Annotated in this window: 47 protein-coding genes (1 of these 47 only partly in view); 24 read left to right on the forward strand and 23 right to left on the reverse strand. The window is 38.7% G+C overall.

Annotation, left to right across the window (positions count from 1 at the left end):
* The 4 genes from minC to HUV91_RS09605 all read left to right on the forward strand — a co-directional run.
* On the forward strand, positions 1 to 373 hold the 3' portion of the coding sequence (gene minC / locus HUV91_RS09590) for a septum site-determining protein MinC (RefSeq protein WP_130074037.1). It extends 359 nt beyond the left edge of the window; the window shows 373 of its 732 coding nt (coding positions 360-732); the start codon falls outside the window, past its left edge; the stop codon is at positions 371 to 373.
* A 69-nt stretch (positions 374 to 442) separates the two neighbouring features.
* Positions 443 to 1,255 carry a septum site-determining protein MinD gene (minD, locus tag HUV91_RS09595; RefSeq protein ID WP_130074058.1) on the forward strand — a complete coding sequence of 271 codons (813 nt, stop codon included), beginning with the start codon at positions 443 to 445 and terminating at the stop codon, positions 1,253 to 1,255.
* Between the two features lie 2 nt (positions 1,256 to 1,257).
* Positions 1,258 to 1,530: a cell division topological specificity factor MinE gene (minE, locus tag HUV91_RS09600; protein WP_004648029.1), complete on the forward strand. Its 273-nt coding sequence runs from the start codon at positions 1,258 to 1,260 to the stop codon at positions 1,528 to 1,530.
* 266 nt (positions 1,531 to 1,796) lie between these two features.
* Complete coding sequence (locus HUV91_RS09605) at positions 1,797 to 2,084, forward strand: PA4642 family protein (protein ID WP_174493247.1); 288 nt, start codon at positions 1,797 to 1,799, stop codon at positions 2,082 to 2,084.
* A 103-nt stretch (positions 2,085 to 2,187) separates the two neighbouring features.
* Here the strand turns inward: HUV91_RS09605 and rhtC are convergent, their stop codons facing one another.
* Together rhtC and HUV91_RS09615 are read right to left on the reverse strand one after the other, a co-directional pair.
* Positions 2,188 to 2,811 carry a threonine export protein RhtC gene (gene rhtC, locus HUV91_RS09610; RefSeq protein ID WP_174493248.1) on the reverse strand — a complete coding sequence of 208 codons (624 nt, stop codon included), beginning with the start codon at positions 2,809 to 2,811 and terminating at the stop codon, positions 2,188 to 2,190.
* Positions 2,812 to 2,952: 141 nt separating this feature from the next.
* Complete coding sequence (locus tag HUV91_RS09615) at positions 2,953 to 6,027, reverse strand: DNA translocase FtsK (RefSeq protein ID WP_174493249.1); 3,075 nt, start codon at positions 6,025 to 6,027, stop codon at positions 2,953 to 2,955.
* A 272-nt stretch (positions 6,028 to 6,299) separates the two neighbouring features.
* Here HUV91_RS09615 and trxB point away from each other — a divergent pair, with 272 nt between their 5' ends.
* The 4 genes from trxB (at position 6,300) to HUV91_RS09635 (ending at position 11,023) form a co-directional block, all read left to right on the forward strand.
* A complete protein-coding gene (gene trxB / locus HUV91_RS09620; RefSeq protein ID WP_130074041.1) occupies positions 6,300 to 7,256 on the forward strand; it encodes a thioredoxin-disulfide reductase in 957 nt (318 codons plus the stop codon).
* A gap of 574 nt (positions 7,257 to 7,830) precedes the next feature.
* Positions 7,831 to 9,378: a class I SAM-dependent methyltransferase gene (locus HUV91_RS09625; protein ID WP_130074042.1), complete on the forward strand. Its 1,548-nt coding sequence runs from the start codon at positions 7,831 to 7,833 to the stop codon at positions 9,376 to 9,378.
* A gap of 65 nt (positions 9,379 to 9,443) precedes the next feature.
* Positions 9,444 to 10,169, forward strand: coding sequence for a leucyl/phenylalanyl-tRNA--protein transferase (gene aat / locus HUV91_RS09630; protein WP_218946383.1), 726 nt, complete (start codon positions 9,444 to 9,446; stop codon positions 10,167 to 10,169).
* Between the two features lie 38 nt (positions 10,170 to 10,207).
* Positions 10,208 to 11,023: an arginyltransferase gene (locus HUV91_RS09635; protein WP_174493250.1), complete on the forward strand. Its 816-nt coding sequence runs from the start codon at positions 10,208 to 10,210 to the stop codon at positions 11,021 to 11,023.
* Positions 11,024 to 11,035: 12 nt separating this feature from the next.
* On the opposite strand, the gene rimI is transcribed toward HUV91_RS09635, so the two are convergent.
* From rimI to HUV91_RS09670, 7 genes are all read right to left on the reverse strand, one after another.
* Positions 11,036 to 11,497, reverse strand: coding sequence for a ribosomal protein S18-alanine N-acetyltransferase (gene rimI / locus HUV91_RS09640; protein WP_130074044.1), 462 nt, complete (start codon positions 11,495 to 11,497; stop codon positions 11,036 to 11,038).
* Between the two features lie 116 nt (positions 11,498 to 11,613).
* Positions 11,614 to 12,495 carry a metal-dependent hydrolase gene (locus tag HUV91_RS09645; protein WP_174493251.1) on the reverse strand — a complete coding sequence of 294 codons (882 nt, stop codon included), beginning with the start codon at positions 12,493 to 12,495 and terminating at the stop codon, positions 11,614 to 11,616.
* Positions 12,496 to 12,815: 320 nt separating this feature from the next.
* Complete coding sequence (tuf, locus tag HUV91_RS09650; RefSeq protein WP_174493252.1) at positions 12,816 to 14,006, reverse strand: elongation factor Tu; 1,191 nt, start codon at positions 14,004 to 14,006, stop codon at positions 12,816 to 12,818.
* Between the two features lie 92 nt (positions 14,007 to 14,098).
* Positions 14,099 to 16,234: an elongation factor G gene (gene fusA, locus HUV91_RS09655; protein WP_130074244.1), complete on the reverse strand. Its 2,136-nt coding sequence runs from the start codon at positions 16,232 to 16,234 to the stop codon at positions 14,099 to 14,101.
* Positions 16,235 to 16,423: 189 nt separating this feature from the next.
* Complete coding sequence (rpsG, locus tag HUV91_RS09660; RefSeq protein WP_004901967.1) at positions 16,424 to 16,894, reverse strand: 30S ribosomal protein S7; 471 nt, start codon at positions 16,892 to 16,894, stop codon at positions 16,424 to 16,426.
* A gap of 178 nt (positions 16,895 to 17,072) precedes the next feature.
* Positions 17,073 to 17,447, reverse strand: a complete 375-nt coding sequence (gene rpsL / locus HUV91_RS09665; protein WP_000246374.1) for a 30S ribosomal protein S12 — start codon at positions 17,445 to 17,447, stop codon at positions 17,073 to 17,075.
* A gap of 186 nt (positions 17,448 to 17,633) precedes the next feature.
* The gene (locus tag HUV91_RS09670; RefSeq protein WP_174493253.1) at positions 17,634 to 19,079 is read right to left on the reverse strand and encodes an EcsC family protein; all 1,446 of its coding nucleotides are present in this window, start codon (positions 19,077 to 19,079) and stop codon (positions 17,634 to 17,636) included.
* Positions 19,080 to 19,311: 232 nt separating this feature from the next.
* Between HUV91_RS09670 and HUV91_RS09675 the strand changes: the two genes are divergently transcribed.
* From HUV91_RS09675 to hemJ, 7 genes are all read left to right on the forward strand, one after another.
* The gene (locus HUV91_RS09675) at positions 19,312 to 20,403 is read left to right on the forward strand and encodes an ATP-binding protein (protein ID WP_130074242.1); all 1,092 of its coding nucleotides are present in this window, start codon (positions 19,312 to 19,314) and stop codon (positions 20,401 to 20,403) included.
* A 2-nt stretch (positions 20,404 to 20,405) separates the two neighbouring features.
* Positions 20,406 to 22,970 carry a DUF5682 family protein gene (locus tag HUV91_RS09680; RefSeq protein ID WP_174493254.1) on the forward strand — a complete coding sequence of 855 codons (2,565 nt, stop codon included), beginning with the start codon at positions 20,406 to 20,408 and terminating at the stop codon, positions 22,968 to 22,970.
* Positions 22,967 to 24,145: a VWA domain-containing protein gene (locus HUV91_RS09685; RefSeq protein ID WP_174493255.1), complete on the forward strand. Its 1,179-nt coding sequence runs from the start codon at positions 22,967 to 22,969 to the stop codon at positions 24,143 to 24,145. The genes HUV91_RS09680 and HUV91_RS09685 overlap by 4 nt, the downstream gene beginning before the upstream one ends.
* Complete coding sequence (locus HUV91_RS09690) at positions 24,142 to 26,286, forward strand: hypothetical protein (RefSeq protein ID WP_174493256.1); 2,145 nt, start codon at positions 24,142 to 24,144, stop codon at positions 26,284 to 26,286. The genes HUV91_RS09685 and HUV91_RS09690 overlap by 4 nt, the downstream gene beginning before the upstream one ends.
* Before the next feature lie 155 nt (positions 26,287 to 26,441).
* On the forward strand, positions 26,442 to 30,251 hold the full coding sequence (locus tag HUV91_RS09695) for a DUF4132 domain-containing protein (protein ID WP_174493257.1): 3,810 nt from the start codon (positions 26,442 to 26,444) through the stop codon (positions 30,249 to 30,251).
* A 260-nt stretch (positions 30,252 to 30,511) separates the two neighbouring features.
* On the forward strand, positions 30,512 to 31,744 hold the full coding sequence (locus HUV91_RS09700) for a beta-ketoacyl synthase N-terminal-like domain-containing protein (protein WP_130074237.1): 1,233 nt from the start codon (positions 30,512 to 30,514) through the stop codon (positions 31,742 to 31,744).
* 72 nt (positions 31,745 to 31,816) lie between these two features.
* Entirely contained in the window at positions 31,817 to 32,269 is a 453-nt protein-coding gene (gene hemJ / locus HUV91_RS09705) for a protoporphyrinogen oxidase HemJ (protein ID WP_130074236.1), read from the forward strand.
* A 122-nt stretch (positions 32,270 to 32,391) separates the two neighbouring features.
* On the opposite strand, the gene HUV91_RS09710 is transcribed toward hemJ, so the two are convergent.
* The 4 genes from HUV91_RS09710 to HUV91_RS09725 form a co-directional block, all read right to left on the reverse strand.
* Positions 32,392 to 33,318, reverse strand: coding sequence for an AEC family transporter (locus HUV91_RS09710; RefSeq protein WP_174493258.1), 927 nt, complete (start codon positions 33,316 to 33,318; stop codon positions 32,392 to 32,394).
* Between the two features lie 95 nt (positions 33,319 to 33,413).
* Positions 33,414 to 34,526, reverse strand: coding sequence for an NADH:flavin oxidoreductase/NADH oxidase (locus tag HUV91_RS09715; RefSeq protein ID WP_174493259.1), 1,113 nt, complete (start codon positions 34,524 to 34,526; stop codon positions 33,414 to 33,416).
* Between the two features lie 11 nt (positions 34,527 to 34,537).
* Positions 34,538 to 36,694, reverse strand: coding sequence for a TonB-dependent receptor (locus HUV91_RS09720; RefSeq protein WP_174493260.1), 2,157 nt, complete (start codon positions 36,692 to 36,694; stop codon positions 34,538 to 34,540).
* 41 nt (positions 36,695 to 36,735) lie between these two features.
* Positions 36,736 to 38,010, reverse strand: a complete 1,275-nt coding sequence (locus HUV91_RS09725) for a carbohydrate porin (RefSeq protein WP_174493261.1) — start codon at positions 38,008 to 38,010, stop codon at positions 36,736 to 36,738.
* Between the two features lie 400 nt (positions 38,011 to 38,410).
* Between HUV91_RS09725 and mutM the strand changes: the two genes are divergently transcribed.
* Both mutM and HUV91_RS09735 read left to right on the forward strand, forming a co-directional pair.
* Positions 38,411 to 39,262, forward strand: a complete 852-nt coding sequence (gene mutM, locus HUV91_RS09730) for a bifunctional DNA-formamidopyrimidine glycosylase/DNA-(apurinic or apyrimidinic site) lyase (protein ID WP_174493262.1) — start codon at positions 38,411 to 38,413, stop codon at positions 39,260 to 39,262.
* Complete coding sequence (locus tag HUV91_RS09735) at positions 39,259 to 39,543, forward strand: peptidylprolyl isomerase (RefSeq protein WP_130074230.1); 285 nt, start codon at positions 39,259 to 39,261, stop codon at positions 39,541 to 39,543. Before mutM ends, HUV91_RS09735 begins: the two co-directional genes overlap by 4 nt.
* 18 nt (positions 39,544 to 39,561) lie before the next feature.
* On the opposite strand, the gene HUV91_RS09740 is transcribed toward HUV91_RS09735, so the two are convergent.
* The 3 genes from HUV91_RS09740 to typA form a co-directional block, all read right to left on the reverse strand.
* On the reverse strand, positions 39,562 to 40,209 hold the full coding sequence (locus HUV91_RS09740) for a hypothetical protein (RefSeq protein ID WP_130074229.1): 648 nt from the start codon (positions 40,207 to 40,209) through the stop codon (positions 39,562 to 39,564).
* Between the two features lie 102 nt (positions 40,210 to 40,311).
* Positions 40,312 to 40,737 (reverse strand): large conductance mechanosensitive channel protein MscL, encoded by a 426-nt coding sequence (gene mscL, locus HUV91_RS09745; RefSeq protein ID WP_130074228.1) that lies wholly within the window; start codon positions 40,735 to 40,737, stop codon positions 40,312 to 40,314.
* A gap of 319 nt (positions 40,738 to 41,056) precedes the next feature.
* Positions 41,057 to 42,892, reverse strand: coding sequence for a translational GTPase TypA (gene typA, locus HUV91_RS09750; protein WP_174493263.1), 1,836 nt, complete (start codon positions 42,890 to 42,892; stop codon positions 41,057 to 41,059).
* 174 nt (positions 42,893 to 43,066) lie between these two features.
* Here typA and HUV91_RS09755 point away from each other — a divergent pair, with 174 nt between their 5' ends.
* The 5 genes from HUV91_RS09755 to HUV91_RS09775 all read left to right on the forward strand — a co-directional run bounded on the left by HUV91_RS09755 (position 43,067) and on the right by HUV91_RS09775 (position 48,837).
* Positions 43,067 to 44,440, forward strand: a complete 1,374-nt coding sequence (locus HUV91_RS09755) for a uracil-xanthine permease family protein (RefSeq protein WP_174493264.1) — start codon at positions 43,067 to 43,069, stop codon at positions 44,438 to 44,440.
* 71 nt (positions 44,441 to 44,511) lie between these two features.
* A complete protein-coding gene (locus HUV91_RS09760; protein ID WP_174493265.1) occupies positions 44,512 to 45,546 on the forward strand; it encodes a class I SAM-dependent methyltransferase in 1,035 nt (344 codons plus the stop codon).
* Positions 45,546 to 47,009, forward strand: coding sequence for an amino acid permease (locus HUV91_RS09765; RefSeq protein ID WP_174493266.1), 1,464 nt, complete (start codon positions 45,546 to 45,548; stop codon positions 47,007 to 47,009). Before HUV91_RS09760 ends, HUV91_RS09765 begins: the two co-directional genes overlap by 1 nt.
* A 436-nt stretch (positions 47,010 to 47,445) precedes the next feature.
* Positions 47,446 to 48,651 carry an RtcB family protein gene (locus HUV91_RS09770; protein WP_174493267.1) on the forward strand — a complete coding sequence of 402 codons (1,206 nt, stop codon included), beginning with the start codon at positions 47,446 to 47,448 and terminating at the stop codon, positions 48,649 to 48,651.
* A gap of 18 nt (positions 48,652 to 48,669) precedes the next feature.
* On the forward strand, positions 48,670 to 48,837 hold the full coding sequence (locus HUV91_RS09775; protein ID WP_174493268.1) for a hypothetical protein: 168 nt from the start codon (positions 48,670 to 48,672) through the stop codon (positions 48,835 to 48,837).
* Positions 48,838 to 48,927: 90 nt separating this feature from the next.
* Here HUV91_RS09775 and HUV91_RS09780 read toward each other — a convergent pair whose 3' ends face one another.
* Together HUV91_RS09780 and omp38 are read right to left on the reverse strand one after the other, a co-directional pair.
* On the reverse strand, positions 48,928 to 49,449 hold the full coding sequence (locus HUV91_RS09780) for a peptidase C39 (RefSeq protein WP_174493625.1): 522 nt from the start codon (positions 49,447 to 49,449) through the stop codon (positions 48,928 to 48,930).
* Between the two features lie 123 nt (positions 49,450 to 49,572).
* Positions 49,573 to 50,601, reverse strand: coding sequence for an outer membrane protein Omp38 (omp38, locus tag HUV91_RS09785; RefSeq protein ID WP_130074222.1), 1,029 nt, complete (start codon positions 50,599 to 50,601; stop codon positions 49,573 to 49,575).
* A gap of 377 nt (positions 50,602 to 50,978) precedes the next feature.
* Between omp38 and HUV91_RS09790 the strand changes: the two genes are divergently transcribed.
* Positions 50,979 to 51,509 (forward strand): GspH/FimT family protein, encoded by a 531-nt coding sequence (locus HUV91_RS09790; protein WP_174493269.1) that lies wholly within the window; start codon positions 50,979 to 50,981, stop codon positions 51,507 to 51,509.
* Positions 51,510 to 51,626: 117 nt separating this feature from the next.
* The gene (locus HUV91_RS09795) at positions 51,627 to 52,802 is read left to right on the forward strand and encodes a thiolase family protein (protein ID WP_130074220.1); all 1,176 of its coding nucleotides are present in this window, start codon (positions 51,627 to 51,629) and stop codon (positions 52,800 to 52,802) included.
* A 272-nt stretch (positions 52,803 to 53,074) separates the two neighbouring features.
* Here HUV91_RS09795 and HUV91_RS09800 read toward each other — a convergent pair whose 3' ends face one another.
* The 5 genes from HUV91_RS09800 to HUV91_RS09820 form a co-directional block, all read right to left on the reverse strand.
* Positions 53,075 to 53,428, reverse strand: a complete 354-nt coding sequence (locus HUV91_RS09800) for a DMT family transporter (protein WP_130074250.1) — start codon at positions 53,426 to 53,428, stop codon at positions 53,075 to 53,077.
* Between the two features lie 137 nt (positions 53,429 to 53,565).
* Positions 53,566 to 54,552, reverse strand: a complete 987-nt coding sequence (locus HUV91_RS09805; protein ID WP_174493270.1) for a diaminopimelate dehydrogenase — start codon at positions 54,550 to 54,552, stop codon at positions 53,566 to 53,568.
* Positions 54,553 to 54,791: 239 nt separating this feature from the next.
* On the reverse strand, positions 54,792 to 55,277 hold the full coding sequence (locus HUV91_RS09810; protein ID WP_130074218.1) for a DUF934 domain-containing protein: 486 nt from the start codon (positions 55,275 to 55,277) through the stop codon (positions 54,792 to 54,794).
* Positions 55,270 to 56,913 (reverse strand): nitrite/sulfite reductase, encoded by a 1,644-nt coding sequence (locus HUV91_RS09815; protein ID WP_174493271.1) that lies wholly within the window; start codon positions 56,911 to 56,913, stop codon positions 55,270 to 55,272. The genes HUV91_RS09810 and HUV91_RS09815 overlap by 8 nt, the downstream gene beginning before the upstream one ends.
* Positions 56,914 to 57,154: 241 nt before the next feature.
* Positions 57,155 to 57,664: a DUF1543 domain-containing protein gene (locus HUV91_RS09820; protein ID WP_174493272.1), complete on the reverse strand. Its 510-nt coding sequence runs from the start codon at positions 57,662 to 57,664 to the stop codon at positions 57,155 to 57,157.
* Positions 57,665 to 57,671 lie beyond the last annotated feature (7 nt).

The following is a 57,671-nucleotide window of genomic DNA, read 5'->3' on the forward strand; positions in this document are numbered from 1 at the left end:
ACCATCGAAAGTTACACAACAACACACTACGGTTAGCCATATAACGTCTTATCATGACGAAATTCTGCGGACTGGACAATGTTTAGTACAAGATCATGGTGACATCATTTTGAATGCTGGAATAAATAGTGGTTCAGAAGTGATTGCTTCTGGAAATATACATATTTATGGCAGTGTTCGTGGTAGAGTGATTGCAGGTGCAGGCGGTAATAGCGCTGCAAGAATTTTTTGTCATTCCTTAGAAGCTGAATTGGTTTCTATTGCGGGAACATATTGTGTAGCTGATGATATTCCAGCGGAATTCATCAAAAAATCTGTGCATATTTACTTGAATGACCAGCAAGAACTTGAGTTTTCAGTTCTGCAATTTTAATGTATAAATTAACACCATAATAAACTCCCCTCACAAAGGGGATGAATGACCATAACAGGAGTGGATTCGGTGGCCAAAATTGTTGTCGTTACATCAGGCAAAGGTGGCGTAGGTAAAACTACAACAAGTGCATCTTTTGCAACAGGACTAGCCCTTCGTGGTCATAAAACTGTTGTTATTGATTTTGATGTCGGTCTACGAAACTTAGACTTAATCATGGGTTGTGAACGCCGTGTCGTTTATGACTTTGTGAATGTTTTGAATAATGAAGCCCGTTTACAACAGGCTTTAATCCGTGATAAAGACATCGAAAATCTTTATATTTTACCTGCATCACAAACCCGTGATAAAGATGCCTTAACAGACGAAGGCGTTGCACGTGTGATGGATGAGCTTTCACAAGAGTTTGATTATATTATCTGTGACTCTCCTGCAGGGATCGAACGTGGTGCTATTTTGGCAATGTACCATGCAGATGAAGCAATTATTGTAACCAACCCAGAAATTTCTTCAGTTCGAGATTCTGACCGTATCATCGGAATGCTAGACAGCAAAACCAAGAAAATCGAAAACAACGAAGGACGAGTACGTAAACATTTATGTATCACACGTTTCAACCCAGAACGTGCCGACAAACAAGAAATGTTAACTATTGATGATATTTCAAAAGATATTTTACGTATCCCGACTTTAGGTGTAATTCCTGAATGTCCAAGCGTGCTACAAGCATCCAACGAAGGTAAACCTGTTATTTTGTATACAGAAGCAAGTGCAGGACAAGCTTATGATGACTTAGTTGCTCGCTTCCTTGGTGAAGAGCGTCCATATCGACATATTACTGTTAAGCCTAAAGGTTGGTTAGCGAGATTATTTGGAGCGTAAGAATGGCGGGATTTTGGAGTAAATTATTTAGTAATGATGACAAGCCTTCAAGTGCGCAAACTGCTAAAGATCGTTTGAAAGTCATTGTTGCCTCTGAACAAGGTTTAGGCAAACGTTTGAGTCAAGATAAAATTGATCAAATGAAAAAAGAAATCATGCAAGTTGTGAATCGCTATGTTCGTGGCGTAGATGAACAACATATTCAAATGTCTGTACGTTCAGAAGCAAACATTGAAATGCTAGAAATGAATATCAATTTACCTGAAGAACGTTAATTTCATTATTGATTAGTCAAGTGAATTGATTCAGGGCAAAATATGAGACAAGCTGTATAGAAATTTGATTCTATTCAGTTGACTTACAGCAGCGCTGCAAGTCATTAGGTGAGCTAAAGCAATGCTTGACTCATCTAATCTCATATTTTGCCCTTTTTTATTAGACATAATTCAGAAAACCTTTGCAGTATTCCTTATAAACAGTTTTTCAAAAGCTTTTTATAATACTGAAGAATGTCAATTTTTTATTTTGAGGAGATGCTGTTATGGCACTTTCACAGCCAGCAACGTTCAATGAGGAATGGTCGGACGAGCGTGTTTTTGCCTATTTAGATCAGTTACCTCCTGAAGGTGTCAATGCTGACTTTCATGTGCTTTATCATGCTTTTAAACACATGCGTCCTTTTGACTATGAACGCCTGTTGAATAAATTTATTGCCGATGGTCGTGACATCAATGCAACCAATCCTGAAGGTCAACGTATCCATGACGTGATCAAACAATATCCTCGTCAAAAAGATGGCTTTTTAGAAGTTTTAGCAAAATTTGCATAATCACGAATAAGATTAAAAAAACCTGCACAATTGTAGGTTTTTTTTATGGCTAGAATCAACTTTTAAACCATTTCACTCAAAATTTATAATTATTTATTAATAATTACTTATTAATAATTAAATAAGATCCAAATGCAGTAAATAATCCACCAGCGATACCATCAATCCATTTTGCTGCACGTTGATAAGCAGTTTTAAAACGGGGTAATGAAAAAATAAATGCCACAAAGACAAACCACATCAATGTTTCCACGCCAACAATCAATAGCAAAACAGCATGCATTTGATCTAATTGAGGATTTGCAAGAAACATAGAAAAAACACTACCAAAGTAAATCACAGCCTTCGGATTAGATAAGTTCGTCAACAAACCTTTCATAAAAAATTTAAAATGGCTTTTAGGCAATTCAACTTCAACGATTGGACTATTTATTTTTTGCTTAGAAAATGCAGATTTTAACAACTGAAAACCTAACCAACATAAATAAATACCGCCCAATACCAACATGACCTGTTTAAACCAAACAAATTTTTCAAAAATATAATTTAAGCCTATTAAAGCAAAAAATGCCCACAGCACTACCGCAACTGTAATTCCCAATACCACACACATTGCTTGAGTACGAGAACGACTAATCGCAGTTTGAGAAACAATAAAAAAATCTGGACCTGGTGTCACTAAAGCACAAAAATGAATAAAAACTAAGGTACTTAATGCCAATAACATGAGAGATCCCCTATTGGGTGAAAGAACATCTTGAATTTAAAATGATTTATTTCAAATTAAAAATCTCGCTGAATTAGCCACTAAGTGTGCTACAAAATTGCAATGAGCCGAAACTCATTGCAAATCTCAAGTTAAACTAAATCAAACCAAAATTTCTCGTTTGCCATTTGGTCCCATTGCACTCACAATGCCCTGTTCTTCCATCTGGTCAACAATACGTGCAGCACGGTTATAACCCAAACTAAATTTACGTTGTAAAGATGAAACAGATACTTTACGTGTTTCTAGCACAAAAGAGACGCACTGATCATATAAAGCATCACGATTTGGATCACCATCGCCATCTTCAAAGCCTTTTGATGTTGGCTCTTCATCATATGGCGTTAAAATCTCATCGACATAATTTGGCTCGCCACGTTCACGCCAAGCATCACAAATTCGGTTGACTTCATCATCTGAAATAAATGCACCATGTACACGTTCAGGTTCAATTTTACCTGGTCCTAAGAACAACATGTCACCATGACCAAGTAAATCCTCTGCGCCGCCTGCATCTAAAATAGTACGTGAATCAATTTTACTATTGACACGCAGAGCCACACGCGTCGGTATATTCGCTTTAATTAAACCGGTAATCACATCGACCGATGGACGCTGTGTTGCAAGAAGTAAATGAATTCCTGCTGCACGTGACTTTTGAGCCAAACGCGTGATCATTTCTTCTGCTTTTTTTCCCACTTGCATGATCATGTCTGCAAATTCATCAGCCACAATCACAATCGAAGGTAATGGCTGTAAGCGCGGTGCACGTTCTTGTGTCGCTGAATCTGATGGCTTCCATGTCGGGTCGATTAAGTCTTCACCATTGGCGATTGCTTCTTCAACCTTACGATTATAGTCTGCCAATTTACGGATTTTTAAGAATGACATTAATTTATAACGGCGTTCCATCTCATTCACACACCAATTCAGCGCACTTACAGCATCTTTCATGTCCGTTACAACAGGCGTTAAAAGATGAGGAATATCATTATAGTTAGCAAGTTCGAGCTGTTTTGGATCAATGAGGATCAAACGCAACTGGTCAGGTGTATATTTCAATAACATGGATAAAATCATCGAGTTGACTGCAACCGATTTACCTGAGCCTGTTGTTCCTGCAACTAACATGTGTGGGGCTTTACCCAAGTCAGTAATGACAGGATTGCCTGAAATATCCTTGCCCATCGCCATCGAAAGTAATCCCGAAGGATCTTTAAATGTCGGAGTTTCTAATAGTTCAATTAAACGTACCATTTCACGGGAACTGTTCGGCACTTCAATACCAATATAAGGCTTACCTGGAATCACCTCGACCACACGTACCGAAGCCATTGACATAGAACGTGCTAGATCACGTGAAATATTGGTCACTTTAGACGCTTTTACCCCTGGTGCAAGGTCTAATTCAAAACGTGTGACTACAGGTCCTGGTTGTGCTTCAATCACTTTGGCTTTAACATTAAATTCTTGTAATTTAATTTCCAATAACTCAGACAAGCGTGCCAATTGATCAGCCGTGAAGTTTACTTTTTTATTAGGATCGACCTTATCTAATAATTCATAACCAGGTAATGTTGGCAAATCACGTCTTTTTTGTGCAACTTGCATTGAACGAGACATTGGTCGACCTAAGGCATCCGTCAATGGTGCATCTAGATCAAATTCTTCATCTAAAACATCATCTTCAACAGGTTTACCTGCTGTTTCTTGCCAAGCCGCTCTAAATGCATCTTTATCAGAAGAAATACGTGACTTTTCTTCTTCAGACACCACTGAAGTCATTAAATTCGTTTGAATTTCGGCTTTTACCAAAGGTGAAGATTGTGCATAGCTGCTTGCTTTACGCACTTCAGGCTGAACATCAGTGACTTGTTCAATAGATGCATCAGCCAAATGTGCTAAATCATCTAACTCTGCAGCTAAACGGTCAGCATCATGACTTGAGTGAGGCTGTTGTACTTGCGCCAAACTTGGGAGATCAAGATCTAAAGAATGCCCTGTTGAATGTGCTTCAGCTGTTTGACTAAATGGACGGTGTACATCTGTTGCAGTATTGTCTTTAGGTACAACCGCCAATAAATCATCAAAAACTTGGTCATCATCCCAATCTAAATCTTGCACATCATGTGTAGAGTGTTTGAGGACTGTCGTATTCTGCTCCGTATGGACTATGTTGTTATTCAACAAATCTGACGACGAATGAACATGATCTTTATGATCTTCTGAAGCACGTAATAAGGCATCAATATCACGGTTATGATCTTGATTTTGTTCCAAAGGCTTCCAAATTTCACCCGTAGGGACAAAACGTTTACTGTCTTCTTGTAAACGGCGCGCTTTTGCTAAAGTTTGTTCTAATTCATCGTCATCATTTTTATGTTCAGACAATACTTTTTGTTGGATGTTGTGCTCTTGATCCACCATATCATCAAACAAACGCGCAGCGACTTGTTCATGTTTTGTTGCTGTCGCTGTTTGGGCTACACTCATTTGTGCCACAACTTCAGTATGTTCTTTCTGCTGTTCTCTCTCTATTGCTTTTTTGGTTTTGACAACAGGTTTAGGTTCAGCAGTCAAATCATAAGCAGACTCACTTTCGGGTACATTTTTATAAAATAAATCTTGTAAATATGCTGGTGTTGCCTTAAGCGTTGCCCATGTTTTATTCCACTGAATACCAAAGGCTAAAGTACAGAGTACGCCAAGTAAAATGAATAAAAATGCACAAGCACCATAAATGGTTAACAACTGAGAAAGGCTTTCCCCCAACTCATACCCAATAATTCCACCTGACGCATTTGCCAAGGTATCTGCAGGGACATTCCACAATAAATACAATAAACTTGATGTGGTTAGTAAAATAAAAAATTGTGCTGCGTAGCGAAAAGGTTTACTCAAAAAACTTCTCGGCCACCAGACTTGAATCGCTTCAACAAAAAGATAAAATGGAATGAGTAAACTCGCCCACCCTAAAAATCCAAAGAGTAAATCTGCAATCCACGCACCCGCCACGCCACTGGCATTAGACACTTGTTGCGTGTCACTCGAGATATGCATCCAGCCTGGATCAAATGGGGTATATGTCACTGTCGCTAAGAACAGGTAAATCCCAAATGAAATCAAGAATAATGTTAATAAAAAGCGCTGTGCATAAACACTCGACACCGCAGTCATATACTGTCCTGTAACCAATTATTCATTAATGTACTTTTGATGAAACGAATTACTTTCTTCATGCAAGAAATCTTTATATTATGCACCTGTTCTTACAAAAAAGATGCAAGATTGTTGCAGTATGTTGTTAAGTTATTTGTATATATTCGGTATATGGTTCAATTCGATTTAGCTCATCAGTTTTATCGACATTGAACAACCCCAATCACATTCAACTTTCACGTATAATTTTAGCAGATTCTATATTTTCTGATATAAAAAGGATGGCATAAATGAGCGCTCGTCACTCACGTTTAATTATTTTAGGTTCTGGCCCTGCGGGTTATAGCGCTGCTGTTTATGCTGCACGTGCCAATTTAAAACCAACTTTAATTGCTGGTATGCAACTTGGCGGTCAATTAACCACCACAACTGAAGTAGATAACTGGCCAGGTGACCCAGAAGGTTTAACAGGCCCTGCTTTAATGGAGCGAATGCAAGCACATGCTGAACGCTTTGGCACTGAAATTTTATATGACCATATTAATGAAGTAGACCTTACTGTACGCCCATTTGTGCTCAAAGGTGATATGGAAGAATATACGTGTGATGCGTTAATTATCGCAACAGGTGCAACTGCACAGTACTTAGGTTTAGAATCTGAACAAGCGTTCATGGGGCAAGGTGTAAGTGCTTGTGCAACCTGTGATGGTTTCTTCTATAAGAACCAAAATGTCATGGTTGTAGGTGGTGGTAATACTGCTGTTGAAGAAGCACTATATTTATCAAATATCGCATCGCATGTTACTTTAGTACATCGCCGTGACAAACTACGTTCTGAGAAAATTTTGCAAGACCATCTTTTTGAAAAAGAAAAAGAAGGCAAAATCAGTATTATTTGGAATCATGCAGTTGAAGAAGTTCTTGGGGATGATGCTTCAGGCGTAACCTCAGTCCGTTTAAAATCAACACTCGATGATTCTCAGCAAGATGTTGCAGTAACAGGATTATTCGTTGCAATTGGTCACAAACCAAACACAGCAATGTTTGAGGGTCAACTTGAACTACGCAATGGCTATATCCAAGTACACAGTGGCACAGCTGGCAATGCAACTGCAACATCTGTGGCTGGTGTTTTTGCTGCAGGTGATGTTGCTGACGATGTGTATCGCCAAGCAATTACATCAGCAGGTTCAGGCTGTATGGCGGCACTAGATGCTGATCGCTATTTAGATAGTTTAGAAAAATAATTTTCTATCTTGAATGTAAAAAACCGTCAGCAATGGCGGTTTTTTTTATTGATATTTATCATTTTTAAATACAAAAAAATGCTATTTTTTAAAAGATATAGCTCTTTATGATCAAATAATTATATCTATTTATGACAACTTATATACACAGTCAAAACAGAAAAATTGTTTTCAACAACCTTCATTTAGCCACTAAAATATCTTTTAAAAATCAAAATGATACCCCTATTATATAAACAGAAAAATTGATCAGGATTTGCTTTTAAATACTACGTGATCTACAACATACTATATTCTTTAAAAGAATAAAAAGCTGCTATAAAAATTTCACTGTTATCCGAACTATTTAAAATACATGATATTAATCAATATTTTCCTTTTAATAGAATTCCAAATGATGTAATAAAAATATCTACACAAAAGTCATTTATTCACCAAAGAAGTGATGTAAGCTGTGCCTTGTTAGACATTTGCAATCTTTATTTTTTATGATTAAATTTTGAATCAAATGCCTATTCTTTAGAAGCTTTCTTACTCGAATTCACGTTAAAACCGATCTATTTAAGGATAAAAAATGAGCAACACATGGACTGATGGCTATCAAACAGAAGTGAATTATACGTATGGTTATTACAAAGATTTAAGCCCGAATTATCAAAAGTTCTGTTTATTGCTTAATGGTGTTGATAGTCCTAGTTCAAATGAACAACATTTTCATTGTGAATTAGGTTTTGGGCAAGGGGTCAGTCTAAACATTCATGCAGCTTCGAATTTAGGACAATTTATCGGTACTGACTTCAACCCTGCTCATGCTGGACATGCTTCAATGCTTGCAGAACATAGCCAGATCCCACATCAGTTTTATGACGCGAGTTTTGAAGAACTTCTCAACAAAGATTTACCGATGTTAGACTCTATCAGTCTACATGGAATTTGGAGTTGGATTAGTCATGAAAATCAACATATTATTTTAAAATTTATTCGTAAATACCTTAAACCAAATGGCATTGTGTATATCAGCTATAACTGCGTTACAGGCTGGGCAGCAAATATTCCGATTCGTGAATTATTCCATAGTCATTTTAAGTTTAATAGCATCAGCAATAATCCCATTCAAAAAGTCAAAGATTCACTCGCCTTTAGTGAAGCATTATTACAGCAAAACCCTAATTTTGCGAAACGTAATCCGAATGCGATAAGCAAAATCCAAGACTTACAAAAGCAAAATCCAAACTATTTAATTCATGAGTATTTAAACCAAGATTGGCAATGTTTTTCATTTCAACAAGTTGCACGCATTTTAGAAGAGGCAAAACTCACTTATGCATGCTCAACAGATTTAAACACTCAATTAAACAGTATTAACTTCTCAGAAGAGCACCAACAATTTTTAAATAAAATTGAACACCCTATTCTTAGAGAACAATGCCGCGACTATTTTGCCAATACACAATTTAGAAAAGATTTATTTATCCGTGGTAAAAATAATCTCAGCCCATTAGAAATACAAACTCGCTTAAGAAATACAGCTTTTGTTCTTTTAATAGCACCTGAGCACTTACCTAAAACCATCACAGGATATTTGGGTGAATTTAACTTAATCCAAGACATTTATGAACCGTTAGGCAAACTATTCAAACAAGAGAATTATGCTCCGCAAACCATTGCTGATATTGAAAAAAAATTACTAGACCAATCTTATGCAAAAATTTTAAATGCATTGGTTATTTTATGCCATTTAGGTTTCGCACAACCTTGTCAAGCAGAAGTCTCTCAAGAAACACTACAACACGCACATCAGTTAAATCGTTTTATTTTAGAACAAGCCAGTTTTCACAATAACTATCAAGTTTTAGCCTGCCCTATTTCTGGTATTGGCATTAATGCTGATCAATTCACGCAATTATTCTATCGTGCACATTTTATTGATGGCTTAAAAACAGCAAAACAGTTTGCTGAATATGCTCAACAAGTATTGAATGATTTAGGCTGGTTTATCATTGATAAAGGGGAAACGATTACAGACAAAGCAACAAGTCTGACACTCTTGCAAGAAAAAGCTCAACTCTTCCTTGAACAAGATAAAATTAAAATTGCTAAACAATTGAAACTTTTTGCATAACTTCTGCAATACATGACTAAAAAAGATCAGCTAATATAAAGCTGATCTTTTTTTATTTGATACATATGCTGAATCCTTCAAAATTTAAATTCCCTGATCCTTTAGAATATGACCCTGATGGCGAAGGATTAATTTGTATTGGTGCAGATCTCACTCCATCTACACTATTTGAAGCGTACACTCATGGACTATTTCCATGGTTTTCAGAAGGTGAACCAATTTGTTGGTGGAGCCCTGAACCCCGTTGCATCATCCGACCACAAGATTACCATCCAAGTAAATCTCTCGTGCGTAACATGAAAAAGTTTGATTATAGAATTACAATCAATCAAGCTTTTGAACAAGTCATTCGTTCTTGCTCCCTGCCTAGAAGCTATGCTGATGAAACATGGATTTCAGAAGATATTATTCAAGGTTACTGTGCACTATTTCAAGAAGGTTATGCCTATAGTGTCGAAGTTTGGGATCAAGATAAAGTCGTTGGTGGTTTATACGGTGTAACAATTGGTCATGGCTGTTTTGGTGAATCCATGTTTAGTACACAAACCGACGTCTCTAAAATGGCATTTTATACATTAATGCTGCTTGGTCATGAAAACCAACTGCCTTGGATTGACTGTCAATTGGTCAATGATCACTTACTCAGCCTCGGTGCCTGTACACTTTCTCGTCAAGACTACTTAAAATCGTTACAAGATGTAATTAAACACCCCTCTATAGATTGGAAAAGTTATCAAGAACGTGTATTTTCAAGTAAAACAATAGCGCAAACTGCAAAATTAATGGACTGAAAATAACTGGATAGGAACACTTGGAGGGACATATCGTTATGAACTCATATCAACCAAAGTCCCGCTTGAACGACTTACAATATTATATTACCCCACCACATGACTGTAGCTATTTAGCTGAAAAATCAGCACGTATGGTGTTTCTAGACCCTGCACATCGTATCGATGTCGTGACATTATCAGAGTTATCACGTATGGGCTTTCGCCGTAGCGGTGATTTTGTCTATCGACCTGAATGTCATCTCTGTCGCCAATGTTTGTCGTGCCGTGTGCCTGTCAACGAATTTAAAATGAACAGCTCACAGAGAAAAGCATGGAAGCGCAATCAAGACCTCACGATGAAAATCGTATCTACACAAGATGCAAATATCACACACTATAAACTGTATGAACGCTATATCAATGAACGCCATGCAGATGGAGATATGTTTCCACCAAGTTATGACCAATTTGAAAAATTTTTAATCCATAGTTGTAGTGACAGCTTTTTTTTAGAACTTTGGAAAGATAATCAACTGATTAGCGTATCTACGTGTGACACACTTGATGACGGAATATCTGCCGTATATACGTTTTTTGATCCTGATGAAAATCGTCGCTCATTAGGGGTTTTTGCGATATTAAAACAAATTGAATATGTAAAATCGCAACAAAAAGACTATGTATACTTAGGCTATTGGGTGCCACATTCACAGAAAATGAATTATAAGTCTCAATATGCACCCTTTGAATTACTACTTGATGGGCAATGGCGACACATCGGTCGCCATTTAGATCAAGAAGAAATTAACAAATTAGGGAATATGCTCATGACAACCTTACCTTCTGAATGGAATGAACCCATCATAAAATAAGTATTTGATATTTCAAACTTTAAATAACTGTGAAAAATCATCTGTAAAGCTTTTTACCATGATAATCGCATGTTCACGACCACCGTCTTTGTTCGGATAATAATGTTTACGCAGATCAATTTGATGAAAATCAGACTTTTCATATAAAGCAATTGCCGCATGATTAGATTCACGCACTTCTAAAAAGACCTGAATTGGATTGTTTTTTAATAATTGAATAGATTCAGCTAATAATTGATAACCCAAGCCTTGACCTTGTTGCGCTGGATGAATAGCCATTAGCAATAAATTTGCTTCATCTAATACAGGTTGTAAAATACAAAAACCAACCACCTTTCCTTGTATTTCAAGTACCGTACTCTGATAACTATCAATAGCTTCTTGAAATTGCTTTAAGGTCCAAGGATGCGACTGAACAAGATTTTCAATCTGAGCAACAGCATGTAAATCTGTGCTTTGCATTAAACGAATCATCTTCGTTCATCATCTTTTATTAACAAAAATCAAATTATAAGAATTTCTATGTAGAAGTCTAATAAAAAAGGAAGATTTATAAAAATCTTCCTTTATATGAATCTAATCTATCAACATTAAATCCCTAATTTTGTTTTCCATGTCTGTAATAGCTCAACCGTATCTAAATCATTTGGATGAAAACTTGGACGGAAATATGCCAACATTTCTTTAGTCATTCCTGCAATAATCCCTTTTGATGGACTATATGCATATTTATAAATGATGCCTAATTCTTTCAGATTGAGTTTGCCGTCATTTTTTAATAATCGAATGACAAATGAAGATTGTGCACTCAAAATTAATGCCATTGCGACCACCAAAGCAGTGCTACGTAAAGCATAAGCTTTTACACCTGTACCAAATACACCCTCATATACATCAAATGCAACTGCTTTATGTTCATTTTCTTCCACTGCATGCCAATACCACATATAAGACATGGTTGGATCGGTCATTAGTTCTTGAATATGCGGATTACGCAATAACTCTGAAGCAATTGTTGCAGTAAAATGCTCAAGTGCTGTAGTTGCAGTCAAATCTACCATTTCTTGCGTCATACCAAATGGCTTCACTGCACGAGCAAACCATTTACGTGTCGCTTGAATCAAACGACCTGTTTCACGTTCATACTTTGCTACGTCATGACCATATTTTTGTGCTGATGCATTAAAACCCACATGCTCTTGAGTATGCATTGCTTCTTGACCAATAAAAGCACTAATCTCTTTTTGCAAAGCCTCATTGTCTTTAATCGCAGGGTGATAACGTACTGCTCGTACTGAATCGATAAATAGCTTTTCACCATCAGGAAACAATGCTGATAATGCTGTCATAAAATGAGTAATACCTGCAGAATTATTTGCCCAATACTCTGGCACATGATCAAAATTAAAATTCATTCGACGTACTGGGAAAGAAGCACCTGCACGATTAGAAATATTGACTTTTGCATTCATTAAAACAACTCCTGTTAAGTGAATGACCACTTAAATCTTTTGTGATTTTTTTTCTTATTTTTATATTACGTTTTTATCGAATTGAAATAATTGCTGATCAGGTCAAACAAATATCACTTAGGGACATGAAGAACTATCATAAGAAATAAAGTGAACAGGAAAATCTTCAAGACAATGACTAAAATACAACTTTAATCAAATAGAATATAAAAAATGATCAATAAAATAAAAAGAACAACATCAAAAACTTAATATGATTTTAATTCTATTAATGACAAAAAAAGCGCCCCAAAGGAGCGCTTTTTTTACACAATCAGTGATTATGCAGTAACTTTAGAAACTACACCAGCACCCACTGTACGACCACCTTCACGGATCGCAAAACGTAGACCTGGGTCCATTGCGATTGGGTGGATCAATTCTACTGACATTTCTACGTTGTCACCAGGCATAACCATTTCAACGCCTTCTTTCAAAGAGATTGCGCCAGTTACGTCAGTTGTACGGAAGTAGAACTGTGGACGGTAACCGTTAAGGAATGGAGTGTGGCGACCACCTTCGTCTTTAGAAAGTACGTATACTTCTGCGTCGAATTTAGTGTGTGGTTTGATTGAACCTGGTTTAGCCAATACTTGACCACGTTGAACGTCTTCACGTTTAGTACCACGTAGAAGAATACCACAGTTCTCACCTGCACGACCTTCGTCAAGCAATTTACGGAACATTTCTACGCCAGTTACAGTTGTTTTAACTGTATCTTTAATACCAACGATTTCAACTTCTTCGCCGACTTTAACGATACCAGACTCAACACGACCTGTTACTACTGTACCACGACCAGAAATTGAGAATACGTCTTCGATTGGCATTAAGAATGCTTTATCGATAGCACGTTCTGGTTCTGGAATGTAAGTGTCAAGCGCTTCAACAAGTGCAAGTACAGCTGGAACACCGTATTGACCATCTTCACCATTAAGTGCAGCTAAAGCTGAACCACGGATTACTGGAGTGTCATCACCTGGGAAGTCGTAAGTAGAAAGAAGTTCACGAACTTCCATTTCAACTAATTCGATTAACTCTTCATCATCAACGATGTCACATTTGTTTAAGAAAACAAGAATGTAAGGTACACCTACTTGACGAGAAAGAAGGATGTGTTCACGAGTTTGTGGCATAGGACCATCAGTCGCTGAACATACAAGGATCGCGCCGTCCATTTGAGCAGCACCTGTGATCATGTTTTTAACATAATCGGCGTGTCCTGGGCAGTCTACGTGCGCGTAGTGACGGATTGGAGAATCGTATTCTACGTGAGAAGTATTAATTGTAATACCACGTGCTTTTTCTTCTGGTGCAGAGTCAATTGCAGCGTAGTCTTTCGCTTCGCCACCAAAAGTTTTTGCACATACAGTTGCAATTGCAGCTGTTAAAGTTGTTTTACCATGGTCAACGTGACCGATTGTGCCCACGTTTACGTGTGGCTTATTACGTTCAAACTTAGCCTTAGCCATGAGTTCTTCCTTTTTAAACTACTCATGTAGGGTCACTACATGAGCACTTGGTTTTTAACTATGTATTAGTTGGGCTTATAGTAATCGAAAGATTACTCGTCGTCACCTTTTTTACCACCATTTTGGAATTTAGAAATGATGCCTTCAGCCACGTTACGTGGAGTCTCTGCATATTTAGCAAATTCCATAGAGTATGTCGCACGACCTTGAGACATAGAACGCATTTGAGTTGCGTAACCGAACATCTCAGCAAGTGGAACTTCTGCACGAATCGCTTTAGTACCACCAGGTAAATCGTCCATACCTTGAACCATACCACGGCGACGGTTTAAGTCACCCATGATGTCGCCCATGTAGTCTTCTGGAGTTTCTACTTCTACTTTCATGATTGGTTCAAGAAGGATAGGATCCGCTTTCATGAAACCATCACGGAAGGCATAAGAACCTGCCATTTTGAACGATAATTCGTCAGAGTCGACATCGTGGTAAGAACCGTCGAATAATGTCGCTTTGATGCCTACAACTGGGTAACCAGCAAGGACACCATTCTTCATACGTTCTTGAATACCTTTGTCAACCGCACCAAAGAATTCTTTAGGTACTACACCACCAACAACTTCTTCAGCGAACTCGTAATCTTTACCAGCGTCTTCAGCAAGCGGTTCTAAACGTACGTATACGTGACCGAATTTACCTTTACCACCAGTTTGACGTACGAATTTACCTTCTTGTTCAACCGATTTTTTGATCGTTTCACGATAAGAAACCATTGGTTTACCAATGTTTGCTTCTACACCGAATTCACGTTTCATACGGTCAACAATGATGTCAAGGTGAAGCTCACCCATACCCGCAATAATCGTTTGACCAGATTCTTCATCTGTACGAACGCGGAATGATGGATCTTCTTTTGCCAAACGACCTAAAGCAACTGACATTTTTTCTTGGTCAGCTTTAGTTTTAGGTTCAACTGCAAGTGCAATTACTGGCTCAGGGAACTCCATACGCTCTAGTGTAATTACATGATTTTCATCACATAATGTATCACCAGTTGTTGTATCTTTAAGACCTACACACGCTGCGATATCACCCGCACGAATTTCTTCGATGTCGTGACGATCGTTCGCATGCATCTGTACAATACGACCAATACGCTCACGTTTCATTTTCACTGGGTTATAAACAGGGCTACCTGCTTGAAGAACACCAGAGTAAACACGTACGAACGTTAAGTTACCCACGAATTTGTCGTTCATGATTTTGAACGCAAGTGCAGAGAACGGAGCTTCATCAGACGCTTCACGAGAACCTTCAGTTTCGTCTTTGTCGTCAAGAATACCTTTGATCGCTTCAACGTCGGTTGGTGCAGGTAAGAATTCAATTACAGCATCCAACATACGTTGAACACCTTTGTTTTTGAATGCAGAACCACACATCATTGGCTGAATTTCGTTTGCCAAAGTACGTGTACGTAGACCGCCAACAATCTCTTCTTTAGTAAGATCGCCTTCTTCTAGGTATTTATCCATGAGTTCTTCTGATGCTTCCGCAGCAGCTTCAACCATGTTAGTACGCCATTCTTGCGCTAATTCTACCAATTCAGCTGGGATCTCACCGTATTCAAACTTCATACCTTGAGATGCTTCATCCCAGATAATCGCTTTCATTTCGATCAGGTCAACAACACCTTGGAAGTTTTCTTCTGAACCAATTGGAACAACGATCGGCACTGGGTTTGCGCCCAAGCGAGTTTTCATTTGTTCTACAGCACGGAAGAAATTCGCACCAGTACGGTCCATTTTGTTTACGAACGCAATACGTGGAACTTTATATTTGTTCGCTTGACGCCATACAGTTTCAGACTGAGGTTGAACACCACCTACCGCACAGTAAACCATGCAAGCACCGTCAAGAACACGCATAGAACGTTCAACTTCGATTGTGAAGTCTACGTGCCCCGGTGTGTCAATTACGTTGATACGGTGTTGATCAAACTGGTTACCCATACCTGACCAGAAGCATGTTACAGCTGCTGAAGTAATGGTAATACCACGTTCTTGCTCTTGTTCCATCCAGTCAGTAGTCGCAGAACCTTCGTGAGTTTCACCAAGTTTGTGGCTTTGACCTGTATAGAACAAAATACGTTCTGAAGTTGTTGTTTTACCCGCATCAATGTGTGCAGAGATACCAATGTTACGGTAACGAGAAATTGGGGTTTGACGAGCCATGATTTCTAGCATTCCTAAATTTTGTTGTTTAAAACAGGACGCATCAATAAGTATTGATGCGTACGGATACTTAATACGGATTTAAGCGCAACTTAAATTCCCGCAAATCCCCCACTTTGGTAGAGGGCGATGTTAAATCGTGCTGCAATTCGCATTAGTATTCTCCTGATAAGGGACTGTTTTAGCCGCTTAGAAGCGGTAGTGAGAGAAGGCTTTGTTGGCTTCAGCCATACGATGCACATCTTCACGTTTTTTGATTGCTGCGCCTTTACCTTCAGCTGCATCAAGCAACTCACCAGCAAGACGTAAAGCCATAGTTTTTTCAGAACGCTTAGCAGCAGCATCTACTAACCAACGCATCGCTAAAGCAGTACGACGGGATGGGCGTACTTCCATAGGAACTTGGTATGTAGCACCACCAACACGGCGTGCTTTTACTTCGACCATTGGACGAACTTTTTCAAGCGTAGCTTCAAAAAATTCAACTGGGTCTACTTTATTTTTTTCTTGAACGCGGTCTAAAGCACCGTAAACGATACTTTCAGCAATAGATTTTTTACCATCTTGCATTACGTGGTTCATGAATTTAGCGATTGTTTGGCTACTGAACTTCGGATCCGGAAGGATTTCACGAGCAGCAACTACGCGACGTCTTGGCATTTTAAACTACCTATAAATATGACACTTCAGGTTTATCCAGCAGCAGTACAAAGTGTCATGTACTTTTCGCTGGCCTTACTACACGTCGCTTGAATTTCACAAAATAAATGCAGAAATCAGACAAGCGAGACGATAAAGGATTGCAGTTCTATAATCTTAAGATTGAATTCTGAAAGAATTATTTCTTAGGACGTTTAGCACCGTATTTAGAACGAGACTGGTTACGATCTTTCACACCAGCACAGTCTAAAGAACCACGAACGGTATGGTAACGTACACCTGGTAAGTCTTTAACACGACCACCACGGATAAGAACAACACTGTGCTCTTGTAGGTTATGACCTTCACCACCGATGTAGCTAGAAACTTCGAAACCTGAAGTTAAACGCACACGGCAAACTTTACGCATTGCTGAGTTAGGTTTTTTAGGTGTAGTTGTATAAACACGTGTACAAACACCACGACGTTGTGGACAAGCCTTCAACGCAGGAACTTTAGATTTTTCAACTAAAGTTGTGCGACCCTTACGGATCAACTGATTTGTTGTTGCCATATGGCAATTCTCCCGTTAATAAAAAGCCTCAAAAAAATACCGCTTTTTGAGGGCATGCAATTGTAAGTCAAGATGTAAAAATGGTCAACATTCGACACTTATCAAATATTGACCATCTCTGTATTTTTTCAATCTTTTTTAGATGTTTTTTCCAAATCACCTAAAATAAATCTTATGTATGTTGTTTTAAACTTTTTTATTACGGTTAGATTTTGCTGTCGCTTCAACATTTTGCGGCACAGCTTCATTTTCACTCGACTGATCAACGACTGTTTCTGCGTCAACATTTGCCTGTGTATCTTGTGCATCTTTTGTTGCATTTTTTTCATCTGCTTGCGATTTTTCGGTCAATTTTGCTGTTTTTTCAACCTCACTCGCTTGTGATTCATCCGTAGAAAGCGAATTTTCTGTGGCAACATGTGCTTTGGCTAAATCTGCAATACTGATTTCTTCCTTATTTTTAAGTTGCTGAGCCTCATCTTTTGTCAATACTTGCACATCTTGAATAACGTCATTTTCTACAGTTTCTTCAATCGCAGGAACGGAAGCTGCATCTTCTTGCTCTGGTGCTTGTAACAATAAACTGGCTTGTGTAAGTAAGATTTCTGACTTTTCAAAAGCAGCTAAAGCACTTATATTTTCTTCAGGATGTTGCGCTTGATATTGTTGCGCCCCTTTAAATACAATTTGTGCTTTTTCAGTCGCGTCATCAACCAATTTCCAACTATAAGTTGCACTAATGCTCATACATGCTAAGGGTGCAAGTTTAGTCACAATTTTAAATTGGGGTAGATTGTCCAACCAAGACCATTTCCATGTACCATCTTGATTACTTAACCAATTTTTCAATACATCAGATGAGGTGCTTGATCCCACTAATTGTTGAAACTGACTGACATCATGGGTTTGTAAAGTGGTGGAAAATGTTCGTACCGCAATTAACAACGCTTGTTTTTCCGCCACAGAACCTAGATCAATTTTTTTGAAAATAAATTCAACAATCTCATGATCCTCAGGCTTCAACTCAAAGCCATGTGCACGTCCTGTTTGGTAAATACTACGTAAAGCTAGTGCAATCGATGTTGGCACATCAATCGCTGAACCAATCACACCTGTTGCACCTGTCAATGCACCTTGAATAGCAGCAAGGATTTTATTTTGATTTGCTAAAGCTTGGCTAATGCGCTGTGAGCGAGCTGGATCTTGGGTGAGTTCTTTTAAATCTTTGGCACCGACTTCTTTGAGCAGCTTATCAACTGAACTACTCTCTGAAACAAAATCATTCAATTTATCAAAAAAATAGTCTGACATTTTGTCATTTAATTGTGGTGAAATAAATGAAGCTACATTATTGATTTTTGTATAATGTCGTCCTAATAACTGACTCGATACTTTGGGTAAATGTTCGCGCATCATCTGTTGCGGGTTATCATATTGTTTTTTTTCAAACATGCTTTGATTACGAGCTTTGCCTTCCACAACTGAATCTTTTGCAGGGCTTTGATTGAGCTTAGTGACAGAATTAGGCGCAACATGATTTAACATATTTAAACCTGTCGCAGTTATTTTTTTAGCGAGTCCAAATGTATTGGATAACATGCGCTTTGTCTGTTTATTATTAGAATCTGCCATTTGCACTCTACTCCACTCATTTTTATGGGTTTAGCCCAATACTAAGGATTGTGCATGATTATCTCAACTCTAATTGTGTACGTTTGACGAAAAATATAAAAAACCATAATACCGTTACACAAAAATATATACATAAGTCACAATTTGTCGCATTCATGCTAACAATGCTGGCGCTCCCTGTCATGCCTCGTTATGATCAATTATATAACTGAATATCAAGATGATTCACAATATGGATAATAATCGACAATACACCTTAAAGCTCAGTGCTGAACAAAAATATGCTAATGAGTTACAACGCTTAAAAGAAAAAGACCAAAAGCGTAAACCACAAGGTTGGCAACTTTCAGCCTATGCCGTACGGGATTTTATCTTGGGCAACGCTCAGCTCAATATTCAAAAGAAATTTTATGGCGATGATGCTTTGGTTGATCGTGCCTTAGTTACCTTAATGGGCAATCAAGGTCTCATGCTGGTTGGGCAACCGGGTACAGCCAAATCTATGCTGTCAGAACTCTTAAGTGCCGCAATCAGTGGCAACTCTCAACTTACGGTACAAGGAACCGCAGGAACCACCGAAGACCATATTAAATATTCGTGGAATTATGCCCTATTGCTCTCTGAAGGTCCTTCGGATCGTTCCTTAATTCCATCCCCTATTTACTTTGCTATGCAACAAGGAAAATTGGCACGCTTTGAGGAAATTACCCGTTGCCCGCCTGAAATTCAGGATGTTTTGGTATCATTATTGTCTGAAAAACAAATGATGATTCCTGAAATGGGACAAGATTTTAGTGTCTGCGCACAACATGGTTTTAACTTAATTGCCACGGCCAACTTACGTGATCGGGGTGTACATGAAATGTCTGCTGCACTGAAACGCCGTTTTAACTTTGAAACTGTGAAACCTATTCAAAACCGTGCCTTTGAGGTGGAGTTGGTACAGTTACAACTCAAACAACAAGTCGGTGATTTATTTTCAGAGTTAACCGTACCACCGCAAGTAATTGAGCTGCTTGTCACTATTTTCAATGAATTACGTACAGGTCAAAGCTTACAAGGTGCCAACTTAAAAACGCCTGATGCAGTCATGTCAACGGCGGAAGCGGTAAATATTGCGCATGCAGCAAGTTTACAGGCAATTTATTTGGGCAATGGCGTACTCCAAGCCGAACATATCGCACAGCAATTGATGGGTGTAGTATTTAAAGACAATCCTGAAGATGCCAAACGTTTACGTTATTATTTGGACAGTGTGGTCAAAGAACGTGCACGCCAAGATCAAGATTGGAAAGCCTTTTTTGATGCTAGCCGTGAGTTTTAACCATGGCAGAATTTCATGCAGCAGCACTGCCTGAACGACTGCAACAGGCATTTCAAGCCAAGCAAACGCTCGCCGCAGCACAACAGGTTTATTTTGCGCCTATACGTCACCATAGCCCTGCTTGTGCCTATGCCTTGCAACATTATATTGAGGCATTACAACCCACACATATTTTAATCGAAGCGCCACATCGCTTTCAGTTTTTACTTAAAGCTTTATTAGATGAAAATACCCAACCTCCAATTGCAATTTTTGCACAAGCACAACAACAAAAAGCGACTCAGGCAAAACAATCGAATGAAAACCAAGATACACAAGACAATCAAACACCTGCACTGTTTTCAGCCTATTACCCATTTTGTGAATATTCGCCTGAATGGGTGGCATTAAAACAAGGGGCTGCACAACACGCAAAAATTGAATTTATTGATCTGTCTTGGCAACAACAAAGTGCTTTTAAATTGGCAAATGGCTCCTTAGATTGGTCTCAAAAAAATCTGATTTCTGAGCGTTATTTAGCGCATAGCCTATACATTCAAAATCTTGCACAGCAGTTACATTGTCGTAACCATGATGAACTTTGGGATCATTTATTTGAATTACAAAGTATTTCTAAACTCAAGCAAGCTGAAAAATTTTTCGAGGATGTCTTTACATGGTGTTCATTGGCACGTTTGGACTATGAACAGGATGTGCTGTTACAAGAAGCATCATTGCATCGTGAAGACTGCATGTGGCAAAAAATTCAAGCCTGTTTAAGCCCTGAACATAAAATTTTGGTGGTCACAGGTGGTTTTCACACCTTGGCTTTGATTGAAAATTTAACACAAAAAAACACAGCAAAACGCTACCCTATCCAGGTCAATAAAAAAGACAAATGGCAGGAAAATGCATGGTTAATTCGTTATAGTTTTGACCGTTTGGATGCGTTAAATGGCTATGCGTCAGGTATGCCATCGCCTGCATTTTATCAACAGTTTTGGCAAGATCTAAATCAAGCAGATTTGCAAGAACAGCAACAAGATCATGCTGATGATCATTTGATTCAACAACAATTTCTAAAATATCTCACTGAAATTTGTCATCATTTAGAGGATAAAAAAGTTCTAGATGTCACTGCGTATATTGCGCTAAAAAATACGGCTGAACTCGCATTGCAATTGGCACATTTGCGCGGTCATTACCGCCCAAGTCGTTACGATCTTTTAGATGCTTTACAAAGTGCCTTGGTTAAAGGTGAAGTGGACGATGGCCAACAACTGTTATTTCAGGAAATTTATACATATTTAAGCGGGCAACAACTGGGGAATGTCGCTGTACATCAACACAGCCCCGCACTCTTACAAAATATTTTCAAACAAATCGAAAAATATCGTTTTAATGTCAGCGATACAATTCCTCGCCATCGAAAACTTGATATTTACCGCAAGCCTTTACAGCAAGAAATCAGTCAATTTCTCAATTTACTTGAATTTGTCGATTGTGGCTTTGCACATCGCTTATCAGGTCCAGATTTCACCCATGGCGCGGGCATGGATTTGCTATTTGAAGAATGGCGTTATGCGTGGTCACCTTCGGTTGAAGCGCGTTTAATTGAACTTGCAGAATTGGGCGATCAATTACCTCACATCGCTTTAGGAAAAATTCTCGCTTTACAGCAATATCACCAGCAAAATGGGCTCGGACAATCGGCATTTGAAACCGCAAAATTGCTGACTTTAGCCTGTCGTTTGGGCTTAAAAGAACAACTGAATATTTTACAACAACAGTTAGATGATTATTTAGAAACAGATCAAAGCTTACACTCAGTCGTGGCTGCTGCACAGCAATTGTATTATCTATGGAGTGGTCGAAAGTTATTGCAATTACCTGAACACATTTTACAGCACAGTTTAGTGCGTTCAGTGCAACAAGCTTGTTTCTTACTCGAACAACTATATGACACCCATGAAGATAAAATTGAAGAAAATTTAAATAGTTTTAAGACTTTACATCATTTAATTTTGTCAGTTTCTAAACTAAAACTGCAACAAGAAAATGATGCATTGCTCGACTTATTTTATCAGCATATTGAACGTCAGCAATTTGATCACTTCCATCTCAGTAAATTAAAAGGTGCTTTGGATACCTTAATGTTTCTTGATCATCGGATTGATCAGGAACAATTACAGCAGTATTTAAAAATTGCCTTTGCTGTCGGCTGTGATGCAAATGAAGCTGTGCAATATGTGCAAGGAATGTTTGCAATTGCACCTGAAATTTTTGTGCAATCCTCCATTGCCATCAGTGCTTTATATGATTTGGTTAAACATTGGCGAGAAGAAACCTTTTTACAGATTTTGCCTGATCTGCGTTATATTTTCAGTCAACTCAGTCCAAAGCAAAATTCTGCTGTTTCACAAAAAGTCGCCCGTATGGCGGGGCTTGCTGAAGATGTGATTCTAGATCAAGCGCACAGTCATATCAGTGAACAAGACATGTTACAGGCTGCTCAGTTAAATCAACAATTACAACAGCTTTTACAGCATGATCAACTTGAGCATTGGATTACAGGAGTGGCAAAATGACATCCAACAATACCGCACCATCCGATGTAGACTCAGATGAAAATGTATTGGACAGCCTAGAAGCTGCCCGACGTTGGCGACTCATTTTAGGACGTTATTCCGATCAAAGTTTATCGGCAGCCCATTTGTCAGGTGAACAACTGAGATTAGAACGCAATCTCGATTATTTATATCAAAATGAATATAAACGCCGTGGCGTTCAACAAGGCTCTAAGCGACATGGTGGACTTGAAGGCTCACAATTGACTGCAATCAATTGGCTCAATCAAAGTCGTAAATTATTTCCCAAATCTACCTTTGAACGTATGCAAAAACATGCGCTCGAACGCTATCAACTGCAAGACTTACTTAAAGACCCTCAAAGTATCCGAGCGTTAGCACCTCATCCTGCCACAGCCAAAGCCCTGCTCAGTATGCGTGGACATTTAAGTACTGAAGCCAAAGAAGCAGTACGTGATGTGATTCGCCAAGTGGTTGAGGAATTATTACAAAAAATTCGCACGCAATTTTTGCAGTCACTACAAGGGCGACGCAATCGTTTTCGTCGTACCCAGATCAAGCAAGCGCAGAATTTTGATTGGAAACGCACCATTCACACCAATCTGAAAAATTATCAACCTGAACATAAAAAGCTGATCATTCAAAATCCAATTTTTAATGCTCGGGTGCAAAAGCATTTATCTTGGGAAATTGTGCTGTGTGTGGATCAGAGCGGTTCAATGCTTGACTCTGTCATGTATGCCGCAATTTGTGCCAGCATTTTGGCAGCATTACCTGCGATAAAAATCAGCTTGGTGCTGTTTGATACACAAATCGTTGACCTCAGTCATTTGGCACATGATCCTGTCGAAGTGTTACTCACCGTACAACTTGGTGGCGGAACCAATATTGGTCAAGCCATGCAATATTGTGCTCAAAAAATTACGCAGCCGAATCGTAGCATTTTGATTTTGATCAGTGATTTTGAGGAAGGAGCCTCGGTTCAGCATTTGTTAAATACGACAGCGCAACTGAATGAACAAGGCTGTAAATTGCTTGGACTTGCAGCTTTGGACAGTCAAGCCAATCCTGTTTATGACAGCAACATGGCACAAAAATTACAACAACGTGGTATGCAAATCGCTGCGATGACACCTGAGCATTTAGCCACTTGGTTTGCGGAGGTGATGCAATGATTGGACAAATTTATCTGCATTATGATGAAGAAAGTTTAGCCTTACATAGCAACGCAGGCTTGATTCGTCGTGCCAAAAAGTCACTTGAAGAGGTGCAACTCATTGAAGGCAATACTGCACCTTTGCAATTTAAAGTCGAAGAATTTGAAGTATGTTTACCAGAACAAGGTATTACCGAAGCACAATGCAACTGCCCTGCTCAAAGTTGTTGCAAACATATTCTCAGCAGTATTTTTTGGTTACAGCAAAATCAACATATCACTCAAACGACCATTGAAAGCACTGAACAAAATAATACACATGAGCATCTAGAAACTGCGAAAAGTCCTGCTCGCCTTGCAGAAAATGTCAAAGCAATCGCGACAGAAAGCGTTGTCCAAAATTCAGCGTTAAACACAGTTTTAGCCCTAAAAGACAGCACATTATTTAAAAAAATAGGCAAAGCACAAACCCGTTTAGCTTTTGAAATTTGGGAAAATTTTTGTGAGAATAAAGACTCTTGTTCTCTTGCAATATCAACTGAAAAAATCAGTTTTAAAACCACATTCAGCGAAAATCCAATTTTATTTTTCCCGCCAACAGCTTTTGATGGGATTTTGTCAGATATTAACGACAATAAAAAAAACGCTGTACATTTAGCCTGTATTGCCTATGTATTTCATCTGCATGCGCCTGAACAATGGCGATGGCCGGAGGATTTAAAACAACAACTTCACCTCAATCATCCATACACTTTAACCCCTGAAGACGTTGAATTTATCCAAGAACTACAACAACTTTGCCAACACTTTATTCAGCAAGGTCTCTCTCATATCGCTAAAGAATCTGTCTTGTCATTGCACATTTTAAATATGCAAGCACGTGCACAAAATCTACCTCGCTTGGCAACACAGTTAAGACAGTTACACGGCATGATGCAACAGTTGCTAGAAGATGACTTTCAGATGGATGAACAACAGATTTTCTCACAACTCGCCTATTTAAACGCTTATTTATTTGCCTTACAAAACAGTCAAAACCAAGCTAAAAATTTCAAGCGTCTCAAAGGCACTATGCAACGTGATTATCAAGAACAGAGTACAGAACGCTTAATTCCTTTGGGCTGTGAATGGTGGCAAACCGACAGCGGTGCACAAGGTCTAACACTTACGTTTTGGGATGTAGAACAACAGCATAGCCGTGAAGTCACCCAAGCCCGAGCCAATCGTTTAGACAGCACATTTGACAAAAATAGTGTGGCACAAACAGGCATTTGGGGCACATCTTTAGATTATTTACTGAGGCATCAGATTCAACTCAATATTTCCAAAGCAAGCTCTGAGGTCAATCTCAGTGCGAGTGCAGACACTCGGTTTACTCAACTTGCAAGTTTTCAAGACCTGACGTTAGATGATTTTCAACAGTTGAATATCGGGGTTAGTCGTTGGTCTGATCTCGTTCAATATGTGCAACCTACCTCAAGTTTGGAGCAAAATCCGTATCGTTATGTATTACTACGCCACCAACAGATTGATGCACCTGAACTGAATGAACAGCAACAATGTTTTGAATGTCGTATTCAGGATGATGATGCTTGTCATTTAAAACTCACTTTACCGATTGAAATTGAATATCAAGTTCGGATCAAACACCTCACTACGCTTATTCAAAAGAATGAAAAAATTGTAGCAACACTCGTGCGTTTGGACACCTCACAACAAAATATTCAACTCATTCCATGTAGTGTCATTTTGCAGAAAAAGCAACATTTGGAAATTTTCAGTTTGGACTACCATCACCCGTCCTATAAAAAGAGCAGTTTGGGCGAGTTGATCACAGGTCGGATCGAAAAATTACTGCAACAAAAAAAACAATGGCAAAGCCAACAGCACTATTCTGCTTTAGATATTGCCATCAGGCAAACCCAATCTGTGCTTGAGTTTTATGCCAATACAGGACGTGCTGTACTCGATCCGCAAGACAAACTTAAATTACAACATGCTGCACAATTATATGAGGACTTGGGCTTGGCAATATTGCAACGTAGTATTCAAACAGGCATCGAAAGTGATAATTTGCCAGCGACTTTACTAAAATGGCGACATTTATTTTTACAAATACAACGTCTGTCTTATCGTTTACCGATCGAACATTCAGTTTAATATAGAAAAATGAATATCAGGCTTTGCGACAATTAATGTCGTAAAGCCTTAGTATCCATCTACTATTTTTTGAATTTATTTTTAAAATAGAACAATATGTTTAATTCAATCCTACTGAATAACAAATATATCTTTGCAAAAGAGGAACTTTTACAATGCTCAGTCACTTCATGTCCAAAATAGAATCCTTTTTTTCTAATCAAAATCAGAAATCCACACAACAAAGCACTGAACATCAAGAATATAATCAAAAGCTTGTAGATACCGTCAAACCTTTATATGAGATCTTTAAAGTACTCAATGAAGTTGATGAAAATTTAATGAAAAATATTATTCCTTTTATTGTAGAAGGAACAAATCCAGAAATATTACTGCAACTCAATCAACTCAATGATGAAAAAGCAGCTGATTTAATTGGATATCCTGGTACTTATGAATGGCATTGGACAAATATTGAGCTCAGCAAAGCACAAGAAAAATTAAAAAATCAATCTATTAAATCACGCCAGCAACTCAATCATGCTTTATTTGATACGTTGAACAATCAACAAATCATTCGTTTGGGTAAAGTATATGAAAGTATTACCCAACAAAAAAATTATAAAGAACTGTACGCGCCCATTCCTGTGTGGTTTCACTATATTGTGGTTGATGCTTTGGTCACATTACAACAGCGTCATGGTTTTAGTGAACTTGATGCAAAAAAACCGATTAAACAACATTGGACATTGGCTAAATTAGAGCAACTTTTAGCTACAGATGAATCCACTTTGGCACAACATTTACCATTGTTTCTATTCGAACGAGTCGGTTGTAGTAGTTATTATACAGACCGTATGGATCTAATTTTTGAACTGTCTGATACAAATACTTATATCGAACAACATCTTGATATTTTTCAACAAGAGGTTCCAAATCTCAGTGTCGATGGGCAAACTGTATTTTTAGATTATTTAAAAGCTCAACCTGAGATTTTAAAGCAACTTCCTGAATTAATCGTAAAATTAACCATTGGTCGTTCTAAAACCATTCGTGATTTGGCAGTAAGTTTACTCAGCCAACTCAATGCAGAAGACAGTCAACGTTACTTACAGGACTATTTAATCCATGGTTTAAGCAAGGAACGTGGTTTTGCTGCAGAACTTTTAGCACGCTTAGGTGAACATAACCTTGCTGTTTTAGAACAAGCTCTTGAAAGTGAAAAGCAAAAATCTGTACAACAAGTGATTTTAATGGCTGTACAACGCTTAAAAGCAGTACATGAGTCTACTCACGCTACACATATTGAAATTCCAAGTTTTAGCCCCTTGCTTGCACAAAATATTCCTTCTGATTTCATTGATGTTTTACAAGATAATTTTGATAAAATTCTAAAAAAAGCCGAACAGTCTGCTGCGGCTGAAATCGAAGAAAATAAAAATCGTAGTTATCGTTCAGATTGGGCGCAAAAAAATTTAAAGCGTTTAAAAAACGTGAAAATTAGTAATTTTAAAGTGTTGTTAGATCAGGTAAATGGTCAACCCTCCCGAAAACCCTCTGAACAAGATACTCAGATCATCACCTATCAAAAAAATATACAAAAATATCCTGAATATTCACTGATTCATGCAATGCGCATTCATGTTTCTCGTAGGGCGGATCAAACGATCAGTTGGCGCACCATTTTTGAGGATGTACCACCTTCCCTATATGCGAATGTAGAGTTACGTCAAATCAACCAAGCACTCCAAGATATAGGATGTAGCAATACTGAGCGTCAGATCGCACAAGGTATGTTAATGTCTTATTGGAATAATTTAGATGACTATATCACCGAGCCACAACAGATTTGGCCTTTTTTTGCTGAACATCCTGAGTTTATCAGTGAAGCATTGGGTTTAAGTCCATCTTTAGAAGAAAGTGCCTATTATCAATTTGAAGCCATCAAAGCGATTAAAATTTTAGAATATTTCCCAAGCATTCCACAGCAATTTATTCCCCGTTTACTTGAATATGCTTTAGGGGAAAATAAACGTCTGCGTTTCGACGCACAGCAAGCTTTACAAACGTTGCCAGAAATTCATTTACGTGCCACTGAAGCTTTAGACTCAGGTAAACAGGAAATTCGCATTACTGCCATTGAATGGCTTGCACGTTTACAACATCAGGAAGCTGTTAAACCACTAAACGCTTTACTAAAAAAAGAGAAAAAGGAAATCGTTCGTGCCGCCCTACTCACTGCTTTGGAAAAATTAGGACAAGACATCAGCCCTTATTTGTCTGAAAAAGTGTTACTTGCTGAGGCTCAACAGGGCTTAAAAGCGAAGATTTCCAGTAGTTTTACTTGGTTTAATGCCAAAACTTTACCTGAATTATCGTGGAAAAATGGTACAACTGTAAAAGCCGAAATTATTCACTGGTGGGTGGTGTTGGCTGAAAAACTTAAAGACCCAAAAGCCAATGCACTTTTTCAACGTTACTTAGATTTACTCGATGAAAAAAGTCAGCAACAGCTTGCCAACCATCTATTACATCTTTTTATTCAACAAGATACTTTATCTCCTACTTTAGAACAAGCGATGGAGGTCGCAACCAAAGAAGCACCACAACGCCTACAAGGCTACCGAGACAGTTATCAACATTATGGACATAAATACCCTGAATATTATGGGCATTATGCAACCATTACACTTGAAGAAGTCATTGAAGAAGTTAAGCGTCAACAACTGTCAATTTATTTAGGTTCAGCGATTAAAAGTAAAGGGATGTTGGCACTCACTTATCCCGCACAAGGTAGTTTTGCTGTAAAAATGCTACAAAATTATATGAAGCAGCACTACCCTCGCCGCTCACAAATTGAAGCGATGATTTCAGCATTATCTCTCAGCAATGATCCATTAATCATTCAATTACTATTATCATTATCACGGCGTTATCGCACGACCTCTGTACAAAACTTAGCGACCGATTTAGTCACAGAAATTGCTGAACGCAATCAATGGAGTAATGATGAATTGGCTGACCGTACCATTCCAACGGCAGGATTGGATGAACATGGCGTCCTTAACTTAGAATATGGCACACGCTTATTTACAGCGATCGTCGATGATAAAGACAAATTTGTATTAAAGAATGAAGAAGGCAAAGTGGTCAAAGCCTTACCTGCAGCGCGTCAAAATGATGATGAGAGTTTGATTAAAGAAGCAAAAGCATTATTCAGCAGCAGCAAAAAAGAATTTAAACAGGTCGTTGACATGCAAACAGGTCGTTTGTATGAGGCAATGTGTAGTGAACGCCAATGGAATGTTACGGAATGGCAAGAATATCTGTTTCAACATCCAATCATGCAACGTTTAATTCAACGTTTAGTTTGGCTTGAAGTCACTGAATCAGGTGAGAAAATCGCGTTCCGTCCAAGTGATGATGGCTGCTTACTGAATCTAGATGATGATGAAATTGAACTTAGTAACACCAGCAAAATTCAAATTGCACATGCCGTGATTGTCGGTAAAGATCATGCAGATGCATGGATGGCACATTTTAAAGACTACAAAGTCAAATTTTTATTTGAACAAATGAGCCATCATTTACCTGAACTCACCGACCCCAAAGCCAATCAAATCGAAGATCGTAAAGGTTGGATCACAGATACTTTTACTTTACGTGGTGTCGTCAACAAACTCGGTTATCAACGTTCAAGCATTGAAGATGCAGGCTCATTTGACCGTTATAGCAAATCATTTAAACAATTGGGTATTGATGTACAAATCGTATTTAGTGGCAGTTATGTCCCTGAAGAAAATATTCCTGCGGTTCTGTATGACTTAGAGTTTGATCAACTCGGTAGCCGTTCTTGGAACTCAAATCGTCTACCCTTAAGTGAAGTTCCGCCAATTCTACTGGCTGAAAGCTACGCAGATTATTTGAAAGTTGCAGATGCATGTCGTGGTTTTGACCCTGAGTGGGAAAAGAAAACGCCTTGGTAAAACAAGTAAGATTTTCTCAAAGCTGCTCTTTTGTGAGATAAATTTGAGTAGCTTTGTCTTATTTTGCAAATATTTTACTTTTCATATTTATTTTTAAATACGGCAAAAGTAACTTGTAGCCAAGGATTGACCAAAAAGTCAGAGGATCAGGTAAATAAAGTCAATCCTTGTAGAATCTATATCTTTCGCCATTGCGATAGAAAACTAAAAACGCTTAAATGAGCCCATTGTATCGCTTATTTTAAAATAAAGGACTTTGTATGAATCGTCGTGTTGTGATTACGGGTATGGGTATTAACTCATGTATCGGAAATACATTAGAAGATGTGACCCATTCTTTACAAAATGGAATTTCAGGCACACGTCATAACCCGACTTATGAAGAACTCAATTTTAAAAGCCATGTCAGTGCTGCGGCTGAACAAGATTTTGACCATATTGACCGTAAACTTAAACGTTTCATGGGCGTATGTGCAATGTATGCCTATAATTCTGCGGTCGCTGCGGTTGAACATGCAGGTTTAACTCCTGAACAATTGGGTGGCAATCCACGTTATGGTATCGCAGGGGGTTCAGGCGGTAACTCAACTGCCTCTGTTGCTGAAATGATTAAATTACTTGAAGAAAAAGGTGCACGTAAAGTAGGACCTTTCTTCGTTCCACGTAATATGTCAAATACCATTACTGCAAACGTCGGTGTAGCCTTCAAATTACAAGGTGTTGCACACTCAATTACCAGTGCTTGCGCAACTTCTGCAGATGCGATTGGTTATGCATATAACCTGATTCAATTGGGTAAACAAGATTTAATGCTTGCAGGTGGCGGTGAAGAAGATCATTGGTCACAAAGCTTATTATTTGATGCGATGGGCGCACTGTGTTCTAAATATAATGAAACACCTGAAACAGCATCACGCCCTTATTCTGCTGACCGTGATGGTTTCGTGATTGCAGGTGGTGGTGGTTTCGTGGTTCTTGAATCACTGGAACATGCTCAAGCACGTGGTGCAAATATCTTGGCTGAAGTGGTTGCTTATGCTGCAAACTCTGACGGTGCTGACATGGTTGCACCATCAGGCGAAGGTGCGACACGTTGTATCTTGATGGCACTTGATGAAGCAAAGCAACACGGCGTAGAAAGCATTGACTATGTAAATACACATGGTACATCTACACCTGCAGGTGACGTAACTGAGTTAAAAGCCATGGAGCGTGCTTTTGGTGAAGGTCAAGTTCCACCATTGAGTTCAACAAAGTCAATGACAGGTCATAGCTTAGGTGCTGCGGGTGTACAAGAAGCAATTTATTCTGTACTGATGATGCAAAATGACTTTATTGCACCAAACATCAATGTCACAGAATTAGACGAAGGTGCAAAACCATTCGACATCGTACTTGAAAAACGTGATGCAAAATTGAATACTGTCATGAGTAACAGTTTCGGTTTTGGCGGTGTTAATGCATGTCTCATTTTCAAAAAATGGGAAGGCTAATTTGAAAATGGTTGATCTATTACTCCAATAGGTCAACCACTTCCGCACTGCCCTTTACATAAGGGTGATTTGATGGATGCTCCTTCTGATGCTTTCCTCTGGGTAAAAGCATTTCATATTATTGCAGTGGTCTGTTGGTTTGCTGCATTGTTCTACCTCCCACGCCTCTATGTTTATCATGCGATGAGCGAAGATCAGCTTAGCCATCAACGCTTTGAAGTGATGGAACGCAAATTATATCGAGGCATCATGTGGCCTTCGATGATCATCACACTGATCACCGCCCATTTCCTCGTGGATTGGGGGGATGCAACACGTCATTATCACGAAGCACTGTGGTTCTATCTGAAAGTAGGCTTAGTGGGTTTATTGGTCATTTATCATTTTGTTTGTGGTTATTACCGTAAAAAACTCATTGGCAATGCACATTACAAATCACACAAATTTTGGCGTTTTTTTAATGAATTACCCACCTTAATTTTACTTGCTGTGGTTATTTTAGTGGTGGTTAAGCCCACATTTTAAGCCCCCATATTTTAAAAACCTCCACACGGAGGTTTTTTAATTTTTTGGCTTATATAAAATTTCAAATACCCTAAATATCCATTGAGCAACTTATTTTTAACAATCCTTTTTATTGGGAATATTCACCACCACAATGCAATCAGCGCACTAATGATCACGAAACCCAAAAATGTACTGATCATCAACGGTGTTAAGGTTTTTTGATCTTGCAACTGATAGGCTTGTGAGAAAATAATAAAAGCCGCAGGCATCGGTAAAGCCGCAATAATCGTACCTGCATAAAGCATTTCCTGACTGACATTTGGCATCCAAGACAAGCCTGTAAATACTGCTAATGGCATTATGATCATTTTAGCAAACACCAAAAATACACTTTCCATATCAATTTTTTGAATTGATAAACCCACCAAACCACCACCAATAACAAAAAGTGCAATGGGTGAAGCTGTTTTACCTAGCAAATCTAATGCTTGATTCTGTTGAGTGGGTAATTGAATCTGAAAAAATGCAAAACTCAAACCCAAGATCACCGATAAAATCACAGGATTTTTTAATAACTTAAGTAAAGTCTGACGGAGTAATAATCCAAGATTTTGCTGTTGCTGCAAACCCATTTCAGCCAAAGCCAACACCATGGTCACTATGATGACATTTTCCACAATCAAGGTTAACGAGATATAAACGGTCGCCTGATTTCCCATCAGCAAGGTTAAAATTGCAGTCCCAATAAAGCCCGTATTTGACATTGCACCGCCCATCGCAAATACCGCAGCATGGCTAAACCGATGTTTAAAAAAGTAATAAAAAACCAGAAATACAGTCAAATATAAGAGAAAAGACACAGTCGCATAGACAAAGAAATAGCTTGGATACCAAATTTCATGCAAATCTTTAGAAGCCAAAGCCACAAACAATAATGCAGGAAGAGAAATGCGAATCACAAAAGCACTCAGTGCTGAAATTTGTGCTTTATCAATAAGATTGATTTTTACACTCAAATATCCCAAAAAAATGAGGATAAAAATAGGTAAAAGCACTGAAAGTACCATTGGGTGAATCCTTTTTCCGTATGGTAAAAATAAAAAGAGAAATATATCCTAAAATATATTTCTCAAAATCTTAAATACCATTAAGGCATAACTTTTTACTCAAATGGCGTAAAGAGACTTTTCAATGCATGGGGCTGACAACGGAGATATTGTGGTGCAATAGCCACTTGTGCATTCAACACAGCTGCTGCATGCCAAGGCCAACGTGGGTCATACAAAATTGCTCGTGCCAATGCAATCGCATCAGCTTGTTTATTTTGTAAAATATTTTCTGCTTGTTGTGGCTCAGTAATCAAACCTACCGCAATCACAGGAATATTCACATGTTTTTTGATTTCAGTAGCAAAAGGTACTTGATAATTTGCACCGATTTGAATGTTTTGCTGTACATGTAAACCACCTGAAGAGACATGAATATACACCGCACCGCATTGTTCCAATGCTTTAGCAAGGTCAATGCTAGAAGAGACATTCCAACCGCCCTCTTCATCCATCCAATCTGTTGCTGAAATACGTACCCCAATTGGATAATCAGCAGGCACTGCGGCTTTCATCGCTCTCGTCGCTTCTAGAGTCAGGCGAATACGATTTTCAAAACTGCCACCATACTGATCTGTACGGTGATTAGACAATGGTGACATAAATTGATGTAACAAATAACCATGTGCTGCATGCACTTCTATTAAATCAAACCCTGCCTCTACTGCACGTTTTGCCGCAGCTGCAAAATCAGCAATGATTTGTTGGATCTCATCAACGGTCAATGTATGTGGTGCAACATCATCTACATGAAATGCAATGTTACTCGCTGAAACTGTTTGCCATCCTAAATCTTGCTCAGGTGCAATCTGTCCCTTGCCCAACCAAGGTTTATCCGTAGAAGCTTTACGTCCTGCATGTGCTAACTGCACAGCAAAAGGCATCGGTGAAAGGGTTTTTACTTTTTGCAGCAACACCTTAATTTTGTCACGCTGTCTATCATTCCATAATCCGACATCGGCATAGCTAATTCGACCTTCTGGCTGTATGGCTGTTGCCTCAATGATACACAACCCCGAACCTGACAATGCGTAATTTGCCCATTGCTGTTCATGCCAATAGGTCACTTCACCTTGCTCAGTGGCAGAATATTGGCACATTGGTGCAATGATGATTTTATTATTGAGTTTCAGTTGTCCAAATTGAATCGGTTGAAATAGCAATGACATGTAAATTTTCCTTAAAATGCTTTTGTAATATTTAATCCTGCGCTCCAATTCACCCCATCCGCAGATTCAAAGAAACGCCCATTTCCATCATTTACAATCACAGAACCAATATAATTTTTATCAAAAATATTATCTACACGGGCAAAGGTTTTAATTTTCCAATCATGATTTTTCCAAATATACCCCACATTGGCGCTGGTCACGGTATAACTTGGCGCAGCATCACTATTACTATCATTGACATAAATTTTATCCATATAACGAACATCTATGCCCGCATTCAAACCTGTTTCAGGTAACCATCCCAAACTTGCATAGGCTTGGTTTTTGGCAATCCCAGGAATGACATTATCTTTTGGAATTTTACCCACAAGCACTTCATGTTGATCATTTAAAATTTCAGGAACATCTGCATTAAACGTAGCATCTAAATAACTATAAGAGGCTTGTGCCGTAAAATCTCGCCATAATTTTTTATTCCAAGACAGCTCTAGCCCTTCACGTAACGTCTGCTCTGCATTGCGAAAGGTATTTCGTCCATTATTTGACTGCCCTGAGACAATGTCGTCTTGGGTTTTACTTTGAAAAATTGCTGCGGTGAATTTCCCTAAACGATTTTTGGCTTTCAAACCGATCTCATAATTATCACTTGTCGCAGGTTTTAACGCAAAATTAATGCCTGACGTTGCCAAGGTTGGATAAGCCATTTCAGTAAATGTCGGCGTTTCAAAGCCTTTAGAATAACTAAAATAACTCATCAGATGTGGAGAAATATCCCAAGTCAAAGCAGCAGAAGGTAATACTTTGTCATAATCCGTTTTACCACTATCATCGCCATTTACACCTTTTACATAATGATCTTTCGACTCAAAATGGACATTGCTATAGCGTAAACCTGCATCTAATCGCAGTGCAGGAATCAACTGCCAAGAGGCTTGCAGATAGGGATCTAAATTCCATAAAGTATTTTTTTCATCACGACGCAGATCACCCTTTACCCCATAATTCGGCTGATTTTGCGGATTTAAAATAAAGTTTTCATAACCTTGACGATCTTCATTCATTGCATCATAAGCGACACCTACGCTCAAGCGTGTATTCGGCAATAACGCTTTGCCTGTCCAACGCAGATCTGCACCATAGTAATCACGTGCAAAGTCAATTACGCCACCTGCATGACGAGGATTTTTTTGAGCACTATTGGGAATCGATTGATACTGGGTCACTTCACGATGACCAAAATATGCCATTGAATAAAGTTCATTTTGATCATTCAATGGTTTAGTCCAATTGATCCCTGTTTGCGTTTGATTAATTTCTTTTCGGACATCAAATTGTTTTAAAAATGGAACTTGTTGTTTCGGATTGGCTTGCCATTGTTCACGGGTCAATCCTTGTGGATCATCGGCATTGATATCAACATGATTCAAGATCCAATTAATTTTAGAACCATCCTCCAAATCCCAACTGAGCTTGGCATTACTGAGGACTTTTTTCGCATCACTATGTTCACGATAACCATCTGTCGCAAAATACGACGTACTGAGCACATAACTCGGCTCATTGGCTTGATCTGCACCGCCTTGCAAGACAATGTCGGCACGATTTTTATCATGACTCCCTGCCGAATATCCTAATTGTATAGAGTCTCGCCCTTGCCCTTCTTGGGTTGTGGTTAATATTGTTCCACCTGAAGAATTACCATACAAGGCTGAAAATGGTCCTCCAAGAACTTCTATATCTTTTAAGCTACTCAAATCAATATTCGAAGTTTGCCCTTGACCATCAGGCATTGTTGCAGGAATCCCATCCACATATAAGCGAATGCCACGTACGCCAAACGTTGAACGTGCGCCAAAACCACGCATCGACAACTGTAAATCTTGGGCGTAATTTTCACGATTATTCAGTTGTAATCCCGGCACGCCTTGCAATGTTTCAGTCAGATTAACCCCGAGATTATTCGCTTGCTCTTTTTGTTCAATCCGATAAACCGAAGCAGGTGTATGCAACCATGTCGTATCACTACGCGTTGCGTGTAAAGTCAGTGTATCCAAAAGCTGAACGGGTTCTGATGTCCCCGTTTCAGCATAAAGTTGTTGACTAATACATGCTGTTAAACAAAGTAAGCTAAAATTTAGAGAGATAAATCGTATATTACTTTGCATCAGCATATTCCTTATGTTTGTTTTACATTTTAAAAATAAGACTAGAAAATAACTTTCGAGCCGAATCCAACCACAAAAGCATCATCCACTTTATTTGTTGCACCTGGATGTACAACATACTGAACTAAAGGACGTAACATCAACCATGGGGTTGGATAATAGGAATAATTAAGTTCCATATTATATTCTGCACTTTGATTCAGCACTGCAGCTTTAGGCGCTCGATAGCGCTCATTGACATGCACGCGATTCACAGCAAAACCTAAAATATCATTGGGATGACCATCAAAAAGACCAATATATTTCAAACCGAGCTGCTGAGAATTATCCACTTGTGTTGTTGTTTGATCATGAAAGGTAAAATTACCAAAGCTATGTAAACCACGGCGACCTTCGCCTGTAGACGTCAGTTGTTGTTCAAATGAAAGCCAACCACCATAACTGCGGTCTTTACCGACTGTACCTGCTTTATAAGCAACATCATATTGATTCTTTGCATCATCAGCCGTATTGTACAACAGCCCTGCACGGTAACTACCTGCTAAATTGTTAATTGCTGTTTTCGGAGACCATACGGTTTCAGCTAAAATATTAATCCCATCTGCATTTTGGGTATCTAAATTCCAACCGTGACGTTCTAAAGCATTTTCAGGGTTATATTCAAACACACCCACTTGTGTAAACAACTCAGGTTGTATTTGCCACTTTACACGCCCGCCCCATTGTGAAACAGGTGTGTTGTACCATAGCTTACCTTGCCATTTCCCCATCTGCGCAGCACAAAAAGCATTGCCTTGGAAATCGCATGCCATTGTATTAAATTCTGTTCCCAAGCCCATGCGCCCAATACGGAGATTCACGCCTTGTGCTTTAAAATTTTTTTCAATATATAATTCACTCAAACGACTCCCTGAGTTACCACGCCCCCAATTGGCTTGAGAATTGGCAAATTGTGGTGCACTTGGGTCTTGAATCCCTTCCAAACTCGTACTTTGCCCCTGACGAGCGGTCACCATAGCACGTACCGTCACCCCATCCCAACCAGCGAGCTGTTCAAGATTTAGCGTTGTTCCTACGGCAAATTGTGTCCCAAATGTCGGCGATTGATGTGCGTCGTAACCACCGTCCGCCAAATATGAACCATCCATTGCAATATTGGCATCAAATTTAATACCTTGTTCTGCAAGCGCAGTGCGTTTACCGCCCCAGTCTCCTGTTAAAGTTTTTCCATTGGGATCAAATGCAGATTCTGCATGTGTAGCTGACATTAAAGAAGCAGTTGAAATTGCCAATAAAGAAAGCGCAATAATTTTCATAGCAGAGCCTAATTTAAAACTGTATAAATTTTTTTGCAGGGTGTTAGATATCTATAATTAAGAGAAACATCACATTTACAACCTACAAATATGCTGCAATGGCATTGCTTACAATGGATGCCATTACAGTTTTATTACAAGAAAATTACACATTTTTATGAACTTCCACTAGGTGATTATTTTTATGAGTAAATAAACTTTTTTTTATATAATATCAGCTCATCTTATTACCAATTGTTTAGTATTATTAAAGTTTACTCACTGAATCCTCGTTTTGTCTGTACATACACTAACAATGCACCATCGCAATTGACCTGTATATTTTTAGAAAACTTTCTTGAACTGACAAATTTCACTACAATATTATTCTTATCTTATTATTCTCCTGTTCAACCGCCTTATGCCTGAATTACCAGAAGTTGAAACTACCAAAACCAGTCTTTTTCCATTACTTGAGCAAAAAGTAACCTCTGTACAAGTTCGGGAATCTCGCTTACGTTGGGCAATTCCTGATGATCTATCAAAATTAGTTGGACAAAAACTGATTCAACTAACTCGCCGTTCTAAATATATTTTGGCTGAATTTGAACACAATACCATGCTTTGGCATTTGGGAATGTCTGGCAGTTTTCGTTTATGTGATGCACATGAAGAACTGCGTAAACATGATCATTTAATTATTGATTTTGAAGACATTCAACTCCGTTACCATGATCCACGCCGCTTTGGTTGTATCCTTTGGTTAGATGAACACTCACAAAGTAAACTGATTGACACTTTAGGCCCTGAACCCCTCAGTGCTGAATTTACAGCAGAATATTTAACTGAAAAATTAAAAAATAAACAAACAGCCATAAAAGTTGCCATCATGGACAATCATGTCGTGGTCGGTGTGGGTAATATTTATGCAACTGAAAGTTTATTTAATTTAGGCATTCATCCTGCCCAACCAGCTAAAACACTGAATTCAACCCAAATTGCTAAATTAGTAATTGAAATTAAACGTATTTTAAAGCAAGCCATAGATTTAGGTGGGTCAACCTTACGTGATTACACTAACGCTATGGGTGAAAATGGTTATTTTCAGCAAACCTTACTCGCATATGGTCGTGCAGGTGAAATGTGCGTAAATTGTGAAACAACATTAGAAAATTTAAAACTTGGACAACGTGCGAGTGTATTTTGCCCACAATGCCAAACCTTAAAAAAAATCAAAGTCGTTCAACCCTCATCAAAAGGTAAATCCCAATGAAAACTGCAATTGCTCGTCATATTTTGGTGAAAGATAAGGACTTAGCTCAACAATTAAAGCAAAAAATCTTGGATGGGGCTGACTTTGCTAAAATTGCTAAACAGCACTCTACTTGCCCTTCAGCGAAAAAAGGCGGTGAATTGGGGGAAATTAAAAAAGGGGATTTAGTTGCGCCCATCGACAAAGCTGTGTTTAGTTTAGCTGAACGCGAACTTCATGGGCCAATTAAAAGTCAATTTGGCTTTCATTTGTTAGAAATCAAATTCCGTATGGACTTTTAAAATTGAAATAACAATAAATTAAGGACTTTGTTCTAAGCTGTTATAGTTTTCAATAAAGTCCGCATATTCATTGATGTAGCTTCTAAACATCTCCGCACGAGTAGCAAAATAAAACACCTCATTGCCATTTCTAACAATATTTTCAGGCGTTTTACCATTGCAAAAACCATGATTAGAAAAGACAGCTGACTTCAATGTACTGTAATGCTGAATGGCTTGCGCCTCACTCTCGAATCCAAAAACCAACATCGTAAAGTCTGGAAAATACTTTTTCTTTTCACCTATTCCCACTTTACTCTTTGCAGTGTAAATTCGTAATCCTTCGCCTTTAACTTGGAGTACTTTGTTCAGATCACAATCATTTTCTGACCAATTTTTACCACTTTCACTTTCAAATAACTCAAAATTTTGCTTTAACAACTTAACTTGTAAAGCATTCATTAAGACTTCATTTTCATTAATATTATTGGCTTCTATTGTTTCATATTGTGTTTTTTGATTAGGAATGTCTTCAAAAGTCAGTTGTTGATTTAATTCTGATGTATTTTCATTCTTGCTATTGGGCAGCGCAATTTTTTCTAATTCAGGATCTACTTTACTTTTTTGGGGTTCACTACATGCAAATAGACTAAAAATCATTAAACTTATCAGTAGTTGTTTTTGCATGTTCTGTTCCCTTCCCTTAATTTTAAATCCTTTATTCATAGTACACATAAAAAACGGTACCTCAAAGTACCGTTTAATATACATAATAAATACTGAAAAGGATTATTGACGTTTTTTCAATTCATCACGAATTTCACGTAATAATTCAATATCTTCTGGCGTAGCTGCAGGTGCTGCTTCCACAGGTTTACGGATTTTATTTAAGAATTTAACCAACAAGAAAACCACCCAAGCTAAAATTAGGAAGTTTAAGAAAATTGTAATAAAGTTACCGTAGGTTAAAACGTTAATTCCCGCTTTAGTCAACTCATCTAAAGATTGTAAATTGTTCGGATTATCTCCTAATACGAAGAATTTTTGAGTAAAATCAACACCGCCTCCTGTAATCACAGTGATCAGTGGCATAATGATATCTTTCACAAGAGAGTCAATAATTTTACCGAATGCACCACCGATGATGACACCGATCGCCATGTCCATCATATTGCCTTTGACAGCAAATTCTTTAAATTCTGAAACAATACCCATGTGTATCTCCACGCTTGCTTTTGCGTAATTTTTATGTGACGAAGTATACATTAATTTCTAATATATATTTCCGCCTAATTTACTAGGTTTTAAAGAACTTTCTATATTTTTTTTCATTTTATACAAAAAGTATACTTTTCCACGATTCAATATTAATCTGAGCCCTTAGGATTACTCAAACTAAAAACTGGCTTTGCAATAAAATATTCGACAAATAACATGATTTTCAAATCATACGCACCATAGCTCAAATCAACCAGACATTTAGTTTAAGCATAAAAAAACCGCCAATATATGACGGTTTTTTTAGAACTGAAAATTAACCGTTACGATTACGTTTACGTTCGTTTTCAGTCAACCAACGTTTACGAATACGGATTGACTTCGGTGTAACTTCAACTAATTCATCATCTTCAATGAATTCAAGTGCTTGTTCAAGTGTGAATTCAATGTTAGGCACTAGTGTTAACGCATCATCCGTACCAGAAGCACGTACGTTTGTTAACTGTTTTGCTTTAGTTGGGTTCACAGTCATATCGTCAGAACGTGAGTTAATACCAACGATCATACCTTCATAAACTTCTAACTGTGGTTTAGCAAATAAACGACCACGGTCTTGCAATGTGAACAATGCATAGCCCAAGCAAGTCCCTTGAACCATAGAGATCAACACACCGTTTTGACGTTTTGCAACAGTACCTTGCTTCATCGGACCATAGTGCGAGAAGCTTGAAGTCATAATGCCTGTACCTGAAGTCATAGTTAAGAATTCAGAACGGAAGCCAATCAAACCACGTGAAGGCACAGTTGCTTCAATACGGATACGACCTTTGCCGTCAACTTCCATATTGGTCATTTCGCCTTTACGATGACCCATTTGTTCCATGACAGCACCTTGATGCTGTTCTTCAACGTCAAACGTTACGTTTTCATACGGTTCTTGTTTCTCACCGTCGATTTCTTTCAAGATTACTTGTGGACGAGATACGCCCATTTCGAAACCTTCACGACGCATGTTTTCAATCAGAACTGAAAGGTGAAGTTCACCACGACCAGACACTTTGAAACGGTCAGGGCTGTCAGTATCTTCAACACGCAATGCGACGTTGTGAATCAATTCGCGGTCAAGACGTTCACGGATATTACGTGAAGTAACAAACTTACCTTCTTTACCCGCAAACGGTGAATTGTTGACTTGGAAAGTCATCGATACTGTAGGTTCGTCTACAGAAAGTGCAGGTAAAGCTTCAACTGCTTTCGGATCACAAATCGTGTCAGAAATATGAAGTTCATCGATACCCGTTACACAAACGATGTCACCAGCAGAAGCTGATTCAACATCAATACGCTCTAAACCATGGTAACCCATAATTTTTAAGATACGACCGTTACGTGTTTTACCGTCTTTGTCGATGACAGTTACAGGTGTATTTAATTTCACCGAACCACGTTGAATACGACCAACACCGATAACACCAACGAAGCTATTATAGTCGAGTGAAGACACTTGCATTTGGAATGGACCGTCAACGTCAACTGCTGGTGGCTCAACGATATCTACAATTGTTTCGAACAACGGCGTCATGTCTTCAGCAAGTTCTTCCGGTGATGGACCCGCCACACCACGAAGACCTGAAGCGTAAACGACTGGGAAGTCTAACTGTTCGTCAGTACCACCAAGGTTATCGAATAAGTCGAATACTTGGTCAATTACCCAGTCTGGACGCGCGTTTGGCTTGTCAACTTTGTTAATGATCACGATTGGTTTCAAACCACGTGCGAACGCTTTTTGTGTTACGAAACGCGTTTGTGGCATTGGACCTTCTTGAGAGTCAACAAGAAGAAGTACGCAGTCAACCATTGACATTACACGTTCAACTTCACCACCGAAGTCGGCGTGTCCCGGGGTGTCGACAATATTAATACGATATTCAGTATCAGTACGTTTATCTAACCATTTAATTGCAGTGTTTTTTGCAAGAATGGTAATACCACGTTCACTTTCAATAGCGCCAGAATCCATGACACGTTCAATCTCGCCCGCACGTTCACCGAGCGCACCTGATTGTTGTAAAAGTTTATCAACTAAAGTTGTCTTCCCGTGGTCGACGTGAGCAATAATAGCAATATTGCGGAGAGTTTTAATATCTGACATGTAAATTCGATACGCCTAAAGTTTGAGGGCAAATTATACAGAAAAATCTTAACTTTTAGTAGTGACAGTTTATGGACTGTTACAAGTTTTTTTCACAATAACGGGCTTTTTATTTTGTAAAAGAGTGTAAAGAGATTAGAATAGCACCATCTTGCCGCTGTTCTCCCAATCCCCATGTCCGATTTAAATACCTCTCAAGAGCAACAACAAGGTCAAATTGATCTTGTTTATGGCTTAAATGATCGTCCAAAACCGTTGATCGCATTTTTTGCAGCTCTACAACATTTACTTGCCATTATTGTCCCAATCGTGACACCAGGTTTGCTCATTTGTTTAGCGCTCGGCGTTTCCACACACGATACCAACATGATTTTATCCATGTCTTTGGTCATTTCAGGGATCGCAACCTTTTTACAATGCAAAAAAGTAGGACCCTTTGGTGCAGGATTATTGATTGTCCAAGGGACCAGTTTTAACTTTATTGGTCCGATTATCGGGATTGGTTCAGCAATGGTTGCTGCAGGCACACCTGTAGAAGCGGTCATGGCTTCGATTTTTGGTGTTGTCATTGCAGGCTCATTTATTGAAATGGGTGTATCACGTATTTTACCTTGGGTGAAAAAACTCATTACCCCATTGGTTACAGGTATTGTCGTACTACTTATTGGTCTGACTTTAATTAAAGAAGGTCTGATCAGTATGGGTGGCGGCTATCAAGCCATGGAAAATAAAACCTTTGCCAGTACTGACAACTTAATTATGTCATGTACCGTATTGGCCATCATCATTTTACTCAACCGTTTTAAAATCGTATGGCTAAAAAGTTCTGCAATCTTGATTGCATTAGTCATTGGTTATGCGCTCGCTGGCTATATGGGTTATCTGAATTTTTCAGGTTTAAAAGATGCACCATTAATCCAAGTACCAACACCGATGCATTTTGGTCTAAGTTTCTCTTGGAGCTTATTCATACCCATGGCATTTATTTACCTCGTGACTTCTTTAGAAGCAATTGGAGATGTCACTGCAACCTCTAAAATCTCCAACCAACCTGTTGATGGTCCTTTATGGATGCAACGTATTAAAGGTGGTGTACTGGTCAATGGTGCAAACTCATTCCTTGCAGGGATTTTTAATACTTTTCCAAGTTCAGTATTTGCACAAAATAACGGTGTAATTCAGCTTACAGGTGTTGCAAGTCGTTATGTCGGCATCTGGATCGCGATCATGCTGATCGTTCTTGGCCTATTCCCTGCGGTTGCAGGTGTGATCCAAGCTGTTCCACAAGCTGTACTCGGAGGTGCGGTCATGGTGATGTTTGGTGCAGTGGCTGCATCAGGTATTAACATTTTGTCAGGTGTTAGTCTTGATCGTCGTGCATTATTGATTATTGCAATTTCTTTAGCACTCGGTTTAGGGGTTGCTCAAGTTCCTCAAATTTTAGAGCATCTTCCTGAATTACCACGTAATATTTTTAGCTCTGGTGTGGCAACAGGCGGTATTTCAGCTTTGATCTTAAATTTAGTTTTACCTGAAACTAAAAAATAATTGAGTAATTCCTTATAATGCCCAGTTTTGACTGGGCATTATTGTTCAAACTTTTCTAATGGATGGTGATTATGGAGCCAAGCAGTGAAGTTGTCATTCGACAGCATGACTACCTTTCTGGACGTGTATTATTGGTCAATGCGCCAACGGATGATCTACTTTCAAATTTAGCTCATGACATCGAAGCCAGCGTTTGGACATGGAATTTTAATGAATTTCAATATTTCCAAAACTTAAAGGCCAATGTGCATTTTGGTACAGATTTACCTACGCATGATTTTGATCAAGCAATCGTATTTGTGCCAAAATCAAAAGAATTACTCAATTATATTTTGCACAATTTAGTCAGCCGCTTAGCAATAGGTGCGTCTATTTTCCTTGTTGGTGAGAAAAAAGGCGGTGTTGAACGAGCATCAAAACAGTTACAGCCCTTTGGTCAAGCCATCAAATTGGACAGCGCTCGTCATTGTCAAATGTGGCAACTGACAACTGACAAAACTGTGCATGCAAAACCTTTAGCAGAATGGGTTCAACATTATCCAGTTGCAACGCCTGCAGGCGAACTGACCATTTGTGCGCTTCCGGGCGTGTTTAGCCAAAATCGTCTTGATGTCGGTACTGCAGTGTTGTTACCGTATTTATCACAAGTGACTTCAGGCAAAATTGCTGATTTTGGTTGCGGTGCAGGTGTGATCAGTGCATATTTATGCAAGCTAAATCCGAAAAATCGTATTTTTGCTTTGGATGTAGATGCTTTTGCTTTAGCATCCACCCAAATGACCTTTGAAAAAAATAATTTACCCTTAGAACAACTCGAAATAAAAGCAGTGACAGGGATTGATGATGCGCCATTGTTTTTGCACGCGATCGTCAGCAATCCTCCATTTCACCAAGGAATTCAAACCGATTACAATGCCAGTGAAACACTGTGCAAAACTGCAAGACGACATTTAAAATCAGGTGGCGAATTATGGATTGTGGCGAACCGCTTCCTCAATTATCCATTACTTATTGAACAAAGTTTTGGTCAATGTGCGACCAAAGCTGATCAACAAGGTTTTAAAGTGTTATTCGCCAACACTCAAAAAAATCTTAAGGAAGCATGATGAGCGGACAAGATCATCCTCAACTCAAGCGTAAGCTCGGCGCTCGACATTTAAATATGATCGCCATTGGTGGTTCAATCGGTACAGGTTTATTCCTAGCATCAGGTCAAACCATTGCCACAGCAGGACCCGGCGGTGCATTACTTGCTTATGCCTTGATTGGTGTCATGATTTATTTCTTGATGACCAGTTTAGGCGAACTCGCAACACATAACCCAACATCAGGTGCATTTTTTACCTATGGTAATAAATATGTCGAAGAAGGTTTTGGCTTTGCACTCGGTTGGAACTACTGGTACAACTGGGCAATTACTGTTGCCTTTGAATTGGTTGCAGTTCAATTCATCATGAAATTTTGGTTCCCTGATATTCCTGGAGTCTGGTGGAGTGCAACCTTCCTTGCCATCATTTTCTTTATCAATGCCTTAACTGTGAAAGGCTTTGGCGAAAGTGAATTTTTATTTTCATTGGTTAAAGTGATTGCAATCATTTTCTTCATTGTGATTGGTTTATTCATGATTGGTAAAATTATGCTTGATCCAACACAGTCTGTGACCAAAAACTGGACCATTGGCGAAGCACCTTTTGTGGGTGGTTTCCAAGCCTTAGTTGGCGTGGCTATGATTGCAGGATTTTCATTCCAAGGGACTGAAATGGTTGGGGTTGCTGCGGGTGAGTCGAAAGATCCAAAGAAAACCATTCCAATTGCCATTAAGCAAATTTTCTGGCGTATTCTATTATTTTACATTTTATGTATTTTCATTATTGGAACATTGGTTGCTTATACCGACCCAAGTCTCAAACTTGCTGCCGAAGGTGATGGTAATATTACCCTTTCACCATTTACCCTGCTCTACGAAAAAGCAGGGTTAGCTTTTGCTGCAGGTTTGATGAATGCCGTGATTTTAACTGCAATCATGTCTGCAGGTAACTCAGGTATGTATTCTTCTACCCGTATGTTATTTGATATGGCACGTCAAGGACGCGCACCGAAATGGTTTGCTAAACTTGATCTACGTGGCGTACCGATGAATGCCTTGTATGCAACAACGGCGATTGCAGCACTGTGTTTCCTGACCACGCTTTTTGGCGAGAATGAAGTCTTTACATGGCTATTAAACATGTCAGGAATGTGTGGCTTTATTGTTTGGTTAGGTATTGCAATTTCGCATTATCGCTTCCGTAAAGGCTATTTGGCGCAAGGTTATAAATTAGAAGATTTGGCATATCGTGCAAAATTCTTCCCATTTGCCCCTTGGTTTGCGTTCATTCTTTGTACCATTGTTGTCCTTGGACAAAACTATGAAGCATTTCTCAACGGTGACTGGATGAGTGTACTATCGACCTATATCAGTCTTCCACTTTTCCTCGCAATTTGGCTGATCTATAAATTTAAAAATGGCTCAAAATTGATTGCCTATAAAGATATGGATGTAAAACCAATGGACGAAGATAAAGCATAACTGTATTAAGCTTCATTTTATTACAAGCGCTTAGCCCTATTTCGATAGGGCTTTTTTATTGCAAAATGAATATTTTAATTTTGTTAAGCTAAAAATATCAATGAATAAACAATAGGTTAAGCATTTTAAGATTATAAATTTATTTAAAAATGAAATAATAAATCGTAAGCTCTCCTTGACAGTGAACTTTAAATGCTTAAAATAGCGCCAAATTCGATTCATCTTTTCCAAAAGATTTTATAGGAGGACATCATCATGCTGACATTGGAAAACACAACAAACTAACACAGCACAGATGTCGCTCACGGACACTTGCTGTACCAAAGTGTCCGAATGCCAAGATTCTAAACCTAGCATTCGCTGGGTTTTTTTATGCCTGAAAAAACAGGTAAATAGAATTATTCGGACAAATATAAAATTGCTTAGAGTAAAGATCATGGGCATACAAAAAATTCTGAACGCCAAAGCAGATTATGGCGTTCCCGTAAAAATTTATACCAACGACATTGACGAAGAAAGTATGACCCAATTGCGTAAAATGGCGCAATTGCAATTTATTCATTCCCATATTGCGGTCATGCCTGATGTGCATGTCGGCAAAGGTGCAACGGTGGGCAGTGTCATTCCAACCAAAAATGCCATTATTCCTGCCGCGGTGGGTGTAGACATTGGCTGTGGCATGAATGCGATGCGTTTGAGTTTAAAAGCAGATCAACTGCCTGATAATTTAAGTACATTGCGTAATGCAATTGAGCGTAAAGTACCTGTTGGGTTTGAAATGCATAAGCAAATTAAAGCCAAAGCTTCAACGCTGACACCACTCGATAAACGTTTAAAATTGATTACCGATAAACACCCTGCGCTAAAACGTATGTTGCGCCATTTCGACTCGACATGGCAAAAGCAAATCGGCACACTCGGTGGTGGTAACCATTTTATCGAGTTGTGTTTAGATGAAAATCATGATGTTTGGATCATGTTGCATTCAGGCAGTCGAGGTCTTGGTAATGTAATTGGCACCTATTTTATTGAACGTGCCAAGAAAGAAGCCCAAAGCCGTTTTGGTCATGTACCAGACAAAGATTTATCTTACTTTGCCGAGGGTTCAAACAGTTTTGATGATTATTTTGAAGCCGTAGAGTGGGCACAAGAATATGCTTATGAAAACCGACGTGAAATGATGCGTTTGATTTTAGAAGCCATTCGCCCACTACTCCCTAGCTTTCAAATGACCAAAGAAGCGATTAATTGTCACCATAATTATGTGCAAAAAGAACTGCATTTTGGCGAAGAGGTTTTTGTGACGCGTAAAGGTGCGATTCGTGCAGGTACAGATGAGTACGGCATTATCCCCGGTTCAATGGGAGCAAAATCTTTTATTGTTAAAGGGAAAGGTAATCCCGATTCATTCTGCTCATGCTCGCATGGTGCAGGTCGAAAAATGAGCCGCAGCAAAGCCAAAAATCTGTTTAATCAGCAAGATTTAATTGCCCAAACTGAAGGAATCGAATGTCGTAAAGACAAAGGCGTGGTGGATGAAATTCCAAGTGCCTACAAAGATATTGATGAAGTGATGGCAAACCAAACCGACTTAATTGAAGTGGTGCATACTCTCAAACAAGTCATGTGTATTAAAGGCTAAAAATAAAAGGTCAATCTAATGAAGCTGAAAAAAATGCCAAAAATTAAAGCCCGTAATCCTATTGCACTATCCCCGCTTTTACATAAAAGTGGCATGCATGAAGCAGAAAAACCCAAAGCACAACATCGCCGTGACCGTAAACACTCGAAACAGCAGTTACGTAAAACTGATTGGGCACATCCTTAAATACTCACCTGATCAATGCTAAAACATCAGGTTCAGCAAATTCGTTTGCTGAACCTATCCTTTATCTCATATTTATGCTTATTTCTATTTTTAGCTCAATGGTGTAGCAGCTTGATAACAATGAATTACTATGGCTTGTTGGCAAATTCCTTCTGCTAGGCGCTGTTTTTCAAAAACATCTCGTGGCATCGCATCTAAACTATCAAAAAAACAAATTTCATCTTTATCAATGCTATACACCAAAGAATGATTCCCCACACCCTCTAAATCATCATAAAATACGATTACTAAAGCTTGATTTTCTTCTATTTCATGTTGAATACTTTCATAACTTAGCGCAGGTAAAACCGCAATACCAAGTTGTTCTGCCTCAAAATATGCCACTTGCTCTTTCACATGCTGATCAGGATCAGGGTCGCTATAAAAAGAGACTTCAAATCCCATTTTATACAAAGCAACAGCCAAGCCAATACTAAAAGTACCATCTTCAGCATCATGCCGAGAAAGTTCAATCAATTGTAGCGGCTGAATATCTAAACCATACTGTCGAACCACACACCATAAGGCAAACACCCCACAATTGGAGGGTAAATTTAAAATTTCATCAGGCATGCTCACGGTGTTTAATCCTCTTCTATATCAATGCTGAATATAGCATTCTTAAAGCATCAACATAAAAATTAGCATAAAAAAAACGACTCCGAAGAGTCGTTTTTATCACTCAGTGACTCAATATTATTGAGCTGGTTGAGCAAGAACAGTACGGCTACCAGAAATCGCAGCGAATACGCGACGGTTCATAGCACGACCTTCTTTAGTTTTGTTGTCAGCAATCGGTTGATCCCAAGCGAAACCTTGAGTAGACAAACGAGATGCATCAATGTTGAATTCGCTTACAAGTGCAGATTTAACAGAGTTAGCACGAGCTAAAGATAAACGTTCGTTTAACTTACGTGGACCAGTGTTATCTGTGTGACCTTCAATACGAGCAGTCGCATTCGGGAATTCATTTAACTTCTCAGCAACCTTAGCGATTTCTGGTTTGTATTGTGCTTTGATATTTGATTTGTTTGTATCAAAGAATACACGAAGTTCCATGTTAAGTGGTTCAGTGATTTCTTGAGGTGCTGGAGCAACTGGAGTTGGAGCAACTTCAGGTACTGGAGCAACTTCTACTACAGGCGCAGCAGGTTTCAAGTGACCACCAAGAACTACGTTAAGACCAGCAAGTGCTGTGTAGTTCCAGAAATCTTCATCGATGTTATAAGTTGCACGAGCTTCTGTACGAAGAGATAGAGCATCGTTTAAGCGCCAGAATACACCTGCACCAGCGTTACCTAAAGTACCTTCTTCACCATCACGATAGTTTAATGCAGGTGCATCAAAATCGTATTTATAGTGACCAGCACCTAACAATACGTAAGGTTTGATTTTGCTGTCATAATCTTTAGTGATTAAATCAGAAGTAACATAGAAGTTACCGTTGATTTGTTGTTGCTTATATTCACCTGCGTTAGGGTCAACATCACCTTTAACTTGGTTATATTCAGCTTCGAAACCTAACCATGGAGTTAATTCAACACCAAGCGCAGCACCAACAAATAAGTCATCTTGTAATTCATGGCTATCTGTTAAGTTACGGTTGTTGTGCTCTGTGTCTTGGAATGTGTAACCTACTAATAATGGAGTTACAGTTACACCAGCGTTAGCAGCAGCGAATGGCGCAGCAACAAGCATAGCAAGTGCGATACGACTCAATTTCATGGATATCCTCCAGAGATAACAAATTGTTGTTCAAACTCAGCCTAAAATTTTTTGGCTTCCTGAGATAAGCTTTTTATACCCCAGTATTATTTTTAAGCTACTCACGTTGAATCATACAAACACTTGAGACTTTTTCCAAGTGCTTGATAACTTTAATCAAGCTTATTATTGACAAAATTACTTACAATTTCCGTTGTAATTCGGTAAATTTTTACTCGATTATATTTGTGAATACCTTACTCTTTTCACTAACCATTATTTTAGCAGTAAAACAATACGATAGTAATACATATTTTAAAAACTTATCGCTAACTGCATAAATAATTAGAAAAATATTAAAACTCATAAACTTAATCTATTCAAAAGTAGAATAAATCATGTATTTTTATTGTAAACAACAGGGCGTTTCCCTGATTGAGCTAATCACTTGTATCTGTATTATTGGAATTATTGCATGTATTGCAACTCCACACTTCCTCCACATACTACAAGAAACTGAACAAAAAAATATTTTTCCTTTATTGGATCAACACATCAAATTTGCTAAAAATAGCGCAATATTACATCACAGTGATATTGTCATTTGTTCTTCTGTCGATCTAGATACCTGCCAAAATGATCAATGGAATACAGCGATCATCATTTTTATTGATAGAAATCATAATCAACAACATGATAAGAATGAACAATTATTACAACAAACCAAAACAGAATTAAAATATGGCAATCTCAAATGGAACGGCAATAGTACTCATCGTAAATTATTAACATTCAAAGGTGATACAGGTTTACCACGAGGCGCCTATGGAAGTTTTTACTATTGCAGTGATTACGATCCATCCAAACATTTACGCTTCAAGATGGGACAAATGGCAAATTTAAATGTCGCCTCAACAATAACATGTTAAAAACTAGTCTCTAGCGTCTAGAGTTCTATAGACATTCTTCTTTATTCTATATCTTTTTTTTATATACTGCTTAGGCTCTGGAAACAATCAACAACAAGTGAATTGGAGAATACAACAATGACTGACATCGTAATTGTCAATGGTGCACGTACTGCAATGGGCGGATTTCAAGGGAGTCTGGCGAGTGTCACTGCACCTGAACTAGGTGCGACTGTAATTAAAGAAGCTGTGTCTCGTGCGGGTTTAGACACAAACGATGTAGAAGAAGTCATTATGGGCTGTGTGCTTCCAGCAGGTTTAAAACAAGGCCCTGCTCGCCAAGCCATGCGTAAAGCAGGTCTTCCTGACTCAACAGGTGCTGTAACCATCAATAAACTATGTGGTTCAGGAATGAAAGCCGTCATGCAAGCTGCTGATGCGATCAAAGCAGGTTCTGCCAATATCATCGTTGCAGGTGGTATGGAGTCGATGACCAACGCACCGTATTTACTACCGAAAGCACGTGGTGGTTACCGTATGGGGCATGGCGAAGTTAAAGATCATATGTTCTTTGATGGTTTAGAAGATGCTGAAACAGGTCGGCTCATGGGATCTTTTGCACAGGATATGGCAAATACCCGTGGCTATACCCGTGAACAAATGGATGAGTTTGCAATCCGCTCTTTACAGCGCGCGCAAAAAGCCATTACTGAAGGTTATTTCGCTGACGAAATCGTTCCTGTCACTGTTTCAGGTCGTAAAGGCGATGTGGTTGTTGATCAAGATGAACAACCCTTCAATGCCAATATTGAAAAGATTCCGACATTGCGTCCTGCTTTTGCTAAAGACGGTACAATCACTGCTGCCAATGCCAGCTCAATTTCAGATGGAGCTTCAGCTTTAGTTTTAGCTTCTGCTGAACTTGCAGCACAAAAAGGCTTACAGCCTCTTGCTAAAATTGTCGCTTATGCTTCAAATTCACAGCATCCATCTGAATTTACCATTGCGCCTGTAGGTGCGATTCAAAAAGTTTTAGACAAAGCAGGCTGGACTGCTCAAGATGTTGATTTATGGGAAATCAATGAAGCATTTGCCATGGTGACTATGTGCCCAATCGATGATTTCAAATTGGATGCTGAAAAAGTCAATATCAATGGCGGTGCTTGTGCACTAGGACACCCTGTCGGTTCTACTGGCTCACGTATTATCTTGACATTGATTCATGCTTTAAAACGCACGGGCGGTAAAAAAGGTATTGCTGCACTATGTATCGGTGGTGGTGAGGCAACTGCTGTTGCAATTGAGCTTTTATAATTGCTCAATAAATAAGGTCTGATTTTAATAAAAAATCCCTCAACATTGAGGGATTTCTTATACTGTCGATTCATTTCAAAATAATCACTCTAACAATGACTAAAATAGAAGAGCGCATGATCTTATGCTTACTTAAATTTGTGGTATTTAAGATGCGATTTCAGCTAAAACTGGGGCGCGAACGAAGTATTCTCTATATTCATCATTTATGTAAAAACGTTTTCATTTTTACATTTGTTGTTTACGTACTGAATGTCATCATTCATACAAACTCACACATCAATATTGGAAAACTGAGCAATAATCGTTAAACCAATCGTAATAAAAGCGATGCCTAACCAACCTGCAAAATCGATATTTTGCCCAAGAAATGCTTTTGCCAAAAGTGCTGTTGCAATTACGCCAATGCCTGACCACAACACATATAGAATGCCTGCCTGCATAAATTTCAATGCATAAGCTGCACATGCAAACGAAATCATATACAAAACCAATGCAATCCCTTGATCAACTTTATTTACCAAACCATCACCCTTTGCCGAATAAAAAGTTGACAATACATCGGTAGCGATTGCGATCAATAGCCAAATGACCCCAGGATTTATTTTTGCAAGCAATAAAGACATGGTTATTTTCATTTTATCATCATGGGCGGATTTTAGCCCAAACGACTTAAAACCACTAGCATGCAAAGATGTTCCAATGTACTTCCAAGAAAAAAGGTGAATATAACATTCACCTTTTTATCAAATACTGAGTTTAATCAAAGTAACTCTTTACGCAATTGTTCAGGTGACTTCATTGACAACAAACCTGGGGCAACATCAAATGCAGTCTTGGCACCATACTGCTGCATTTGGTTTAAGCGATAACATGCACGTGCATATGCAACCAATACACTCGCGGTAAACTCAGGATTACTGTCCAATTTCAGTGAAAATTCAACCACTTGATTTTGTTCAGTGCTGGTATGACCACTACGAATGACAAAACCGCCATGCGGCATTTTTTGATGATCTTTTGCCAAAGTTGCTTCATCAATGAAATTTACAGTCGTATTATAATCTGCAAAATAGTCCGGCATGGTCACAATCGCTTGCTCAACGGCATCTGCATCTGCGCCTTCTGCAAGTACAACATAACATTCACGATGATGTTTTTCTTTGGTACTTAAGGTTGGACGTGCACCACTACGAACTTTTTCAATCGCATCGGTTGATGGAATGGTGTACTGAACACCCGCTTTCACACCATCTACACGGCGAATTGCATCCGAGTGTCCTTGACTCAAACCTTTACCCCAAAAAGTATAGGTTTCACCATCAGGCAATAATGCTTCACCAAATAAACGGTTAATTGAGAACATACCAGGATCCCAACCAATCGAAATCATGGCTGTTTTTTTATTTTGAGTTGCAGGTGCATCTACCGCAGCAAAATATTCAGGAATACGTGCATGAGTATCAAAACTATCTACCGTATTAAATTGGCTAGCTAAAATTGGTCCTTGCTGTGGCAAATCATCTTTAGAGCCACCACATAAAATCAGTACATCAATTTTATCTTTAAAATCATTTAAAGAATCCATTGCATATACTTGTGTTTCAGCAAAGCATGGAGAAACTGTTGCAGGTTCACGACGGCTAAAAATACCGACCAATTGTAAATCTGGGTTCTTCTGGATCGCAGTTTCAACACCACGCCCTAGGTTACCGTAACCCACGATACCAATACGAATTAAATTTTGCATAAGAACAATGTCACTTCTGATGAGAAAGTTAAAATAGCCCAGCACAAAAAAATGTTTCCATTTTTCTGACTGTTTATAGGGTCTATAAAGAAGATTACAGATCAGGATCGCTGATATTCAGACGCAGACACCTTAACATATTAAATCAATAGAAAACATGTAGATATAATTTTTAATTTTCCATTTGTTCAATAATAAAAAAGCCTGCATGAAGCAGGCTTTTAAAACTTCAAATTGAATCAAGCACCTGTTTGATAATGTGCTTTTGGTACAGCCGTTGACGCTTGGTAAGGATTTTTAAAGTCATTTAAACCCGCAGCTGCTTCAGTAATATCTTTACCTTCTTTAATCACGAAAGTATCAAAACCTGAACGCTTCATGTAGTTTAAAACATCTTTAAATACATCACCTGTTGCACGAAGTTCGCCTTGGTAACCTTGACGGCGTAATAACGCAGCAAATGAATAACCACGACCATCATTAAAACCTGCAAAATCAATAAAAATTGCGTCGAGCTGGTCAAGTGGAAATTGATTCACTTCAGGCGAAGTGTCCACCGTAATGAACAAGGCTTTTTTACCCGTTACATTTGCAATCTGATCTAACTGTTCTACAGTTAAAAGTACGTCACCTTGTGGTAACACCCCATCTTCACCAATGATTTGGTAAGTGTTGTCTGCAATCGTGCCATCTTTAGAGAGGACTTGAAGTGCTGTATTAAGCATATGCACGCTCCTTAAATGGTTGAATGCCAACACGACGATAGGTTTCGATAAACGCTTCACCTTCGTTACGTAGGTCAAGATAAGTATTTAAAATTTCTTCAACCACATCAGGCACTTTTTCCGCTGCAAATGATGGCCCTAAGATATCACCAATAGACGCATCATGATCTGCATTACCACCTAAAGTAATTTGGTAGAATTCTGCGCCTTTTTTGTCCACACCTAAAATACCAATGTTACCCACATGGTGATGACCACAGGCATTCATACAACCTGAAATATTTAAGTCAATATGACCCAAATTGTATACTGTATCCAAGTCATCAAAACGACGTGAGATTGCTTCGGAAATAGGAATTGATTTCGCATTCGCCAATGAACAGAAATCACCACCCGGACAGCAGATAATATCGGTAATGAAACCAATATGTGCACGAGCAAGATTATTTTGTTCAAGGATTTGCCACAATTCAAACAAATCTTTCTGTGGCACATCCACCAATGAAATGTTTTGTTCATGTGTGGTACGTAACTCACCAAAGGTATATTTGTCTGCAAGATCAGCAATCAAATTCATCTCTTCAGTGGTCATATCACCCGGTGCAATCCCTGCACGTTTCAGTGAAATCGTCACAATACGATAACCTGTTACTTTATGGGCATTGGTGTTGATATTGAACCATTGTTTGAATTTTGGATGCTCTGCAAACTGTGCTGTGAAATCTTCATCTGCATAGTTTTGATAATTAAATGGCGTGAATTCCTCATCCATTTTCTTCAAAGTTTCAGCATCAATTTTCAAAGTTTTAATGGTTTCAGCAAATTCTGCTTCGACTTTTTCAGCAAATACTTGCGGTGTCAGAGCCTTAACTAAAATCTTAATACGTGCTTTATATTTATTGTCACGGCGACCATGTAAGTTATATACACGAAGTACCGCTTCAAGATAAGCGATTAAATCTTCACGTGGCAACCATTCACGGATCATGGAACCGATGATTGGCGTACGTCCTAAACCACCACCTACTTTAATTTTGTAGCCTAATTCGCCAGCTTCATTACGCGTTAAATACACACCAATATCATGGAAAGATACTGCTGCACGATCAATCTCAGCCAAAGCCGATACCGCAATTTTGAACTTACGTGGCAAGAAAGCAAATTCTGGGTGGAATGTTGACCATTGACGGATCAACTCACACGTTGGACGTGGATCTGCAACTTCACCTGCAACCACACCTGCATATTGGTCAGTGGTGGTATTACGAATACAGTTCCCTGAAGTCTGAATCGCATGCATTTGAACTGTCGCAAGTTCAGCAAGCATATCAGGTACATTTTCCAATGCAGGCCAGTTGAACTGAATGTTTTGACGGGTTGAAACATGCGCATAACCACGGTCAAATTCCTGAGCCAATTCAGCAACTTTGCGTAATTGCTTTGAGTTCATCAGACCATATGGCACGGCAATACGTAACATCGGCGCATAACGCTGTACGTATAAACCATTTTGTAGACGTAATGGACGATACTCATCTTCAGTGAGTTTACCCGCTAAATAACGTTCCGTTTGATCACGGAATTGTGCAACACGTTCATTGATCAGTTGCTGATCGAAATCAGTATATAAATACATGGCGTACAGCTAGTAGTTTCATTATAACGACGCACAATATAACGAGATTTAATCTATCAGCGAAATGCTTTTTTTACATATTTCATAGCGGTTTTATTGATAAGCATGCTGCAAAGACATAAACAGCAATGCTTTGAAAACATTTCACTAATTTATTTACACTATTGATATTTTTCTTCATTGCTTATCTATATTTGTGATAAGAATCATTTCGCTACCATACGGACTGTTGTATTGTAATTCAAAGTGTTAAATAGGTATTTTCCCAATATCCTTGTTTAAATTCACCTTCACGCAATTGCACATAACGCCCATATACATGGTCTATCGCAATGCAATCATCAACATCCAATACACGGTCAGTATGTTGTTTTTGCCAATGCTGTGCAAAATTTGCCTTGCCCTTTTCTTTAGCAGCCTTCGCATTTTGTGCCACCACCAATACATAGCGGTGTAACTCACCAAACTCATGGGCATCGTAACCGCCCAAATTGATCAGCCACAACTTTTGCTCAGATGCATTCGGCTGCGCATTACTCCACTGAATTTGATATTTTTTATTTTCAAACTCAAGACCAGAAACTTTCATCCAAGCATCGATATGTAAACCTTTTTGCTCACCAAACCATGCACTTTTCAGTTGCGGATAAATATCTTCAAGTGAGTCTCCCACAGCAAGCACAACATCATGCACTTCAGTATTGGCACGTGCATGACGACCACCCAACATCACAATAAACAAACTTGGCATTTCCAAT

The sequence above is a fragment of the Acinetobacter sp. Marseille-Q1623 genome, from assembly GCF_902809895.1.
Taxonomy (GTDB): Bacteria; Pseudomonadota; Gammaproteobacteria; order Pseudomonadales; family Moraxellaceae; genus Acinetobacter; species Acinetobacter piscicola_A.

Bases quoted from the DNA above. Each gene is read 5' to 3' on its own strand.
- minE (WP_004648029.1), top strand. From the start codon at position 1,258: ATGGCGGGATTTTGGAGTAAATTATTTAGTAATGATGACAAGCCTTCA.
- HUV91_RS09605 (WP_174493247.1), top strand. From the start codon at position 1,797: ATGGCACTTTCACAGCCAGCAACGTTCAATGAGGAATGGTCGGACGAG.
- rhtC (WP_174493248.1), bottom strand. From the start codon at position 2,811: ATGTTATTGGCATTAAGTACCTTAGTTTTTATTCATTTTTGTGCTTTA.
- HUV91_RS09615 (WP_174493249.1), bottom strand. From the start codon at position 6,027: ATGACTGCGGTGTCGAGTGTTTATGCACAGCGCTTTTTATTAACATTA.
- trxB (WP_130074041.1), top strand. From the start codon at position 6,300: ATGAGCGCTCGTCACTCACGTTTAATTATTTTAGGTTCTGGCCCTGCG.
- HUV91_RS09625 (WP_130074042.1), top strand. From the start codon at position 7,831: ATGAGCAACACATGGACTGATGGCTATCAAACAGAAGTGAATTATACG.
- aat (WP_218946383.1), top strand. From the start codon at position 9,444: ATGCTGAATCCTTCAAAATTTAAATTCCCTGATCCTTTAGAATATGAC.
- HUV91_RS09635 (WP_174493250.1), top strand. From the start codon at position 10,208: ATGAACTCATATCAACCAAAGTCCCGCTTGAACGACTTACAATATTAT.
- rimI (WP_130074044.1), bottom strand. From the start codon at position 11,497: ATGATTCGTTTAATGCAAAGCACAGATTTACATGCTGTTGCTCAGATT.
- HUV91_RS09645 (WP_174493251.1), bottom strand. From the start codon at position 12,495: ATGAATGCAAAAGTCAATATTTCTAATCGTGCAGGTGCTTCTTTCCCA.
- tuf (WP_174493252.1), bottom strand. From the start codon at position 14,006: ATGGCTAAGGCTAAGTTTGAACGTAATAAGCCACACGTAAACGTGGGC.
- fusA (WP_130074244.1), bottom strand. From the start codon at position 16,234: ATGGCTCGTCAAACCCCAATTTCTCGTTACCGTAACATTGGTATCTCT.
- rpsG (WP_004901967.1), bottom strand. From the start codon at position 16,894: ATGCCAAGACGTCGCGTAGTTGCTGCTCGTGAAATCCTTCCGGATCCG.
- rpsL (WP_000246374.1), bottom strand. From the start codon at position 17,447: ATGGCAACAACAAATCAGTTGATCCGTAAGGGTCGCACAACTTTAGTT.
- HUV91_RS09670 (WP_174493253.1), bottom strand. From the start codon at position 19,079: ATGGCAGATTCTAATAATAAACAGACAAAGCGCATGTTATCCAATACA.
- HUV91_RS09675 (WP_130074242.1), top strand. From the start codon at position 19,312: ATGGATAATAATCGACAATACACCTTAAAGCTCAGTGCTGAACAAAAA.
- HUV91_RS09680 (WP_174493254.1), top strand. From the start codon at position 20,406: ATGGCAGAATTTCATGCAGCAGCACTGCCTGAACGACTGCAACAGGCA.
- HUV91_RS09685 (WP_174493255.1), top strand. From the start codon at position 22,967: ATGACATCCAACAATACCGCACCATCCGATGTAGACTCAGATGAAAAT.
- HUV91_RS09690 (WP_174493256.1), top strand. From the start codon at position 24,142: ATGATTGGACAAATTTATCTGCATTATGATGAAGAAAGTTTAGCCTTA.
- HUV91_RS09695 (WP_174493257.1), top strand. From the start codon at position 26,442: ATGCTCAGTCACTTCATGTCCAAAATAGAATCCTTTTTTTCTAATCAA.
- HUV91_RS09700 (WP_130074237.1), top strand. From the start codon at position 30,512: ATGAATCGTCGTGTTGTGATTACGGGTATGGGTATTAACTCATGTATC.
- hemJ (WP_130074236.1), top strand. From the start codon at position 31,817: ATGGATGCTCCTTCTGATGCTTTCCTCTGGGTAAAAGCATTTCATATT.
- HUV91_RS09710 (WP_174493258.1), bottom strand. From the start codon at position 33,318: ATGGTACTTTCAGTGCTTTTACCTATTTTTATCCTCATTTTTTTGGGA.
- HUV91_RS09715 (WP_174493259.1), bottom strand. From the start codon at position 34,526: ATGTCATTGCTATTTCAACCGATTCAATTTGGACAACTGAAACTCAAT.
- HUV91_RS09720 (WP_174493260.1), bottom strand. From the start codon at position 36,694: ATGCAAAGTAATATACGATTTATCTCTCTAAATTTTAGCTTACTTTGT.
- HUV91_RS09725 (WP_174493261.1), bottom strand. From the start codon at position 38,010: ATGAAAATTATTGCGCTTTCTTTATTGGCAATTTCAACTGCTTCTTTA.
- mutM (WP_174493262.1), top strand. From the start codon at position 38,411: ATGCCTGAATTACCAGAAGTTGAAACTACCAAAACCAGTCTTTTTCCA.
- HUV91_RS09735 (WP_130074230.1), top strand. From the start codon at position 39,259: ATGAAAACTGCAATTGCTCGTCATATTTTGGTGAAAGATAAGGACTTA.
- HUV91_RS09740 (WP_130074229.1), bottom strand. From the start codon at position 40,209: ATGCAAAAACAACTACTGATAAGTTTAATGATTTTTAGTCTATTTGCA.
- mscL (WP_130074228.1), bottom strand. From the start codon at position 40,737: ATGGGTATTGTTTCAGAATTTAAAGAATTTGCTGTCAAAGGCAATATG.
- typA (WP_174493263.1), bottom strand. From the start codon at position 42,892: ATGTCAGATATTAAAACTCTCCGCAATATTGCTATTATTGCTCACGTC.
- HUV91_RS09755 (WP_174493264.1), top strand. From the start codon at position 43,067: ATGTCCGATTTAAATACCTCTCAAGAGCAACAACAAGGTCAAATTGAT.
- HUV91_RS09760 (WP_174493265.1), top strand. From the start codon at position 44,512: ATGGAGCCAAGCAGTGAAGTTGTCATTCGACAGCATGACTACCTTTCT.
- HUV91_RS09765 (WP_174493266.1), top strand. From the start codon at position 45,546: ATGAGCGGACAAGATCATCCTCAACTCAAGCGTAAGCTCGGCGCTCGA.
- HUV91_RS09770 (WP_174493267.1), top strand. From the start codon at position 47,446: ATGGGCATACAAAAAATTCTGAACGCCAAAGCAGATTATGGCGTTCCC.
- HUV91_RS09775 (WP_174493268.1), top strand. From the start codon at position 48,670: ATGAAGCTGAAAAAAATGCCAAAAATTAAAGCCCGTAATCCTATTGCA.
- HUV91_RS09780 (WP_174493625.1), bottom strand. From the start codon at position 49,449: ATGCCTGATGAAATTTTAAATTTACCCTCCAATTGTGGGGTGTTTGCC.
- omp38 (WP_130074222.1), bottom strand. From the start codon at position 50,601: ATGAAATTGAGTCGTATCGCACTTGCTATGCTTGTTGCTGCGCCATTC.
- HUV91_RS09790 (WP_174493269.1), top strand. From the start codon at position 50,979: ATGTATTTTTATTGTAAACAACAGGGCGTTTCCCTGATTGAGCTAATC.
- HUV91_RS09795 (WP_130074220.1), top strand. From the start codon at position 51,627: ATGACTGACATCGTAATTGTCAATGGTGCACGTACTGCAATGGGCGGA.
- HUV91_RS09800 (WP_130074250.1), bottom strand. From the start codon at position 53,428: ATGTCTTTATTGCTTGCAAAAATAAATCCTGGGGTCATTTGGCTATTG.
- HUV91_RS09805 (WP_174493270.1), bottom strand. From the start codon at position 54,552: ATGCAAAATTTAATTCGTATTGGTATCGTGGGTTACGGTAACCTAGGG.
- HUV91_RS09810 (WP_130074218.1), bottom strand. From the start codon at position 55,277: ATGCTTAATACAGCACTTCAAGTCCTCTCTAAAGATGGCACGATTGCA.
- HUV91_RS09815 (WP_174493271.1), bottom strand. From the start codon at position 56,913: ATGTATTTATATACTGATTTCGATCAGCAACTGATCAATGAACGTGTT.
- HUV91_RS09820 (WP_174493272.1), bottom strand. From the start codon at position 57,664: ATGCCAAGTTTGTTTATTGTGATGTTGGGTGGTCGTCATGCACGTGCC.